This window comes from Planctomycetia bacterium, assembly GCA_034440135.1.
Lineage (GTDB): Bacteria > Planctomycetota > Planctomycetia > Pirellulales > JALHLM01 > JALHLM01.
The window spans coordinates 1-57671 of record JAWXBP010000317.1; the positions used below are offsets into that span (position 1 = coordinate 1).

Below are 57671 nucleotides of genomic sequence, written 5' to 3' on the forward strand. Positions count from 1 at the left end.
CCATCGAGCTCCATTCGCTGGCCCGGCACCGCTCAGTCAATCGCAACCAGCACTATTGGCGCGGCCAGCCCGGCCTCTGGCGACGGCTGGTTACGCGGGACACGGCAGATCAAATCGCCGCTGCCCAACCCTTGGCGTTTCGAGCCTTCGGCTACGAAGCCGACGCCGATCCGGCGCTCACGCCGGATTCGGCCGCCGAAAACTGGCGGCAATTGCGGGCGGCCTGATCCGCTATTCGCCCCGTTTCCCTTCGCGGAGCCTCGCTCGAATCGTTTCCAAGCGCTGCGCCAGTTCCAACTCGAAGCCGCGTGGGACGGGGCGGTAGTATTCGCGGTCGACGCCGAGATAGTCCTGCGCCGCGACGCCTCCTGCGGCGTCGTGGGCGTATTCGTAGCCTTCACCGTGGCCCATCCGCTTCGCGCCGGCGTAATGCTGATCGCGCAAATGCACGGGCACAGGCAGCAATCTCCCTTCCTTGATATCGCGCCGCGCTTCGCCGATCGCCACCGTCGCGGCGTTTGACTTTGGCGCACAGGCCAGATACGTGACCGCTTGCGCCAGCGGTAGTTGGCACTCCGGGAGGCCGACGAATTCCGTCGCTTGCATGGCGGCCACGGCGATCGGCAGCGCTTGGGGGTCGGCGTTGCCGATATCCTCGCTGGCGCTGATGACAATGCGCCGCGCGAGGAAACGCACGTCTTCGCCTCCTTCTAACATGCGCGCGAGCCAGTAGATTGCCGCGTCCGGGTCGCTGCCGCGAATGCTCTTGATCAGCGCGCTCGCGGCGTCGTAGTGCGAATCGCCCGTCGCGTCGTATTCCACCGTTTTGCGCTGCACGCTCTCTTCGGCCAGCGCGCGGGTGAATCGCACCGGTTGCTCGTCGCTCGACAGCACACCGATTTCGAGCGCCGATAGCGCCCGGCGTGCATCGCCGTCGCTCACTTCGGCCAGGAACTCGAATGCGCCCGGCGCGACCTCGACGCGATGTTTTCCGAGTCCGCGTTCCACATCCGCCAACGCGCGTTTCAAGAGCGCGATGATGTCCTCGTTCGAGAGCGCCTCGAATTGAAACACACGGCTTCGGCTCACGAGCGCGCTGTTGATCGAGAAGAACGGGTTCTGCGTCGTCGCGCCCACGAGCACGACGCCGCCGTCCTCGACGTCCGGCAACAACACATCCTGCTGCGAGCGATTGAAGCGGTGGATTTCGTCGATAAACAGCAACGTCTTCCGCCCCTCGGCCGCGAGCCGATCTCGGGCTTGCTCCAACACTTCGCGCAATTCCTTCACGCCGCTCGTTACGGCATTGAGCTGCACAAAATGGCACTTGCTCTCAATCGCCAACAGCCGCGCCAACGTGGTCTTTCCAGTCCCCGGCGGTCCATAGAAAATCACCGAGCCAAGCCGATCGGCCTTGAGCAATCGCCGCAGCAACTTCCCTTCGCCAAGAAACTGCTGCTGCCCGGCGAACTCGCCGAGCGTCCGCGGCCGCATCCGCGCCGCAAGCGGCTCGGCCTGGCGGCGGTTATCGGCTTCGGCGGCTTCGAAGAGGGAGGGCATATGAATTACGCGGATTGAGCCAACACCAACCCGAAGCGCAAGCGAGGGGGAGCAACCGCACCAACTTAGCGCATCACCGCGCTGAGATCCGCACCCGCGCACTCACGTCTCACGCGAGCTACTTCGCCGCGAACTTCTTCACCGAAGTATACGAGCGTTGCGCCTTCAAGCACGTTGAGCGGAACGACTCCGGGTGCGGGACCGCGGCCAGGCGGAGGCTTTCCACTTTGCCTTTCGTGAAGACCATGTCGCCGCAGCGATACCAGCTCTGGCCGGGCTGAACGACGATTTGGATCTCGTCAAAATCCCCCAGCAGGCACCAGCGCTCGTCGACGCCCGCGAGCCCTTTCTGGATGATGACGCGACGATTGGTCAGCCGGTAGCGCCGGCAGCGGAAGGGCAGCAGATTGAAGAAATAGAGCTTGAGCGCGAGCGGAATCGACATCAGCACCCAGACGCGGCCGATCGACAGGTGCAACGGGCCGATCACCGTGTTGTTTTCGAAACGCCGGCCCAGCCACCGTCCCAAAGCGGTCACGGCAATGCTCGGCCACACCGTGGCGATGCCGACCTCGGACTGTTCCGGGGGTGAAACGCCTGTAATCGCTTGTTGCATGGGAACGACGACTCCAACCAGGAATGCTGCCGCGGCCCGGCAGGATAACCGCCACGCCAGGCTGGCCCCTTAGATTAGCACGCGCGGCCGGAAAATAAAGACCGGGAGCGGCTTCGCTCGTTCGGCGATTTTCGCCATTAAGCCCATGGAAGGCCACCGAGGTCGTTGGCGATAGCTACGCCTGCGAGGGCCTTCCCTGGGCTTGTCTCGCACGGCGCAGTTGTCTTGTTAGCCCGCCCGCGCTGCCCGTTGGGCCAAATCCCGAATCTCGCGCAACGCCGTGAGATGAGCCGTCGAAAATGCGGCGGTCGCTGGCTGATGCGCCGGCGCGGCATGGTGGTCATCCCCCAGGCCGCCGCTCGTGCTCTGCCGCAGTTGGCTCAGGATCAGGTCGCGAATTTCCCGGGCTTCCGCTACCCCTTCGATCAAACCAGAATGCCCGGCGCCGCCTTGCTGGCCGTGCGGACCTGGGGAACTCCCGCCCCCGCCGGCGGTCTCGACAACCACGTCGGCGATACCGAAAAACCGCTGCAGCGGCCCCTGGTCGATCTTCAGGTTTTGCACGTTTTCGTAGGTGATGGTCGTCTCGTTGATCACCCAGATCCCGCGGCGGATTCGCAGGCTGCGCTCGCTGAGCACGTACCACGTCGTGTCGTAGCGGAGGTGAATCGCAATGTACGCGAGGACGTCCGGCACAATGATCAGCGCCGCCATCGGAATCGCGATCAACGCGCCGATCAACGGCGACGCCACGGTGACGCCCAGCCAGACCGCGATCAGAATGCCATCGATGATCAGCAGCACCAGCCAGAAGAAAAACTTCATGTACCGCAGGAAACCCTCGCTGGGTCGAAACGAAGCGACGGAATCGCCCGCGAACGACGGCAGCGTGGGCGGGTCCTGCGGCACGCGGAACCAATCCACCAGCACGCGCCACACGCCCTGATAAATCCAAGCGCTGGCGGCCTCGACGCGTCCGGTCGTCATGCGACGTTCCTTTCGCGATCGGCCAAAGTGCGCATCGCGTCGCGAATCTCGTGCAACAATCGCAGCGATTCATCCTCCGCGGTCCCACTTCCCACGAGTTCGGCCTTGGCCAGCCCTTCGTCGAGCCCTTTCGCGCCGCGCATCCGCGTGTAGAGAAAATCGCGCAACGCCTCGGCTTCGAGAATCCCGTCGATGCTCATCTCTGCCGTGGCCGAGCCACTGGCCGTCTGCACGCTCACCGTGGCGAGGCCGAGCCAGCGCTGTAGGATATTTCGAGTCAGATGAATATCCTGAATCCGCCGATAGGTCAGCAAAGTCTCGCGCCGGAAGATAATCCCCCAGCTCATCGAGACGCCCTTCTCGTCGAACTTATAGCGCAACGTCTCGTATTTGAACCAATACGGCCAGATCGCGAAGATCACGCCCGGTCCCGTCAGAAACGCGCAAATCACGTAGTACCACATCAACACCGGCGCCGGCCGCGTAATGTGATACGGCGTAAAGCCGCCCGCAGTTTCCCGCCCCACGTCATTCATACCCTGGCTCCGCGCCTTCGTGCTTAAGAACCTGAGGTAGTATTCGCTAGGTCAACGCATTTCTTGCACGTTCCGCCGCTTCGCAGGATGAAACCCAGGGCAGGCCTCCAATGACCAATTCATCAGCGACGTCTTTGAGGGCCTGCCCTGGGCTTAACCAACTCGCCAACCAGCAATCTCCGCCGTTCGTGCTTTTTGTGCCTTTCGTGGTTCCCTGCTCTCCGTCTGTCGCGTGACTTCGCGTCTTTCGCGGTTCCAATTACTCCCCATTCGTCAGCGCGTCCCGTCGCGCGCCGTAACCCTTGAACAGTTTTCGCCCCGTGGCGTGATTGAAGTTCGTCCAGGGGCTTTCGACGTTCGGGTCTTCCGTCAATTGCTGATAGAAGTTGTGGATCTTCGCGTCGAGATTGTCGAGTTGATGCAGCGCCACGGCTTCCAGCGTCATCGGTAACTTCGGACTGCCGTACTCGTATTGCCCGTGATGGCTGACGATCATGTGCTTGAGCCGCAGCGTCAGTTCCACGGGGAACGGCTCGGCCATCAGCTTTTCCGTCTCGACAATCTTGACCTCAAGCATCCCCACGGCCATCACCAGGTGCCCGAGCATCTGCCCTTCGTCGGTGTAGCTGAACGCCCGCTCGTAACTCAGCTCATCGACCTTGCCCATGTCATGCAGAAAGGCCCCCATCAACAGCAGATCGCGGTCCACCATCGGAAACCGTCCGGCGACGCACAGCACCACTTCCATCAGATTCGTGACGTGCTGCAACAGCCCGCCGTGATAGGCATGATGATGCTTGATGCCGGCCGGCGCCTTGGAAAACTTCCGCATGAACGCTTCGTCCATCAGGAAGCACTGTGCGAGCGCCGACAAGTGCGGATCGCGGACCTGCCGCAGCATCTCGCCCAACCGCACGGCGAGGCGATCGATGTCGGCATTTGCCAGCGGCATGAAGTCCGCCAGATCGACTTCATCTTCTCGAGCGCGGCAGACGTTGTTGATGATAAGCTGAATCGCCCCTTGGAACAGTTGCGTCGTCCCTTCGATGCGGACGAAATCGCCGTCCTCGAACGCCCGATAGTCGGCGTCCGAAGCGTTCCACATCCGCGCACTGATCGAGCCGGTGCGGTCGGACAGGTCGATCTGCAAATAAAGGTTTCCGTTCCGATTCGGCCGCAGTTGCTTCTGCGAGGCAAGAAAAACCTGATCGACCGCCTCTTGATGCCCCAACTGACTCACATTGCGACGCGGCACTTTCCCCTGCACTTTCCATTTGGAACGGTGGAATCGGCAAACCCAGAAGTTGTCCGCGATTCTACCAGCCCGCCAGAGCAGCGGACAGCCGCGACGTACAGCGGCGCCCTTCACCTTCCACCGCCCGCCGTCGCCCACGCGGCCGCCGCCCAGCCTTGGCGGGCATCAATCCGCGCCCTAAACTGTTACGTAACGCAACGGGCAACATGTCGATGTTTCGCCCATGCACGGGGACGTAGCTCAATTGGGAGAGCACCGGCTTTGCAAGCCGGGGGTTGAGGGTTCGATCCCCTTCGTCTCCACATTGGGAGCACCGGCGTATGAAGCCTGTGCTCTCGCGAGGACGTTTTTTTTGCGGGCTGGCGAAGCCAGCCGCGGGTCTTAAAATGCGACTGGAGAGTGGAGGGCCCGCGGGGTCTCCAAGGTGAATTCATTGAGAAAGTTGCGGATTCTCCGCTCCTCGCGTCCGGTGAAGACTTCCTACTAACTCTCCGACCGCATCTGTATGCGGCGTCGAGCGTCAACTCGGTGCCGCGTTTTTTTCTGCGCGCTGTTGGCGCTCATGGAGAGTGGCGTCAGCGGGCAGCGGGCGGGTGTATTTCTTCCGAATCACCGGCATTGTTTCTCTCCCTGCATCCAGCTTAATCAGCGAACAGGCTGGCAGTCATCAGCGATCCACTCCGGCGAACTCGTCGTTTACGGCTTGCACCAACTGCTGGCCGATGCGGAGTGCGGTTCTCTGATCGATCAACTCCGAGACTGCCCGCTGCGCCGCCACGTGACTGCGCGTGAGCTTCGTCGTAACCGTCCCCGAATCGGCATGGTGGTTGGGCGTGGCAAGTTGACGGAATGGGCTTGAATTTGGGCTTCCCTCGGTGACGGCCATGTCTCGAACTTCGGCGGCGGATCGGGTGGCGTTTTGGCGTAGGTTGATCGCCCGACAGGCGTCGTTGCGTTTGACGATCGGCGAACTTTGCCGACAGGCCGGAGTTTCGACGGCGTCGTTCTAAGCTTGGCGTCGGCGTTTGCAAGCGCCGGATGTTGCCACGCGACAGTCGTCGCATGCCGTCGCACTGTCGTCGCTCGTGCCGGTGCGCGTGATCGCGGACGGCGGCCGTGAGATCACGATGGAGCAGCTTCTAGCCTGCTCGCCATTCGTCATTCCTCCCTTTACCGCCCTTCGACCGTGATCGCCATGACCACCGGCGCGGTCGTGTCTTCGCCCTTGACAAGTTCGATGCGCTGGATCAAGTCCTGTTTCGTCGGCGTTACCGCGAAGTAGCGGATCTGCCGGCCCTGGAGGTCGAACGCGAACTCCGATTTCGGGACGTCGACGCGGCGGACGTAGTCGGCGAAATGCTCGCCGTTGCGTAGTTCGTGGTCCTCCGCCGTGCCGTCCTCGAAATGCAGTCGCACGATCATCGTGACGGATTTCTCCGTGCCGTACGGATAGCCCCAACCGGAGACGCCGCTCAAGAAGTGAATGGCCTTGGCCGGCGCGTTACAGGGCAATTCCACGCTGCGCGGCATCGTCGGCGCCAGGTAACCTTGCGGGCCGAAGAGCATGATGGCATTCGCGGCGCGCCCTTGGCGGGGATCGACCAGGATGAAGGGCACGTTTTCGAACGTCTTCGGCGCCCAATCGTCGAAGATCAGCCGCTCGGCCGGCGCGTCGGCGCTATAGAACATGCCTTTGACCGTCGACACGCGGGCGACTTTGGAAATATCGAGTGGCAGATACTTGCCGCGGAAGGCCAGGAACTCCAGCAGGTTCGTCAATTCTTCTTGGGTAATCTGCTTTTCGAAGCCCTCGGGCATCAGCGACTTGCGCGACGCGGCAAGTTCTGAGATGTCGTCGCGCAACAGGCTGATCGTTTTCCCTTCGGCGTCGATCAACTCGATCGACGTCCGCGATTCGGAAGCCAGCAGGCCCGTGAGAATCTGCCCGTCCTCAGTCGCCACGGTGTAGACGCGGAAGTTGCCTTCCACGCTCTTGCTGGGGTCGATGATGTTGCCCAGCAACTCTTCCTTGGGGTGCACCGCCATGCCGGTCAGGTCCGGACCAATGCGTTTTCCCTCGCCGCTGTGCGTATGACAGGTCGCGCAATGTTTCAAGAACAATTGTTTGCCGGCGACGTGATCGCCCTTCACGTGCGTGATCGGCAACAGTTCTGCGAGCACTTTTTGACGATCAGCGTCCGGCAGCGTGCCGCCTTTCTCCAGCAATCGACCTGCTTGCCGGCGCAGGGCGCGGCTCGGATGCGCCAACAGCACTTGTTTGCGGTCGAGCGAGAGATCAACAAGCAACTCCGGCCGATCGTCCGCAGCGTTGAGCAACGCCTGCGTCCATTCCGGGCGGCCCAGCAACACGCCGTAGGCGTTCGCCTTCACGGCAGGCGCAAAGGCGTCGAGCCGCTCGATTAGCCGCACGCCAGCCTCTTCGGCCGTGCTCAATTCCAACGCCCGGAGCCAACCAGCGGCGAGCTCCGGCGAAGTGCGCGGCGTGATTTCTTCCAGAAGTCTGTCGACCGCTTCAATGCTGTTTGACTGGAACTCGACGAACTCTCGCGCCGCCTCAATGCGACGCTCTTCGCTCTGCGCGTCATCCGTGACTTCCGCTAAGAGCGCCTCGGACAACTCTTCGGCCAGCTTGCCCAAGTGTTCGCTTCCCCACATCGACGCAAGCTTCACCAGCCCGCCGCGCGTGCCGGGCGAAACTCGCTTGGCGACGGTCTCCAAGCTCGCTTCCAGTGCGGCGTCGACGGGAACCTTGGAGTCCTTCGGCCAGCCGTTCACGAGCCCTTGGACAATCGCCTCGGCGACCGCTGGCGGTGCGTCAACCAACTTGGACAACAACGCCGGCGCGGCCGCCACGTTTCCAGATCGCGCGAAGTGTCCGGCCACAATGCGCGTCACCTCCATTTGCTGATCGCTGAGCTCGCCCGCGGCGGCAATCCGGTTCAAAAACGGTCCGCTATGCGCGGCCGCGGCGCAGGTCGCGGCCTCCGGAATCCAACGGTCGGCCAGGTTATTGCGATCGCGGAGCATCGCGTCGATTGTCTCGGCGGCCTGTTCGCTGGCCGGAAATTCCGCGAGCGCGAGCAACACATTCAGTCGCACGAGCGCATCGCCGTCTTCGCGCAACGCGACCAGCGCCGGCAACGACGCTTCGACACGCGGCACGACTTGCGCCGCATTCATCCGCACGCCAGCCGAAGCATGTTTGAGGGCCGCAATCACCGCCGCGTTCGCGTCGGCATGCTTGCCGTCCAACGCGCCGAGCCCGTGCATCGCCCACAGGGCATGAATTGCGCCAACGTTCAAGCCAATTGCATCCACGGACTGGTTCTGCGTGAGCGCGATCAACTGCGGCAACACGTCCAGTTCGCCGCGTTCGACCAGCAGACGCTGCGCGTGACGGCGCCAGAATAGATTCGAGTGCGCCAGCGCGGCGACTAAATCGTCCGGAGCGGCTTTCGCCAGATTCGGCGCGGCGTCCTGCTTCCAGCCGTCCGGCACGATGCGATAGATGCGACCATGCTTTTTGTCGCGCAGGTCCGATTCGTATGCGTTTCCCTTGCCGTTTTCAAAACCTTGCGGCGTCGGGTTGTGCTGCACGATGTAGTTGTACCAGTCGATCACCCAGACGTTGCCGTCGGGGCCGACCTCGGCCATGATCGGCGCGGTCCATTCGTCGTCGCTGGCCGCGAGGTTGAATGAATTCTCCGAACTGAAATTGGTCCCGTCGCGCTCCAAGACGAACGTCCCGACCAGATGCCCGGTCCCTTCGGTGACAAACGCGGTGCGGTTCCAATACTCCTGCGGATAGTTGCGGGCCGTGTAGAGCGAGTGCCCCGCGCCGGCCGTGTAACCGCCGTGCTGATCGACTTGTCGCACCTTCGGCGTGGCCGCTTTGAAGAGATACGTGTCGGAGATCATCTCCAACACCAGCGACGGCGACCAGCCGCGCACGGCTTCGTAGTAGCGATTGGCGATCGGCATGTATACGCTCGGGCAGCGATTGGCCGTCGAACCGAAGATCAGCCCTTCCTCGCTGATGCCGAGGCCCCAGGTGTTGTTGTTCGTCGAGCGGACGAATTCCATCTGCTTCCCGTCCGCTGTGAAACGGAAGAAGCCTTGGCGGAAATGGGCCAGTTCAACACCGTCGGCCGTGGTGGGCGTCGAGTCGTTGTAGCCCTGCATGCCCCAGATCCAGTTGTCGAGCCCGTACTGGAAGTTGCTCACGCCGCCGTGCGTGTCGTTGAGGGCCCACCCGGTGAACAACACGCGGCGCTCGTCCGCCACGTCGTCGCCGTCGGTGTCTTTCAAGTACAAGGTCTCCACGCCGTTATGCACGATCACGCCGCCGCGCGAGAAGATCATCGCCGTCGGGATGCTCAGCTTTTCGGCGAAGACCGTGAACTTGTCGGGGCGCAGATCGCCGTCGGTGTCTTCGCAAATGCGAATGCGGTCGCGCCCGCCGCCCGGCGGTTGCAACTCATTCGGATAGTCGTAGGTCTCGCAAACCCAGAGCCGTCCGCGTTCGTCCCAATTCATGGCGATCGGCTTGCCGGCCAGTGAAGGTTCGGCGACGAACAACTCCGGATGCATCCCCTCGGGCGTCATCAGATGCTTGATCGATTCTTCCGGCGGCAGCGGCTGCTGCATCTCGCTGAGCGGTTCGTCCTGCACGCCCCAGCGGGCGCTCGGCGGATAGTTCGGAATTTTTTTGCCGACGTTGACATATTCGAACGGCGCGACGTCCTGGCGCGGCTTGGTCATCTCGGGCACGGGGAACGCCCGATTGTCCAGATACGCGGCGGCCTGTTGCGGATCGCGCCCGGCGGCCCAGCGAATGCCGCGCTCCACCAGGTTCACGAAGCCAGGGTGCCGCCACGTGCGCTGATCGTGTCCCCAGGCGGTATAAAATACGCGCCCCTTGCCGGGCGTACGGATCCACGTCCAAGGCTCGACATGATCTCCCTCGCGGCGCACTTCCAGCACCGTGCGATCTTTTTCGTTGTGGCGACGATGCACGTAGGTCTCGTCCCAACTCTCAAAGCTGGCGAAGCCGCGCATGATGTCATTTTGCGGAGCGACAATCTCGGTCCGAAACGTGCCGGTCTCATGTTTCTGAAACTGCGCGCCGACCAACTCTACGTACTTATCAGAGTTGAGGAAGCAGAACGAAGCACAGTGCAACGGCACCAGCCCCTTGCCGCCGGCGACGAAATCCAACAACGCCTGCTCCTGCTCCGGCGCGATCTTTTCGATGTTCGCATACACGACCAACACGTCGTACGGCGCGAGCTTCTCCGCCGAGAGCATGCCAATGTCCTCGGTGTAGTCCAGCTCAATCCCCCGCCCCGCCAGCACCGGCGCCAACTGCGGGTACCGCTCCGCGGGCTTGTGATGCCCCTGATCGCCCAGGAACAAGCCACGAATGGGGGCGGTGTCCGCGGCGGACGCCTGTCGACCGAGAACGCAAAGCAAAGCAAATACCACGCAGCGGAAGACCAAAGCGAGTCTCATGATGGGCGATCCTGCGACGAGGAGCGAAAAGCGCGGATTTCGAGCTTTAGAGTGTACCCTGGAGGGAGGGGGGACGTCAAAATGCCATTTACCGAAGGGAATTGGCATGAAACCGCGATTTACCATTTCGACGATCGCAATTCTGACCGCCTACGCGGCTATCATCGCGGCCGCGGTTGCCGAGCCGATTTCGATTTGGCAGACACTTGGGATGTTCGCGCCGATTCCAATTCTTGGCGTTTGCTTCCGAGTGATTTTGACATCCCCTGGTCCACGGCGCTGGTTTGCAGCGGGGATGATGGTCGGTACTGTCGCATACGCTGCGGCAATTGTCGTGCTGCGCGAGCGAGTTAGCCTACCTCACGAGTGGATCAGCGACGCAATCTGGGGGCATCCAGCGGAGTACGTCGGCATTGGCGTCACACTACAAGAGGCCATTTACCGCCGCGCATTGCTGGCGTTTCAATTCGCGCTCGTATGCGGCGTCGGCACCGGCTGCCTAACGCTGCTGATCTTCAAGTTCCTTAACCGCAACGCACGCCATGCGTAGTCCGACTTCTGTGGCCGCGGTCTGTGACCTTGGCGGGGACGCTTACAACCACGGCAACACGAAAAACGTCCACACTCAAGAGCGGGTCCGCTCCTCCGGCCTCACAGAGTCCGACTACATAAGACGATGAACACCGCGATCTACTTCGCTTGTTCCATCGCCAACAACCGCCGTTTCGTTTCCAACCCGCCTGGCGCTGAATACCCGCCCAGCTTGCCCGCCGCTCCCAACACGCGGTGGCAAGGCACGATCAACGGAAACGGGTTCTTCCGCATCACCGTGCCGACGGCGCGCGCCGCGCCGGGGGCCGAGACTTTTTCCGCCAGCTCCGCGTAGCTGAGCGTCTGTCCGCGGTGAATTTTGCGGCAGTGTTCCGTCACGCGCCGGCGGAATGGCGTCATCGCTGACGTGTCGATCTCCACGTCGAGGAAGTCATCGTCGTCGCCCTTGGCGAAGGCGGTCAGGCGATCGCACAGCCGGCGCTGCCACGGCGTGAGCTTCGCCGTAATCTCGCCGGGCATCCGCAGCGAAGCGATCGCGGAGTCCGGCGAGGCATGGCCGAAGGACAACTCGACGAGGCAATCCCCGCGCGTCGTGGCGGCCATCCAGCCGAACGCGGTCAGGAAAAGGAATCGCTGGCACGTCGTCGTGGCAAGTTTCGCCGGCATCGCGCAAACCCCCGATGGCGATTGAGTGGACATGTGGACATCAGCTTAACGCACGCAACATCGGAAACAAGTTCCGCTCTCGTTAAGCCCAGGGAAGGCCAGCGCAAATCCCACCATCCCCCACGACTTGGAGGGCCTTCCCTGGGCTTGGACTGGCGAAGCGCCGGGCCAAAAGCCCCAATCGTCAAGGATTTCCTCACAAAATCCACACAATTCATTTAATCCTTGTTAAACTCCAAGATGCCCTGTGGCCATTCAAACCGGTCGCCAGGGAATTGGGACAGAGAAGACCAGGGCCGCTTCCGGCTCGCGCTGTCCCTATCGATCGCGCTTCCAGCAGACAGGGGACAGACATGGCGGCCAGGCGGCGACCGCGGTGGGGAAAATCTCGGCGCACGAATCAAGTGCGGCGTGGCAATTGGCTCGGCGAACGACTTGAGTCGCGCGTCATGATGGCCGGCGACGTGTTCATCAGCGAGTTCCTCGCGCAGAACGACGGCGGGCTGCAGGATCAGGATGGCGATGCGTCGGACTGGATTGAGATCTACAACGCCAGCGCGGCCGACGTCAATCTGCAAGGCTGGCATCTCACCGATGACTCCGACGAATTGACGAAGTGGGATTTCCCCTTGGCCGTCGTGCCGGCTGGCGGATTCCTCGTCGTGTTCGCCTCGGGTAAGGATCGCGCCGTCGCCGGCAGCGAGTTGCACACGAACTTCTCGCTCTCTACGGCAGGCGAATATCTCGCACTCGTCGAACCGAATGGCATCACGCTGGCCTCGGAGTTCGATGCGCCTCAGCAGTACGAAAAGGTCTCCTACGGCATCGGCCAGGACGTCTCCGTCGAAACGTTGCTCGCCAACAGTGCCACGGGCAAGGTACGCGTCCCGACCGCCGGCGACGCGGCGCTGGGCACAAGTTGGACTAGTCCTACATTCAACGACGGCACGTGGACGAACGCGCAATCCGGCATCGGCTATGAGACCACGGCGCCCGGCTTCGCGGTGAAGAACTACAAAGCCAGCGTCACGGTCAATGATCTCTCCACCGCGGAAGAGGTGATTGAGAATCCGAACAACTACTCCAGCGTCGTGAGCGAGAACGCGGCGACGGTCAATTACCTCGGCACCGACAGCGCCGCGCACTATGGCAACGACCGCGCCTTCCCAGGACAAGTGATCGGGCAAGACGTCGATGATTTCGTGATCGAAGCCACGGCGCAGCTCACCATTCCTGCGACCGGCGCCTGGACTTTCGGCGTCAACAGCGATGACGGCTTCGGGCTCACGCTCAGTCGCGGCGGCGTACCGGTGTTCAACTCTTCCTTTCCCAGCCCACGCGGCGCCTCGGACACGCTGGCCGTGTTCAATGCCACAGAAGCCGGCATCTACGACGTGCGGCTGACTTTCTACGAGCGCGGCGGCGGCGCCGGGTTGGAATTTTTCGCCGCGCAGGGCAGCCACGGCGCCTTCAACGCGAACTTCGATCTGGTCGGCGACACCGCGAACGGCGGCCTGGCCGTCGAGTCGGTCGTCGTCACCGGCGGCAGCGGGCCGAGCTTGTCGACGTTCATCAAGACGGATCTCGAAACGTCGATGTTCGGCGTGAACAGTTCCGCGTATCTGCGGCTGCCGTTCAACGTGGCCGATCCGGCGAGTTACGAATCGCTCACGTTGCGGATGCGCTACGACGATGGCTTTGTGGCGTATCTCAATGGTCAGGAAATCGCGCGCCGCAACGCGCCCGGCGCCGCGACGTGGAATTCCACCGCGGTGCAAGATCGCCCCAACGCCCAATCGATCGTTGTCGAAGAAATCAACGTCACGGCGTTTATCGACGACCTGGTCGCCGGTAACAATGTGCTGGCCATTCAGGGGCTGAACGAAGTCTCGAACAGTACTGGCTTCCTGATTCAACCGGAGTTAGTTGAGATCACTGTCCTCGGCGATCAGGAGCGCTACTTCGGCGAGCCGACGCCGGGCGAATTCAACGCAACCTCTTTCTTCGGCGTCGTGGCGGATACCGACTTCAGCGTCGATCGCGGCTTCTACAGCGCGCCGTTCGATGTCACGATCACCACGCCGACCGCGGGCGCGACGATCCGCTACACCACGGACGGCAGCGAGCCGACGCTCAGCAACGGTAACAATTACACAGGCCCGATTCACGTCGACGGCACCACGACCGTGCGCGCCGTGGCCTTCAAAGACGATTTCCTGCCCACGAACATCGATACGCACAGCTATATCTTCGTGGCGGATGTGCGCAGCCAGACCGGCGCTGGCTTCCCCGGCGGCTGGGGTTCCCCCGGCCCGGACTACGAAGTCGATCCAAACGTCACGAACAACCCGGCGTACAGCGCCACGTTCGAGCAGGATTTGCTCACCATCCCTTCGATGTCGCTGGTGATGGAGATGAGCGATCTCTTCGACCCGGCGACCGGCATTTATGCCAACGCACAGCAATCCGGCGACGCCTGGGAGCGGCCCGGTTCGTTGGAAATGATCTACCCGGACGGTACGGAAGGTTTCCAGATCAACCAAGGCGTCCGGATGCAAGGCAACGTCGGGCGCAATCCTGAGTTCGTCAAGCACTCGTTTCGCTTTGTCTACAAGAACGAGTACGGCCCCAGCAAGTTGCGCTACAACCTGATTCCGGATTCCGGCATCGAGGAGTTCGACAACATCGTGCTCCGCGCCGGGTTCAACAATTCGTACATGTGCTGCGGCGGCGATCAGAACCAGCGCACCACGTTGATCCAGGACGAATGGGCGCGCGAAACGCTGCGCGATATGGGCCAGCTGCAAGGCGCCGGCACGTTCGTACATCTGTACATCAACGGGCTGTACTGGGGTCTCTACAACGTCGTCGAGCGCCCGAACGCGGCATTTATGGCCGACCACTTGGGCGGCGATAAGACAGACTACGACGCACTCAACTCGCTCAAGGTGCTGGACGGCGATCGCGCGGCTTGGGACGCCATGCGCAATCTGGCGGCGGCAGGACTGAGCACGCCCGCCGCCTACCAGGCGATTCAAGACCAGTACTTAGACGTCGACAATCTGATCGACTACTTCATGCTCAACCTGTATGGCGGCAACCAGGATTGGGACGACCACAACTGGTACTCCGGCCGCCTGCGCGAGGAAGGCGCCAAGTGGCAGTTCTTTAGCTGGGACGCTGAGCGGACGCTCGAATCGATCACCGGCATGAACATGACACCCGTCAATCAGGACTACCGCCCGTCGTTCATCTACAACGCGCTGCGGGCCAACCCGGAATTCCGACTGCGCTTCGCGGATCGCATTCAGCAACACATGTTCAATGGCGGCGCGATGTCCGTGGAAGCCAACACCGCGCGGTTCCTCAAGTGGGTCGAAGTGATCGATCGTGCCATGGTCGGCGAATCGGCCCGCTGGGGCGATACCCGCCGCGAGCCGCCCTACACGCACGACGTGGAGTTCGTCAACGAAGTGAACCGGGTCGTGCAGCAATACTTCCCCGGACGCCATGCCGAGATGATTAAGCAGTTCCGCGCAGCGGGTTTGTATACCAACGTCGATCCGCCCATTTACAGCCAGCACGGTGGCGCAGTGGCGCCAGAGGACGCGGTTACGCTAACCAGCGTCGGCACGACGTCGTTCACGCCGATCATCGCGGCCGGCTCCCAATGGTACTATCTCGATAACGGCACCAATCAAGGTACGGCCTGGAAGGAAGTCGCCTTTAGGCCGGAAGACGTGAAAGACGGGAATGGTGTGCCGATCTGGAAGTCGGGCTTCGGCGAGTTCGGCTATGGTGATGGTGGCGAGCAGACCGTGGTGGGTTTCGGACCTAACGCCGGCAACAAGCACATCACGACGTACTTCCACAAGAAATTCAACATCACAGACCTGGCCGGCATGGATTCCGTGGTGCTACGCGTCATGCGCGACGACGGCGCCGTCGTGTACATCAACGGTCAACCGCTCCCGACGCGCTTTAACATGCCCGGCGGCGACATCAACTATCTGACCCCGGCCTCTGGGGCGGTCGGTGGTGGGGACGAAAGCGCCTTTCAAGAACTGATCATCGACAAATCGCTCTTGCACGACGGCGTCAACACCATCGCCGTCGAGGTCCATCAATCGGGCGGCGGCAGCTCCGATCTCAGCTTCGATCTCCAACTGCTGGTCCCAACGTTCGACCCTTCTGGCGGCTCGATCTATTACACGCTCGACGGCAGCGATCCGCGACTGCCCGGCGGCGCGCCGAGCCCGACGGCCGTACTCTACGACGGTAACGGGCTGCAATTCGACGCCTCGGCGGAAGTCCGCGCCCGCGTGTTGCTTGATGGAGAATGGAGCGCGCTCGACGCCGCGACATTCACGGTCCTCGCGCCGAAATTGCGGATCACCGAGATCATGTACCATCCGCCGGAGCCGGCCCCGGGCAGCCCGTACGGCGACAACGACTTCGAGTACCTGGAGTTGCAAAACACCGGCGCGACTCCGATGCAACTCGCCGGCATGAAGCTTTCCGGCGGCGTCGACTTCACCTTCGTCGGCGGTGCGTTGGCGCCGGGCGCGCATGTGCTGCTCGTCAACAACCAGTTGGCGTTCGAATCGCGTTACGGCGCAGGCCTGACCATCGCCGGCGAATTTAACGGCAACCTCAATAACTCCAGCGACACCTTGCTGCTGGAGTCGGCGTTCCAAGAGAAGTTGCTCGATTTCAGTTACTCCGATGACTGGCAACCTTCGACCGACGGCGGCGGTTTTTCGCTGGTGATTGTCAACCCGCTGGCGGAAACCGGCACTTGGGGCGATGCGCCATCCTGGCGCGCGAGCAACAAGGCGCTCGGTTCTCCCGGCAAGGACGACGCCAATCCGCTCGCAGGGGATACGAACAACGACGGCGATGTGAACATTGCCGACTTGAACAACGTCCGCAACAACTTTGGCGCGAGCGGCCCCGGCGTCGTCGGCGATACCAACGGCGACAACCAGGTCAACATCACCGACCTGAACGCCGTTCGCAACAACTTCGGCGCGTCGAACAACAATTCGCCGGCGCCGTTGCGGCGCAGTGTTTCCGCATCGCAACTCGCCACCACGACGAGCGTAACGACCACCGTCGCCGCCCGGCTGGAAACGAAACGCGAGTCGGATGGCACGTTGTCCGCCTGGGACCGCGCGATTCTGGAATTTGTGGGGACGACGATTTCGCCGAAGCGAAAGTTGACGAAGGATGTCGCCCGCGATTGGGATTGGCGAGAATAAACCGCGACAGACGAGAGTTCCCGGCCGCGACGCTGGTTGAAATGCCGGTGATTTGGGCTATCTTTTCGAGGTTGCCCTTACGCTCGCGGCGGGAAAAGACTGCGCATGATGACGTTCTACGAATGGCAAATGACCCTAGCCCGCCCGATCTTGCCAGTACTTCCGCACCTTGTGAACCGCGAGATCCGCCGCCTCGTGCGGGGGAGCGGCGTCGCCCAGCCCAAGCTACTGGACGTGGGCGGCAGGAAATCGCCGTACACCATCGGCGTCGCCGCCGACGTCACGGTGAGCGACATCCCCCGTGAATCGGAAGTGCAGGAACAGTTGCATCTCGGTTTCACGGATCAGATTTTGCGCAATCTCCAGCGACGTCGTTCGAACATCGTGAACGTCGTGCTGGAAGACATGTGCCGCAGCGCGCAGCCGAGCGATCACTTCGATGGCGTCGTCAGCATCGAAGTGATCGAACATGTGCCCGACGACGAAGCCTTTGTGGCGCAAATTGCCCGCGTGATCAAACCCGGCGGCTGGTTGTTCCTGACCACGCCCAACGGCGACTACGTCAAGAACGAACCGCCGAACTACAACCCGGATCACCTCCGCCACTATCCTAAAGCGGCGCTCGCGGACTTGCTGTCGAGATACTTCCGTGACGTACGCGTGGACTACGCGATCCAAACCGGCAAGCACCGGGCGCGAGGCGGCAAGGGCATCAAGTTGTCACGGCCGCTCCACAGCGCCGGCACCATCGTCAGCAACGTGGCCAGCCACTTCGAGTCGCGCGGCACGTCCAACGAACCCAGACGTATGGCTCACCTGATCGCTGTAGCGAAGAAGTGATTGATCCCACACGCCGACCGGTTCGCGTTGCGTCAATACTGCTCCACATCCGTCACGGGAAACACTTCGAACTCCCCGAATTGGCCCCAGGATGCGCCGGCGGCCGCGAGGTGTCGATCGTCACTCGCTTCGAGCAAGGCAAAAACCACCTCGACCTCGTTGCCGATCCATGCGCCGAGAAACTTAACCCCCGGATTGCGATTTGGGCCACGAAGCTCGAACGAGTCGATGACCTGATTCTTGACTCCCGGCCGAAGCTTGAATTGTACCATGTACTTCATGACGAAACCTTTGCTGCTGGCAATCCCGTGGGCGACACCGCCGGCCGCGCGTTGAGCTTGGCGGCTGGTTGAGATCGATCGTAGCCGTTTGTGCGCCGGATGCAACGTGCTCGACACACGGTTATGCTGGCGAATGCCAACGTCGTTGCGGCATGGTCTCCCGACCATGCCACCCGTGCGACCGCAGGTCTCCATCTCATTGCCGCGATTTAAAACTGGAGACCTGCGGTCAGGCCGGCGGCACGGTCGGGAGACCGTGCCGCAACATTAGACCGTGCCGCAATATTACTTACAGATCAACTAACCCACCGATGTGGCGCCGTAAACTCAAGCCACGGTTCGGCTGGCTAAAACAGCCCTCGTTGTTGATTGAATGGAACGGGTCTCGCCATCCCTAGCGACTTAACCGGCCCAAGACCATTCAGACGCAACATGCGGTTGTCGAGTGCGTGCTGCACGTCGACGTTATGGATGGCCGCCGTCGCGATTACAATTGCGTCCGGCGTCTTGATCTTTCTCAGTTGAGTTCCGGGCTGTAGGTCGGCAGTTGCCCGTGGCTGACGATGTGCGGCGCCCGCGCCTTTTTGGCCGTGTGGAAGCCTGCTCCGTGGGACCGGTTTCGAGGCGGCGCCCCTCGACTTCTTGTTCCGGCGTCAGCCGACTGCGCGGTTCGCGACCGCGCTCATCGTCGAGCCAGGCCAGTCCCTGCTCGTGGTAACGCCGCACCCAATGCTGAAGGATTCAACCCTCGGCCGGTTCGCCCGCCCGCACTAGAATCGGCGTAAGATGCAGGCCGGGGATTGCCTCCCGAGCCGTGGCGAATTACGTTCTTAGGGGCGGCGCGGCCGGTCGTCGTCGCTTGAATTGCCGAGTTTTCCGTCTGCCATCGACTGAAGGAATAACGCCCATGAAATGCCCGCTGGAATGCTGCCGTGCCCTGGGTTTGAAGACTTGGCTCGTCCTGACGGCTGTCGGGCTGGGCTCGATCGGCTGGGCGCTGGCCGACGGCTACGAGAGCGGCATCCAATGGCCGACGCCCAAGCTGGTCACGCCGGGAGACGCGCCGGGCGCGCCGCCGGCAGACGCAGTGGTGCTGTTCGACGGGAAGAACCTCGACGCTTGGGACGGCGGCGACCAATGGATCGTCGAGAACGGCTACGCCATTTCGCACGGCACCGGCATCAACACCAAGGAGAGCTTCGGCTCCTGCCAACTGCACTTGGAATTCGCCACGCCGGAAAAGATCGAAGGCTCCGGTCAGGGGCGCGGCAACAGCGGCGCCTACCTGATGGGCAAATACGAAGTGCAGATCCTCGATTCCTATGGGAATGAGACCTACGTCGACGGCCAGTGCGCCTCGATCTACAAGACCATGCCGCCGCTGGTGAACGCCTGCCGCCAGCCGGGCGCGTGGCAAACCTACGACATCGTCTTCGACGCCCCGGTCTTCGACGGCGACAAGGTCGTCAAGCCGGCCTACTTCACGGTGTTCCAGAACGGCATCCTCGTGCAGAACCACACGGAACTGTTGGGCGGAACCTATTGGGACGAACCGCCCCACTACGACGCGCACGCCGAACGCCTCCCGCTGCACCTGCAGTTCCACGGCAACCCCGTCCGCTTCCGCAACATCTGGGTCCGCGAGATTCCTCCGATGGTGGCGAAGAAATAGTTTGAATGCAGAATGACGAATGCAGAATGATGAATGGCGGAGAGCGACCGTTCATCTTGTCCACGTCCGTCATTCATCATTTGTCATTCATCGTTCATCATTTCCTGCCGGGACGGACCCCCATGCCTGCCATTCAACAACTGTCGCCGCACGTGGTGAATAAGATCGCCGCGGGCGAGGTGATTGAGCGGCCGGCGAGCGTCGTCAAGGAGTTAATGGAAAACGCCCTCGACGCCGGCGCCACGCGCGTCGACGTGGCGGTCGAACAAGGCGGCCTGGAACTGATTCGCGTCAGCGACAATGGTTGCGGCATTCCGCCCGAGGAATTCGCACTGGCCGTGGCCAGCCATGCCACCAGCAAGATTCGCGACGCCGACGATCTGTTTCGCGTCGGCACGCTCGGCTTTCGCGGCGAGGCTCTGGCCAGCATCGCCGCGGTGAGTCGGTTGATGCTGCGCAGCAAACCGCGCGGCGCCGACGCGGCCGCCGAACTGGAGGTCGTCGGCGGGCAGTCGAGCGAACTGATTCCGTGCGGTGCGCCGATCGGCACCACGCTGGAAGTCCGCACGCTGTTTTTCAATACGCCGGTACGACGGAAGTTCTTGAAGTCGACGCAGACCGAGATGGGACACGTCGCCGAGGCCTTCACGCGGCTGGCGCTCGCGCATCCGCAGATTCATTTCACGCTCCGCCACAATGAGCGGCTGGTGCAGGAACTGCCCGCGGGCGAACCCTGGCTGGAGCGCATCCGTCGACTGCATGGCAGCGAGCTGGCCGACGCCTTGATCTGGGTCGAAAGCGCCGACGGCGACGTCGAACTGGCCGGTTACGCGGCCGATCCCAGCCAGAGCCGCAACAACGCGCGGATGCAGTACCTGTTTCTGAACGGCCGCTTCATTCGCGATCGCTCGCTGCAGCACGCCTTGGGCGAGGCCTATCGCGGGCTGCTGCTCACCGGCCGTCAGCCGATCAGCTACTTGTCGTTCAAGATGCCGCCGGACGTGGTCGACGTGAATGTCCACCCGACGAAGCTCGAAGTTCGCTTCCAGGACGGCGGGCGGATTTACAGTCAACTCCTTGGCGCACTGCGCACCAAGTTTCTCAGCACCGACCTCACCGCCCGCTTGCAGCCGGTCGGCGCAGGCGTGGCTGAGCTGGAGTCGCCGGTCAGCGGTTGGGGACGCGCCGATTGGTCCAGCCAGGGGAATGGCACGAGCCGGTTGGCAGGCAACGGCCATGCCGCGGCGGAGTTGTTTGCGCCTTGGTCGCCGGCGGATTCCGCTCCGTTGGAAGTCACCATGTTAGATCGACCATTCCCAGCGAGGAACGGTCAGACATTGCCCGGGCCCACTGCGCCGAACGTGGCGCGGTTCGACGGGCCCCAGCCGGTGCCGGCGATTCAGATTCACAATCGCTACTTGATCGCCGAGAGCGACGATGGCGTGGTGGTGATCGACCAGCATGCGCTCCACGAGCGGATTCTCTACGAGCAACTCAAAAAGCGGATTCTGGCCGGGCCGCTCGAATCCCAACGGTTGCTGGTCCCGGAACCGGTCGATTTGAGCACCTCCGAAGCGGCGCTCGCGCTGGAGCATCGCGAGACCCTCGAGCAGCTCGGCCTGGAGATTCAACCCTTCGGCGGCGACACAGTGCTGGTCTTGAGCCAGCCGGTGCTTTTGGCCCGGGTGAAGGTCAAGGAACTGCTGGCCGAGGCGCTCGAAAAGCTGCAAGCCGGCGGCAAGGCGCCCGATCGCCGTGATCTGCTGGACGAACTGCTGCACATGATGTCATGCAAAGCGGCGGTGAAGGCGGGCGATCGCCTGGCGGCGACCGAGATCCAGGCCCTGTTACAGCAACGCCACCTGGCCCAGGATGCCCATCATTGCCCCCACGGACGCCCGACGGCGCTCGTCTTTACGCGGGAAGAGCTCGACCGGCAGTTTCGCCGCACGTGAAGCGGAAATGATGAATGCCGCATGATGAATGGCGAAGCGGAAAACCCGTTCAGATTGCCGGCTGAATCGGGCGAATCGTTCAGACTATACTAGAGGAGCGAGCACGTCCGGCCGCTCGCGTTCGTCATTCAACATTCATCATTCTGCATTCATCATTCCCCATGATCTGCGTCAGCATTGGCCGGGGCCGGCATCGGCATGTCATCGCCGAGCACAAGCACTTGGCTGAGCAAGGGGCCGAGCTCGTCGAGCTACGGCTCGATTACATCAACGGCAATGTGAATCTGAATCGGCTGCTGCCGGAGCGGCCGACGCCCGTGATCGTCACGCTGCGCCGCAATCAGGACGGCGGCAAATGGCCGGGCACCGAGGAAGCGCGGCAATTGCTGCTGCGGACCGCCATCGTGCAGGGTGTGGAGTACGTCGATCTGGAGGAAGACGTGGCGGCCAAGATACCGCGGTATGGCAAGACCAAGCGGATCATCAGCCTGCACGATTTTCGTAAGACGCCCGAGGACTTGCCAGCGATTCACGCGCGGCTCAAGGCGCTCGACGCCGACATCGTCAAGCTCGCGACGTTGGCCAACGAGCCGCACGACAACTTGCGGATGCTGGAACTGGTCCAAAGCGCGGACATTCCCACGATCGGCATCTGCATGGGCGAGATGGGCGTGCCCACGCGCGTGCTGTGCGGCAAATACGGCTCGCCGTTCACCTATGCGACGTTTCATCAGGAACGTTCGCTTGCGCCGGGGCAGTTGAGCTACCAACAGATGCGGAATCTCTATCGCTACGACGAAATCAACGCCGAGACCGAGGTCTACGGCGTGATGGGGGACCCGATTGCGCAGAGCATGAGCCCGCTGGTGCACAACCGCGCGTTTCGCCACGCGAACCTGAACAAGGTCTACGTGCCGTTTCGGATTCCGCGCGAGGACGTGCCGAGTTTTCTGGACGACGCCAAGCAACTTGGCGTGCGCGGGCTGAGCGTGACGATTCCGCACAAGGAGTCGGTGCTGAAGAAGCTCACCAAGGTCGACGGCGGCGCGAAGGGGGTCGGCGCGGCCAACACGATCATCTTCAACGGCGACGAGCTGATCGGCTACAACACAGACTATCGCGGCGCCATGGACAGCCTGGAAAAGGCGATGAACCTGCCGCACGGCAATCATGAATCGCTGAAGGGCAAGACGGCGATGGTGCTCGGCGCCGGCGGCGCGGCCAAGGCGATTGCGTATGGATTGAAGCGGCGCGGCGCGGACGTCATCATCACCGGCCGCACGCTGGAGCACGCTGAAACATTGGCCAAACGTTTGGAGTGCAAGTCGCTCGACTGGGGCGCGCGACATGCGCCCGCGACGGACATTTTGATCAACTGCACGCCGATGGGCATGCACCCCAACGTCGACGAAACCCCCTACGACAAGCACCGCCTGCGGCAAACCATGGTGGTCTTCGATACGGTGTACAATCCCGAGACGACGCTGCTGGTGAAGGAAGCCAAGCTCAAAGGCTGCAACGTGATCACCGGCGTGGCGATGTTCATTCGCCAGGCGGCGCTGCAATACGAACTATTCACCGGCCAACCGGCGCCGGAAGACTTGATGCGCGAGGAATTGAAGAAAGCGATTGGGCCGGTGAAGTATTGAAGTGGATCGAGGCTTGCGTGCCGAGCGCGACGCCGTTCCAATACTCGCGCGGTTAAGCCCAGGGAAGGCCCTCGGTGTCGTCGAGGATGGAAAGACTCGGATGGCCTTCCCTGGGCTTGTCTTCGACGACGACGATTGCGAGATCCGAGACTTCTACTTGCGCATTGAAGCCATGCCCGCCGCTGATTTCAATATCGTCCTCATCGGCTACCGCGGGACGGGCAAGACCTCCGTCGCGCGGAAACTCGCGGCGCAGGTCGGCTGGCCGTGGTTCGACTCGGACGTCGAAATCGAACGGGCCGCAAAAAAGACGATCGCCGAAATCTTCGCCCAAGATCGCGAACCGGCGTTTCGCGACTGGGAAACGCAGGCTATTGAAAAACTGAGTGAACGGCACGGCGCGATCCTCGCCACGGGCGGCGGCGCGATCTTGCGCGCATCCAATCGTCAGGCATTGGCGCGACACGGGCGTTTTGTCTGGCTCCACGCCACGGCGGAGACGATTCAAGATCGCCTGCGTATTGATGTGACCACCGCTGCGCGGAGGCCAAGCCTCACTGGCATGAGCGAACTGGATGAAATCCGCACACTGCTCGCGGAGCGCTCACCAATCTACGCGGCGTTGGCGGAGTTGACTGTCGACACCGAGGCGAAGTCCATCGAAGTGTTGGCTAGCGAGATCGTCGCCGCCTGGAACCTTCCCATTGCGACGGAGGCGACGTGAGCGGCTGGATGTTGCTCCTTGTCGCCGGACTCGGGCTGATCGCGGGAGCGATCGCCAATCACTGCGCGGAACGCTGGAGCGAAGCGCCGCGCGGGATCAATCCCTGGCTCAAGTCACGCGCTGGATCCACGCCGTCGAGCATTGGCGGCAAACTCCCCGTCCTCGGTTGGTGGCTGCGGCGTCAAGAACTCAGCGCAATTGCGGCCGGAGTCTGGATTCGTCCCCTTGTGGTGGAAGTGCTGACCGGGGCGCTGTTCGTGCTGTTGGCCTGGTTGCCGCAGGATCACTCCAATTTCCTGGCGCCGCTGGTTCGTTGGGGCAACGAAGTTGCCGAGCGAGGCCCTTGGCCCGTTGGAACATGGCTGTTTCCGGTGAACACGACCTGGCACTGGGCGCAGTTCCTAGCCCAGGCGCTGTTGGTCACGTTGATGTTGATCGCCTCCTTGATCGACTTCGACGAGAAGCTCATCCCGGATCAAATCACCATGCCGGGCACGCTGCTGGGATTGATCCTGGCCGTCGCCTGGCCGCGCACGCTGCCGGTCGGCATTGCTACGACCGTGAACGGCCGAGCGGAAACGGCGATGCTGAACCTCGCGACGCCCAACGATTGGCCGCGGTGGCTCGAAGGCGCGCCGCATGCGCTTTCCTTGGCGCTGGCGCTCAGTTGCTTCGCCGCATGGTGCGCCGCGTTGTTGCCTTGGTACTTTCGCCGCGGCCGCGCCTGGCGCAAGTCACTCGCGCTGACCTGGTCCGGCATGCGCCGCGGCGGCAGCCCCTGGGCGTGGCTGGGCTTCATGGCGTTTCACATGGCGCTGATCGGCTCCATTTGGAGCAGCGGCGGCGAACACTGGCAGGCGCTGGTTTCGTCGCTCGCCGGAGTAGTCGCTGGCGGCGGGTTGATTTGGACCACGCGGATCGTCTCCGGCCGCGTGCTGGAGCGCGAAGCGCTGGGCTTCGGCGACGTGACGCTGATGGCCATGATCGGCGCTTACATCGGCTGGCAGGCCTGCGTGCTGGTGTTCTTTATTGCACCGCTGTTCGCGCTCGTCGTGGCACTGATTCAGTGGCTGCTGCGCCGCGAAACGGAAATTTACTACGGCCCATTCCTCGCGCTGGCCACGCTCTGGGTGGTACTCCGCTGGCCCCAGTGGTGGGACTGGGCCGGGCCGCTGTTCGGCATTCCTTGGCTGGTCCCCTGCGCCTTGATGACCTGCCTGGCCCTGCTGTTCGTATTACTCTACGCGGTCCGTATCATCAAAGAGACGGTACTCGGCTGGCTGGGAGGCGGGGCGGAATGACAAATGTCGAAATCCGAATGACGAATCAAATCCGAATGTCGAACGACTGAATGATTTGCTAACAGCGCGAAATCGACATCGTTCATTCGTCATTCGGATTTAGAATTTTTTCATTCCGCCCGCCTGCATACAATACCCACGTCGAACTCGCACAGCGCCTTTCGTACTTCCCCTATGTCCAATATTCTCCTCGGCGTGACCGGTTCCGTGGCGGCGATCAAGACGCCGGACCTGCTTTCGGCGCTGCGCGCTCGCGGGCATGAAGTGCGGGTCGTGGCGACGCGAGCGGCGTTGTATTTTTTCGATCCCGCCGGCTGGCCGGACGGCACGCTTGCGACTGACGACGACGAGTGGCCGCGCCGAAGCGCCGGCGAGCGCTACCAGCGCGAGGATCCGGTGCTGCACATCGAACTGCGGCGCTGGGCCGACGCGCTGGTGATCGCGCCGATGGACGCCAACACGCTGGGAAAGCTCGCCTCCGGATTAGCTGACAATTGTTTGACCTGCGTCGCCCGCGCCTGGGACGTGGGGCGGCCGGTGATCGTGGCCCCGGCGATGAACACGCACATGTGGGAACATCCCGCGACGCGCCGGCAGTTGGCACAATTGGCCGCGGACTACGGCGTGCCCGTGACGGAGGGGAGCGACTTGGATGCCATCCTCGAAGCTGCGCAGTCGCACGCTGGCACGTTGACGATCGTCGCACCGCAAGTCAAAGAACTGGCCTGCGGCGACATCGGCCTGGGCGCGATGGCCGACGTGGAAGCAATCGTCTTCGCCACGCAGGCGGCGCTCTCACTCGTTTGAACCGGCGAGGCGCGGAGACGCTGAGAGGGAGGGCGCACTCCGCGGGTGCACAATTGGCTGTGCGACTTAATGCCGGTGTGATTGTTGATGCGTCATCGTGCGTCAGAAAAACCACACCAACTTGGTCGAAAATCGTTCACGCTCTATTGTGAACGGTAGTCCTCTCGCATGCTTTCAGCGTCTCAGCGCCTCCGCGGTAAAAGTTAGCAGAACTTTGTTGCTTGCAATTGGGACGCGGACGCGTAAAGATCAAGGCGCTTAGGGGCCAGTCGCGCGCAGCCATTGACGAGACACTATGAACATTTCCCGTTCGGTCAGCTATGCCGTCGGTATTCTACTCAAAGTTGCCCAAGACGGCGGCGACGGTCCGCTGACCGCGGCGCAGATCGCGAAGGGAGCGAAATTTCCACCGCGATTTCTGTATCGCGTGTTGCGCCGGCTGGTCGACGCTCAGTTGCTGCGCGGCGTTTCGGGTCCGGGCGGCGGGTACTTGTTGGCGCGACCCACGACGAAGATCAACCTGCTGGAGATCATCATCGCCGTGGAAGGCGCGCACGAATCGATGCAACTGCACGCCGTGCATCCGCGCGATCGCGGCGCTATAATCGCTATTAACGCTGCGCTCACGAAAGAACACGCCACCATGGATCGCGGGCTGAAAAAACTGACCTTGGCGAAAATCGCTCGCGGCAAACCGGGGAAATGAATCAAGCCATTCGCCCGACCGCTTGCGCGGCGGACGAATGGCTTGAAATGGCTCCGATGCGGCGCGTTTTGTTGCGCCGGATGGACGACTTAGGCCATCGACTTCAGGGCCTTGAGCGCGAGCACCTTGACCTTGTTGTAGGCCGGCTTCGCGGGGCGATCTTGCAGTTCGCCGGTGAACGGATTCTTGACGTTCTTCTGCGCCGGGCGGGCGGGAACCTTCTTCTTCACGATCTTGATCATGCCCGGGATCTGGAACACGCCCGATCCACGGTTGCCCATCGCCTTCTTGATTTCCGTGCCGAGGGCTTCGAAGACGGCGGCCACGTCCTTCTTCGACAGCTCGGTGGCTTCCGAGATCGAGGCGAAAATTTCACTCTTCGACGGGGCCTTCGCGGCCGGTTTCTTTGCAGCGGCTTTCGCCATTTACGAACCCTCCTTGCGAGGTCAAAAGTGGGGAACACGAGTCCGTTCGATGGTTCGAACGGGATGATTAAAATCGACGCGTCGAAAAAAACAACCCGGTAAAACCCTGCTTTTCGTGGATTTCGGCCGATTTTTCGCGGAGTTTCCCGCGTTTTCGCGACGCGAACGTGTTGATATAGCTTGTTTTTGGCCGCCAAGCAAAGCCATCCGCGAAGAAAACCCGCATTTTTCCGCGAATACTCACGAGGGAGGCGATGCGCACGGGCATTCACCGCAAAGCCCTTACCGCTGACTCGCGCCGCATGGGAGCGGCGCCGCGCGGCTAGTTGTCGCTCCCGGAGGGCAGCTATAAGATATTGTTGTTGAATCGGTTAGGGCGATTTCGCGCGCCCCCGATTTCGAATGGAACGTGGCTCCCGCAACTGTGAGAGGATGCTGCTATGCCTCGCCGAATGTGGTACGCCGTGGCGCTTATGGCGGGATGCGGCCTCTGGATCCGCGGTAGCGTCGCTCAACAGGCGCCCGCGCCGGCGCCGCAGCAATGGCAGGCCCTGCACGGCGCGCAGATGCGGATGCAGTTGCAGCAAAAGTTGCTGCAGCAGCGCGTCCAGCGGCAGGTCATCGGCGTTGACGGCGAGATCGAGACCGGCGAAGGCTATGCGTTCCGCGAAGATCGCGAGACCCTCACTGTCCTCCGCAAAGCGGGCGAACTGCGCGAGCAAAAGCGCTTCGCCGAAGCGGTCGAAGCCTTGGGGCGCTTGCTCGAAGCTGGCGAAGACCATTTCATCAAGCCTGAGGCCGGCAGCAGTATTTATCGCAGCGCGAAGACCAAAGCCCGCCAGGCCCTGGCGGACATGCCGGCCGAGGGGCGCGATAGTTACGAACTGCAATTCGGCGCGGTCGCGCGGCAATCACTCGACGAAGCGGTCGCGCGTGGCGATATCGAAGCCCTGGCGGAAGTCGCTCGGCGCTTCTATCACACGCAGGCCGGTTACGAGGCGACGTTCCTGTTGGGCATGCATCATGCCGACCACGGACGGCCTTTGGCGGCGGCGCATGTGTGGCGTCCGCTCGTGAATTTGGAAGACGCTCGTAAGTCTGAATTCGAGCCGCTGTTGAGTTTGTTGTACGCCCGGGCGCTCCTGGAATCCGGGCGCACCATGGAAGCGCAAGCGCAGTTGGTCGCCGCGCGGCAACGCCATGGCAACGTGGAAATCAACCTGGCTGGCGAGGCCCTGCCTTGGTTCGAGCAGGACGATCAAGCGCTCGCATGGCTGCAACGCTTGTCGAGCGGCGCGCCCGTGAACAATCTGCCCAACGACTGGACGCAATTCCGCGGCGGACCTGCGAGGAACGAAGCAAGCCGGGGCGGCACGCCGCTCTTGGCCTATCGTTGGCGCGTGCCGACGGCGAATGACGATCCCGCCGTGGAACGCGCCGTCGAGCAAATGCATCGCACGTATCGCGACGAAAACCTGACGACGCTGCCGGGCTTGCACCCGTTGGCCGTGGGGAACACCGTCTTAATGCGTTCCGCGCGGAACCTGTTGGCCATTGATTTCGCTACCGGCAAACGTCTCTGGGAAGTGCCGACGGACAATCCGTTTGAGTCCCTGCCGAGCGGGACGTCGCGCGCGAGCGGCCAGGATTCCTCGCAAGCACTGTTTGAATTGCTGGAACGCCGGCTGTGGGACGACGCGATCTACGGCACCTTGAGTAGCGACGGCAAATTGGTGTTCGCGGTCGAACCGGTCGAAAACGATGGCAGCGCTTACACCGGCCGGATCGTATTCGGCGCAAATCCCCGGATGCAAGTGCAGTCGATGTTCGGCAACGGCCCGGTGCAGGCGAATCGTTTGACCGCTTTCGAAATCACCACCGGCAAGCTGAAATGGGAGATCGGCGGTCCCAAGGGGAATTATCCTTTGGAGCAAGCCGGCGCGTTCTTCCTGGGACCGCCCTTGCCGCTGTTTGGCCGCTTGTACGTGCTGGCCGAGATCGAAGGCGAGATGCGCCTGCTGGCCTTGGAAGCCGCGACCGGTGCACTCGCTTGGTCGCAACAGATCGCCGTCGGGGCGCAAGAATTCTTGAACGACCAGGTGCCGCATCTCTCCGGCGCAATGCCTTCCTATGCCGACGGCGTGTTGATTTGCCCGACGTCGGCGGGCACCGTCGTAGCGGTTGATTTGAGCACGCGTTCGTTGCTCTGGGGAGTGCATTATCCACGGCAGTTGGAACAGTGGATGTACGGCCAGACGCGCAACGCGCTGATTCAGATGAATCTGTTTCCCGGCGCGCGGGATGCGCAGGCGCAGCTGCGCTGGACCGACGCGACGGCAACGATTGCCGATGGCCGCGTGCTGTTGACCTGCCCGGATTCGGACAAGCTGGTGTGCCACGACCTGCTGACCGGCGCCAAACTGTGGGAAGCGCCGCAAGAGGACGGGCTTTACATCGCCTGCGTCGAGGACGGCCGCGTGTTGTTGGTCGGCGCGACGAAACTGCGATCGCTCGACCTGCAAGACGGCCGCGAACGCTGGGCCCCGCACGGCGTGAAGTTGCCGGAAGGCACTAGTCCCACCGGGCACGGGTTTCTCAGCGATCACATCTACTACTTGCCGACTTCGGCGGGCGAAGTGCTGGGAATTCGCGTGGCCGACGGAGAAACCGCCTCCGTGGCGCGGCCGATGTCATCGGTGCGCGGCGCGCGGGCGGAACGCAGTTCGCTCGGCAACTTGATCTGCCATCGGGGCTCGGTGCTCTCGCATAGCGTGGAACAGTTGGAGTGCTTCGATCAACTCGACAGCTTGTCCGAACGCACAGCGGCGATCCTGGCGGCCACGCCCGACGATCCGAAAGCGCTCATGCGGATGGGCGAGATTCAATTGCAGCGGCAGGACTACGCGGCGGCAGTCGCCTCGCTGCGCCGCGCCTGGGAATTGGACGCCGACGAAGCGACTCGCAAGTTGTTAATCGACGCCTATCTCACCGTGCTGGAACAAGACTTCGCCGCCTTGCGAGATCAGCTTCCGGCCGTGGAAGCCGTGGTGAAGGAACCGGCCGAGCGCGGCGCGTATCTCCGTTTGAAGGCCGACGGTTTAGAGTCGGTCGGCGACCGCGTCGCGGCGTTTGTTGCCTATCAAGAATTGGCGGACCTCAGCGACGCCTGGTCGGACAAAGAACTGGAACCGGTCAAGCCGCATTGGGAAGTCCGCCGCGAGCGTCTGGTGCGCGCACATTTGGAGCGATTGCATCAGTCGGCCGCCGAGGCTGGCGACGAGCCGGCCGTCAAACAGATGTTGAGCCTGGTCGACGAAGCCTGGCGTAAGAGCGAGGCGGTCGGCGATCGCGAAAGCGTGGAACGCTTTGTCGCCTTCTACGGCGGGTTCGCCACGGCCGAGGAAGCCCGCTTCCGGCTCGCGGAAGCCCGCGCCGCGGCAGGGGAATGGCTCGCGGCGGAACTGTTGCTGATGGATCTGGAACAAAGCCCGCGAGGGGAAATCGCCCGGCGCGCTTGGGCGCGGCATGCGCAATTGCTGGCCGATGCCGGACGTCCCGACGACGCGGCCACTTACTACGCCCGCCTGACCGGCGAATGGGCCGACGAGCTCTGCGGACCCGAAAGCACGGGCCGCCAATGTTTCGAGGCGCTGCCGGCCGAGCATGTGATTCGCACGCTATTGGACCAGCGTCCGAGCTTTCCCATGGGCGCCGTGAAGGTCGCGGAACAAGACCAGGAGTTCGATCCCAGCAACGCCCGCACGCCGGTGGATATCGAAGGTCAGCGCGGACCGTTCTTCCGTACTACGTCGCTGTTCGTCACGCATTCCACGCAACGCAGCACGGTCTCGGCCGATGACGGCCTGGGGAATAAAGTGTGGAGTCTGCCGCTGCAGGATCCCTCGCAATCCGAGTTGCCGATCATCGCCCCGAACGCTGGGCTGAGCCAAGGGCGCGTGCATGGGCACTTGGCCGTCGTCTCGTATGGCTATCATTTGTTTGCAATCGATCCGCTGGGGAGTCAAAAATCGAACGACCCGCGCGTCCTTTGGCGGGCGGACTTGAACGACGGCATGCCTGGCATGGGGCGCTCGCAAGGGATCATCCAGCAGCAGGCCACGCAACGCTTCGCTCCGCCCCGGTTCTACGCGGCGGATCAGTTCAATCGACGCATCGGCAACACGGCCTGCCTGGGCGAGATCGGCCTCGTATATCAGCGCGGCCGCGTGTTGTGCTGCGTGTCGCCGGTCACGGGTCAGTTGCAATGGACCCGCGACGACGTGCCGCCGGGTTCCGATTTGTTCGGCGACGGTGACGTGCTGTGCGTGATTCCGCCGGGACAAGACGCGCTCCTGTTGGACGCCGTCGACGGCCATGAGCTCGGCCGGCGCAAAGTCCCGCCGCAAGACCAGCGCGTGCAAACGTTGGGGCGCTGCCTATTGAGTTGGACCGATCTCGGCGCCAAGGGAGCGCTCCGCTTCCACGACCTGCTGGAAGATCGCGAGATCTGGTCGGAGGAGTTTCCCGTCCGCGCCAAGGCCTGGCTCGTGGACGGCGAGTCGATCGGCGTGTTCGCGCCGGAAGGGCGCTTCGTGTTGCTCAACATTGCCGACGGCAAGAAGCTGGTTGACGAAGCCCTCGACGAGGAGCGGAAAGTCAGCGACGTGTACGTGTTTCCGTCCCGCGACCAATACAACCTGCTGGTCACGCACACGGTGGACCGGCGGCGGCGCAGTCGGGTTTCGCCAGTTTCCGGCAGTTACAACAACCCGGCGGTGATCATTAACGGCAAACTGTACGGGTTCTCGCGCGCCACGGGCAAGAAACTCTGGGACAAGCCGTATCTGATCGAAGACCAAGGCATGCTGCTTAAGCAGCCTGTCGAGTTGCCGATCCTCGTCTTTTTGAGCCAGAACAACGAGGCCAATCGCCCGGGACGAAAACAAGGCAAATTGCTGTGTCTCGACAAACGGACGGGCCGCGTCGCGTATGAGGAGACGTTCAATGTCACCGGCAACGACTCCCTGGGCGGGATGCGTGTGACCGGCGACGTGGAGAAGCGAACGGTCATCGTCGCCACCACGGGCAAGACGGTCGAACTGGAATTCACCGACGCCCCGGCCGCGCCGGAACCCCCCGATGCGGCGGGCGACCTGCAGGCCAAGAAGTCGGGAACCGGGGCTGGATTCCTGTTTTCCGCTCTGAAGGCCCTCGGTCAGGCGTCTCAAGAACTAAGGGCTCCCTTGGACAGGGCGCAGATCGAACTGGTGGACGAGGCCGTAGAAGCGGCCTTCGACGAAGTTGACCCGGACGGCGACGTACCGCCGTTCGACGACGTGGAAGCAATTGAGGACGACCCCTTCGAGGAGGGGCCTGCGGAGGGAGCGGAGCCTAATTTAGAGGAAGCGGCCCCAAATTCGCCGCCGGAAGAGGCCCCTTAACTCCCGGCGGGGTATGATGGAGGATGCCGGGTGCGACTTTGCCGACCAGGCAAGATATTGCGCCCGCCAGACGGCACGTTTGATATATCCCCCCTGATCGAGGAGTCCCGGATGACCGCAAGTTTCGGTGCGGGCGACAATGCCGCCATTCGCCGGTTGGGCGAAGCCCGCGCGAAGATCATGGAGCAGCTCTCGCAAGTCATCGTCGGTCAGGAAGCGGTCATCGAGGAATTGCTGATCTCGCTGTTCAGCCGGAGCCACTGCCTGCTGGAAGGCGTGCCGGGCCTGGCCAAGACGCTGCTGATCAGCACGCTGGCGCGCACGCTGAACCTCTCGTTCAGCCGCATCCAGTTCACGCCCGACTTAATGCCGGCCGACATCACCGGCACCGAGATCATCGAAGAAAACAAATCGACCGGCACGCGCGATTTCCGGTTTCTGGAAGGGCCGCTGTTCGCCAACGTGATCCTGGCGGACGAAATCAACCGCACGCCTCCCAAAACGCAGGCCGCGCTCTTGGAAGCGATGCAGGAACGCCAGGTCACCGTCGGCCGCGTAAGGCATCCAATGGCCGACCCGTTCTTCGTGCTGGCGACGCAAAACCCGATTGAGCAGGAAGGCACGTATCCGCTGCCGGAAGCGCAGCAGGATCGCTTCATGTTCAAGGTCTACGTGAGGTATCCGAAGTTCGATGAGGAATTCGAAATCGCGCGGCGCACCACGGCCGTGATGACCGATTCGATCGAGCCGGTGATGAGCGCAGAAGAAATCATCGCTCTGCAGCGGCTGGTGCGCGAAGTGCCCGTCTCGGATCACGTGATTCGTTACACGCTGTCACTGGTAAGACAAACTCGCGTTGGCGAAGCGGGCGTGCCGGACTTTGTCCGCGAGCAAGTGAGCTGGGGCGCGGGACCGCGCGCGGTGCAATTCCTGATTCTCGGCGCGAAGGCCCGGGCGCTCTTGCATGGTCGCACGCACGCCTCGACGGAAGATATTCAGGCGCTGGCCAAACCGGTCTTGCGTCATCGGCTGGTCGTGAATTTCGCGGCCGAGAGCGAGGGATTGACCACGGATCACGTGATCGATCGCTTGGTGAAGGAAACTCCCTCCAAGGAAGATGAGCTGACGCGCGATGCACGCTTCCAGCAAATTCTTGCATCCTGAGGCCATCCGCCGCATCGGCCGGCTGGAGCTACGGGCACGCCACGTGGTCGAGGGATTTCTCTCGGGCATCCATCGCAGTCCGTACTTTGGGCGCTCCATCGAGTTCCTGCAGCACCGCCAATACGTGCGCGGCGACGACGTGCGCCACATCGACTGGAAAGTCTGGGGCAAGCAGGATCGGCTGTACATCAAGCAGTATGAAGAGGAAACGAACCTCCGTTGCACGCTGCTGGTCGACGTCTCCAAGTCGATGCGTTACGGCCAGGGGGCCATGACGAAGTACGACTACGCGGCCACAATCGCCACCAGCCTGGCGTACTTGCTGCTGCGTCAGCAGGACGCCGTAGGGTGCGTGGCCTTCGACGCGATTGTGCGCAGCACAATGCCATTACGCAGCAAACGCAATCACCTGATGAGCATCGTTAAGGCGCTCGAGGCCAACGATCCGTCGGAAAAAACCGACATGGGCAAGGTGCTGCGCCACGCCGCGGAGACGTTTCCCGCGCGCGGCATGATGGTGCTGATTTCCGACTTGCTCTGCGATCGCGAGAAGTTGTTTCAGGGCCTGCGGATGTTGGAACAGCGCGGGCACGACGTGCTCGTGTTCCACGTGATGGACGACGACGAGCTCGATTTTCCGTTCAGCGGCCCGACGCGCTTCGACGGACTGGAAACCGACGACCGGATTCATTGCAACCCGCGCGCCTTACGCGACGGATACATGCAGGCGCTCGAGGCGTTTCTGGAGGAAGTCCGGCTGGGCGCGGCCCGCTATCGTTGCGACTACGCGTTGTTCCGCACGAGCGATCCTTTGGACGCGGCGCTGGCCCGCTTTTTGACCCACCGCACGGCGATTCATCACCACCAGTGATTCCCACGTTTCTCAACTCCGGGCTGTTGCTGGGGGGCGCGATCTTCGCGCTCGTCGCGCTCCCGGTATTGATTCACCTCATCAACCTGGTGCGCCGCCGGCGGATCGAATGGGCGGCGATGGAGTTCCTGCTCGCCAGCCAAAAGAAAAACAGCCGCTGGATTCTATTGAAGCAATGGCTGTTGCTGCTGTTGCGCGTGCTGGCCGTGGCGGCCGTGATTCTGATGCTGGCGCAGCCGCTCGTGCAGAACCGCGTGGGGCGCTGGTTCGGTGCTTTGGTGACGCACCACATTGTGTTGGTCGACGACACGTATTCCCAGTCGGATCGTTGGGCGAATACGTCCGGCATCGGCGAGGCGAAGCGCGCGATCGAACGCCTGACGCGGCAGATGACAGCCTCGTCGCAGCGGCAGACGTTCACGTTACTTCGCGCGTCGGAAACGCAGCATGCCAATGGGCGGCCGCTGCCGGATCTGTACCGCGTGCCGGTCGACGACCGCTTTTCCGAACGCATCACGGCCGCGCTGGAACAGCTGGAGCCGAGCGAAATGGACGTCGCGCCCGCGCAATCGCTGGAGGCACTCTCCAAGCTGCTGGCAGACCAGACCGACGAAAATCGGGTGATCTACTTGCTCTCCGATTTCCGCACGAAGGATTGGGACGATCCGCGCCCCGCGCGGGAATGGCTTGATCGTTTCGCCGACGACGGGGCGAAGCTGCATCTGGTGCGCACCATCGACGAAGCGCGGCCGAACCTGGCGGTCAGCGGTCTCACGGCGCTGCCGGGCATTCGCGCCGCGGGCGTGCCGCTGGCGATGGAAGTCACGGTGACGAATTTCTCGCCGAACCCAGCGCGGCAGGTTTCGGTGCTGTTGCAGGAAGACGGCAAGGCGCGGCCGGCGCTCGTGATTGACGAGATCGCGGCGGAAGGTTCCGAACGCCGCCGGTTCCCGGTGTTCTTCGGCACGGCCGGCGAACACGTCGTGACCGCGGCGCTCGAAGCAGACGGCGTCGACGCCGACAATCATCGCCACGCGGTGATTGATTTCCCGCTGACGCTGGAAGTGCTGCTGGTCGACGGCGATCCGGCCGCCAAGGACGCGCGGTTTCTCGCTACGGCCTTCGCTCCCGGCGGCGGCGTGAAGACTGGCATCGACGCGCGGATCGAAACGACCACGTATTTGAATCGCGAACCGCTCGCGCGCTTCCGGGCGATCTACCTGACCAACCTGGAACGGCTCGACGACGCCGCGATCAACGCGCTCGAGCAGTACGTGCGCGACGGCGGCGCGTTGATCTATTTCACCGGTGCGCGAACCGTCCCGAGTTTCGTGAACGACTCGCTCTACAAGAATGGCGAGGGTTGGTTTCCGGCCCCCGTGGGCGACGCGACGGCGCTCCCCGTGAACCGGTTGGACAAGGCGGCCGACCTGGAATTCGTCGATCACCCGATGTTCCGCGTGTTCGCCGGCGAGCGAAACACATTCATCAGTGCAGTGAACGTGGAAAAATACACGGCGGTCGCACCGGGATGGGAACCGGCCAAGGACGGTCCCACGCAAGTCATCGCTCGCTTGCGCAACGGCGCGCCGCTGGTGATCGAACGGCGCTTCGGCGCTGGGCGCGTAACCGCGGTGCTCACCACCGCGAGCACCGATTGGAACAACTGGGCGAGGAACCCCAGCTATGTCGTGGCGATGCTGGAAATGCAAGCGCATCTGACCGCCGAGGCGAAACCCCAAGACGCGCGGCTCGTTGGCCAAGGGATCGACTTGAACCTCGATGGCGCGACGTACGGAACGCGGCACCGCATGATCGCGCCGGCGCGTGCGGGACAGATCATCGAAACCTTCGATGCGCGCACGCGCGGCGATCGACTGGAACTGACGATCCCGGAGACCCGCCGCAGCGGCATCTATGAAATCGAGTTGGCCGAAACGAGCGGCGCGACGAATATGCGCCGCTTCGCCGTGAACGTCGCACCGGGCGAGGGCGACCTCCGCGCACTGGATCGGCAAGACCTGGCGACGCGTTTGCCGGAACTCGAATACGATTTCAGCCAGGCCGGAGACATCGAACAGCGCACCGAAAGCCTGGCCGGCATCCCGCTGGCGAGCAGCTTCTTGTACGGGCTGATCGTGCTGTTGCTGGCCGAGCAGGCCTTGGCCTACGCGGTGAGCTATCACGCTCCGCAACGGGGGGCCGCACGATGAACCTCCCCATGTTATTGCTAGCGCAAACCACGCCCCGCGCGGAGTTCGAGTTCGCGCGGATTTCTACGCCCAGCGATTGGCTCTGGCCGGTGCTGGGGTTCTGCGCCGTGGCTGGCGTCGTGGCTTGGATTTATCGCCGCGACAGCGTGGAACTGCGCCCGGCTGTGGCGCGCTTGCTGGTGGCGCTCCGCCTGGCGGCGTTCCTGGGCTTGGCCATCGTCTACCTCGAACCGCAATGGCGCAACGAAGTGGAGCAGACGCACCACAGCCGCGCCGTGGTGCTGGTCGACACCAGCCAAAGCATGGCGCTCACCGACGACGGCGGCACGTCGACCGATGGCGGCGCGAGTTCGCGATTGGAACAAGTGACCGGACTGCTCGCCGGTTCGATGTTGGATAAACTGCGCGAGAAGCACGACGTGGTCGTCGCGCATTTCGATGATGAAGTGCATCAACTCGTGGTGTTGCCGCGCGCCGGATCGACGTCGTCCGCGGCCGTGACGGCCCGAACCAGTGGCATCGTCGATTCGCGCCTGCCAACAGTCTTCTACGCAACGGTCGCCGCCGCAGTGCTGGCGATCGTCGCAATTGCGTGCCGCCTGGCGTTGCCGCATTGGTCGTTGACCGTCACGTCGCTCGTCGCGATGATCGGCCTGAGCGCCGGCGTCGCGTATCTGGCGTCGCGCTCGCAGCCCATCGATTGGCTCACGCTCGCGGGGCTGGGACAAGAAATCGAAACGCCAGCGACGGAACGTTCGCCCACGGACCAAGACAAAGCAAACAAAGCGAATACCACCGATTGGCGACAAGCGCTCGCGGCAGGCGGATCGGAAACGCGATTGGGCCAATCGCTGCGGCAAGTCATCTACGACGAAGCCGGGCAACCACTATCCGGCGTCGTGCTGATCACCGATGGGCGACAAAACGCGGGACTCGATCCCCGCGCGGCGATTGCCGCGGCGCTCGAGGCGAAGACGCCGGTGCATGTGATCGGCGTCGGTTCCGATCGCCAGCCGGTCAACGTGCGGATCAGCGACTTCACCGCGCCGACGCGCGCCTTTCCCGGCGACAGTTACACCGCCACCGGCTTCGTGCAAGCGCACGGCCTGGCCGGACAGACGGTGACGATTGAACTGCAATCGCGACAAACGACCTCGGACCTCGCCGCGCCGGCGCCGTCGCGCAACGAGGGGACCGAAACGGTGACGTTGCCCGCCGACGGCGAAGTGCTGCCGGTGCGGTTTCAATTGAAACCGGAAGACGTCGGCCGCCGCACGTTGCGCGTGGAAGTCAAAGCGCCGCCCGGCGACTTGAATACGGCTGACAACGCGCAAGAGGCCGAGATCGAAGTCGTCGATCGACAGACCCGCGTGTTGCTGTTTGCCGGCGGGCCGACGCGGGAATACACCTTCCTGCGTAATCAATTGAATCGCGACAAGTCGATGCAAGTCGACGTACTGCTACAGACCGCGCAGCCGGGCATTTCGCAAGACGCGCGCCGCGTGCTGGCGGATTTTCCTTCGACGCGCACTGAGATGTTCGAGTATGACGTCGTCGTGGCGTTCGATCCGAACTGGCGAGCCCTCAAGCCGGAACAAGTCGATCTGCTGGAAACCTGGGTCGCCGAACAAGCCGGCGGATTGATCGCCGTGGCGGGCCCCGTTTACACCGAAGGCTGGTCGCAAGATCCGGCGCTCGGCAAGATCCGCGCGCTCTATCCGGTGGAAATGCAACGTCGCTACGCGGCGCTCAGCGACGCGAAGTACGGCTCGAAAGATCCTTGGCCGATTGAGTTTTCACACGAGGGCGAAGCGGCGGAGTTCCTTTGGCTGGCCGACACCGCTTCCGCGGCGCGCCAGGCTTGGAGTCAGTTCCGCGGCGTCCACGGTTACTTCGCCGTCCGCGGCGCGAAGCCCGGGGCCACGGTCTATGGCCGCTACTCCGACCCCCGCGCGGCCTCGACCGACGGCAAGCCGGTCTATCTGGCGGATCAGTTCTACGGTTCGGGGCGCGTGTTCTACCTCGGCAGCGGCGAGATGTGGCGGCTGCGGAGCGTGGACGACGCGTACCTGGAGCGCTTTTACACGAAACTGATTCGCCACGTCTCCCAGGGGCGCCTAGCCCGCGGTTCCAATCGCGGCGTACTGCTCGTGGAGCGCGACCGCTACCTGGTCGGCAACACCGTCGTGGTCCGCGCTCAATTGAACGATGCGCAGTTGCAGCCGCTCGCTTCGCCGGCGGTGTCGCTCGACGTCGCCGCGCCGGATGGCACGCTCCAGAACGTGCGGTTGGTCGCGGATCCCGCCCGTGTGGGAAGTTTTCAAGGACAATTCGCCGTGCGTCACGAGGGGGCGTATCGGCTGGAACTGTTGGTCCCACAGAGTCAGCAGGAACGGCTCACGCGGCGGATTCAAGTGCGTATGCCGGACTTGGAACGCGAAAGCCCGGAACGAAACGACGCGTTGCTGAGTGAAATCGCCGGCGGCACCGGCGGCGTCTATTACGTGGGACTCGCCGCGCCGTTCAGCCGCCCGGTCGGAGAGGACCTGGCCAGCGTGTTGAAAGACAAGAGCCGCGTAGTGACCCTGCCGCTCGCGCCGCGCAAGCTGTGGGACAACCACTGGCTGCTCGGCTGGGTCGTGGGAGCGCTTTCGTTGGAATGGTTGGTACGAAGATTGTCTCGACTCGCCTAAGAGCCACACGAACACACAACAGATAGAGCCGGAAGCGTCAGCGCCCGGAGCGGTTCATCCCGAAACTCATTGCCCCGAACATGCCCGCACCTGCTTCACCTTTGATCGGTCCCACGCTCGGCGAGATTCTGCGCCGATTGCGGCGGAGAATCCGCGTCCAGGTGTTGCTGTATGGGTTGGCAAGTCTCGTGCTGTTGGCCGGTCTGGTGTTCTGGCTGTCGCTGGCCATCGACTGGACGTTCGAGCCGCCGCGCGAAGTGCGAATCGGCGTGATCGTCGTGGCACTCGCCGCAGGCGTCGCGGTCATCTATGCCCTTATATTGCGACGGTTATTCGTGCCGTTATCGGATGCGAACCTGGCGTTGTTGCTGGAGCGCAAGTTTCCGCAGTTCAAAGACGGCCTGATCACGGCCGTGCAATTGGCTGCGCGCCGCTCCACCGGCATGTGGCATCAGCAGATGCTGGCGGAAACGATCGGCCGGGCGCGCGAGACGTTGCGCGCCGCCGATTTGGACGCCGTATTGAACGCCGCGCCGACCGTGCGTCGTGGCGTCTGGGCGACCGTGCTCACCGGCAGTGTGATGGTCTTCGCCGTGGCGATGCCCGATCAATTCCGCGTCTGGCTGGAGCGCTCGCTGCGACTGAGCGAGGCGCGTTGGCCCCGGTATACGTCGCTGCACGTGGTGGGCTTGGGCCCTGACAACTCCATCAAAGTGGCGCGCGGCGGCGACGTGGCGCTCGTCGTGCAGGCCGACGTTGCGAAGCAAGTGCCGCGCACGGTGGAGATCCGCTACGAGACCGAAGACGGCGCGCGGGGCCGCGAACCGATGGATCGCGTCGGCCGCGCAATTCCCGGCCAGGATCCGTTCCAGGAGTTCGGTTACACGTTCGCCGGCGTGCTCACGTCGCGGACGTTCGACGTGCTGGGGGGCGACGACCGCATCGACGACTTGCGGATTCAAGTCGTCGATATGCCGACGCTCGAAGGCATGACGCTGGAGTGCGACTTTCCCGATTACACAGGGCGCAGCACGCGCACGCTCGCCGCGGCGGGCGCGATCCAATTGCCGCAAGGGACCCGCGTCACGCTCGACGCCACGGCCAGTAAGCCGCTCGAATGGGCCGAGGTGACCATCGCCTCGGGGCGCGACTCCTTGAACGCCGAGCGCGTCACGCCGGACCAGCAATCGCCGCGGAAGTTTCAAATCGCGCTCGAAGCGCTCACGTCGGACACGACGTTGTTGATTCGCCTGCGCGATACCGACGGCATCGAGAACCGCGAGCCGCTACGCGTGGCGATGACGGTCGTGCCGGACGGCCCGCCGCAGATCAACGCGCAACTCGCCGGAATCGGCACCGCTGTCACGCCCCAGGCGCAGTTGCCGATGCGCGGCGCGATCAACGACGACTACGGCGTGGCCGATGCGCGGTTCGAGTACGCCGTCGGCGACGAAGCGCCGCGCGAGCAAATAGTCTTCAAGCACGAGGCGGACGCGGCGCAGCCCGCCGCGCAGCGCCCGTTGGACGCGGCGCTCGATTTGCGCGAACTGGGACTTGCGCCAGGACAAAAACTCGCGGTTGGGCTCCGTGCTCGGGATAACTTCGCTTTAGCGGATGCGCCGCATGACGCGACGGGCGAACGCTATGTGCTGGATATCGTGACCGCCGAAGACTTGCTTCAGTTGCTGCAGACGCGAGAATTAGGGATGCGGCGTCGCTTTGAGACCTTGCTCGACGAGGCGACCTCGCTGCGCGACAGCTTGCCGGCATTGGCGGACGCCAAGGATCAGGCCCAGACGGCCGACGACGCCCAGGTCGGGCTGGCGCTGGCCATCCAACGGATGGTGCAGTTGAGCCGCAAGGACGCACAGGAGACGTTGGGCGTGGCGGGGGCCTTCGCCGACATGCGGGAAGAGCTGGACAATAACCGGATCGACAACAGCGAACTGAAAGACCGGCTGCAAACGCGGATCGCCGACCCGTTGCGACGCTGCGGCGAGGAGATGTTCGGGGAACTGGACCGGAGATTGGAATTGATCCGCACCGCCGCGGCGGACGACAATGCACGGCGCGAGGCGGTCGAAGGAGCGGTGCAGCAGGCCGACGCGATCCTGCTGGAAATGCAGCGGGCGCTCGACCAGATGCTGGAACTGGAAAGTTTGAACGAGGCGGTGGCCCTGCTCCGCGAAATCATCGCGTCGCAGGACCAGGTAACCGAGTCGACCAAGCAACGCCGGACCGAAAAAGCCCGGCAGTTGCTCGAAGGGGAATAACTCTCGGGAGGACCGACTGATGACCGCTCGCTATGTCGCCGTCGCCCTATTGCTCAGCGCAATCTTCATCGCGCCAGCGGGTGTCGTGTGGGCGCAAGCGCCGGCCGCGGAACCAGCCGCTCCGGCGGCCCCCGCCGCGCAGCCCGGCGCGGCCTTGCCGGATCGCCAGCAACAGGTGGCGCAGCAATTCAAGCAGCTCGAAGCGGTGCTGTTGCGGATGGCGGAATTGACCGACGATCCGCAGCGCGCGGCGCTGTTGCGCAAGGCGGTCGCGCAGAGCAAGAATCAATTGATTGGCGAACAGCTCGCCGAGATCGCACAGTTGTTGGAGCAAGATCGCCTGGCCAACGCGCTCACGGATCAGGGCGAAGTGCGCGTCGACATGGTGAAGTTGCTGGAGTTGCTCTTAAGCGAAGACCGCGGGCAGAACCTCGACGAGGAAAAGCGCCGGTTGCAGCAGTGGATTCGCGAGATCGGCAATCTGATCAAGGACCAGCAAGGCTTGCAGGGGGAAACCGAGGGCGGTTCGGAAACGAAGGACCTCGCGGAGCGGCAAGGCAAGCTCGGCGAGAAGACCGGCCGCATGTCGGATGAAATCAAGGCAGCCGAAGACCGCGAACGCGGTGAAGCCAACCCGAGCGCAGAGTCATCCGGCGATTCCAACAAACAGCCTGCGAATGGCGAAGCGCCCAAGCCGGAAGACAAGCCGGCGACGGACGAAGGCAAACCCGGCGACGATGCGAAACCGACAGAGCCAGCCGATGATGAAAAGCCGTCGGATGACAAACCCGCCGATGGCAAGCCGACCGATGGAAAGCCAGCGGACGGAAAGCCGAGTGATGGCAAGCCCAGCGAGGGAAAACCATCCCAGGGAGAGCCATCCGAATCGGAACCGTCCGAAGGGCAACCCTCCGAGGGGCAACCGAGCGAAGCGCCGCCGAGCCAAGGACAACGCTCGCAGGGCGAGCCCTCCGAGACGCCGCTGGGCGATCCGCAACCGGCGGAGGAGCAACCGCAGAATCCCACGCAGCAACGGTTGAAGTCCGCACAGCAACGGATGGAAGCGGCACAGAAAAAACTAAAGGACGCGCAACGCAAAGAGGCGACCGAAGATCAGGAAGCGGCGATCCGCGAATTGCGCGAGGCCAAGGCGGAGCTGGAAAAGATTCTCCAACAACTGCGCGAAGAAGAGATGCAGCGCACGTTGGCGATGTTGGAACAACGTTTCCGCAAGATGCTCGCGGCGCAGATCGACGTCTACGAGGCCACGCAACGGCTCGATAGCGTGCCGCTCGAACAGCGGACGCGGAACGACGAAATCGAAGCCGGTCGCCAGAGCCGACGTGAGGCGAGCATCGCCGACGACGCCAGGCGCGCGCTGGAATTACTGAAACAGGACGGCACCGCGGTGGCGTTTCCGGAAGCGGTCGAGCAATTGATCGAAGATATGGACCAAACCACGACCTGGCTGGGCGAAGCCAAGGTCGGTGAACTGACGCAGGCCATGGAGCAGGACATCATCGCCGCGCTCGAAGAAATGTTGGCCGCGCTCGAAAAAGCCCAGCAAGACTTGGAGCAAAAGCAACAGCAATCTGGAGAGCAGCAGCAACAGGGAGAGCCGGAGGAGCCGCCGCTGGTGGATTCTCTGGCCGAAATCAAGTTGATTCGCTCGCTGCAGATGTGGGTCAACAAGCGCACGATGTTCTACAGCAAACGCCTGGACGGCAAGCTGCCTGCGGAAGAGCAGCAGGACGTTGAAGCAGGCCTGCGGAAACTGGCGGAACGCGAGCAGCGCATTTACGAAACCACGCGCGACATCGCCCAGGAGAAAAACCAATGAGACCGCTGGCTCTCCTCATGGTCGCGGCGGCGCTCGGCGGTACTTCCATCGCCTTGGCCGCCAATGAAACCACGACAAAGTCCTTGCGCGCGTCCACTTCGGACGAAGCGAAGGGCCAATTGTTCGCCTGGCTCGATGCGCAAAACGCGTCGCCGGAGTTGCGGCTCCAAGTGGAAACGCAATGGGCGGAGTCCGAAGCCTCGACCGGCGATTTGCTGGAGCGCGTAGCGCGCGCCATTGCGATCGTCGACGAGCGCGCTCGCCCGCTGTTGGAATCCAGCCAGGCCGCGGCGCTGCGAGCGCCGTTACCGGACATCGCCTGGCTGCAAGCGGCGGACGTGGCGCCGTTCATGAGCAACAACTTGCGTCTATGGTACGGCCGGTCGCTCGCGCAGCGCGAATATTACGACGAATCCTCGGCGCTGCTCACCGACCTGGAACCGCGCAACGTCGTCGACCCGGCCGCGCTGTTGTTCTATCAAGCGGTCGTGCATCAAAGGCTGCTCGCCAAGGACCCGGGCTTGAAAGCGATCGACGCCTTGCTGGACGATGTCGATGCCGCGCCGCGGCGATACTTGAAGCTCGCCGCGTTGCTGCGCACCGATCTCGCTGCGCTCGAAGACGAATCGCTCGAACATATTTCGCGGCGGATGGAGAACATCGAACGCCACCTTGGTTTGGGCCGGACAGACCAGAAAGTTCGCGACATCGAAGACGGCGTGATCGAGTCGCTCGACAAGATGATTAAGAAGCTCGAAGACCAAGCGAAACAAGCGGCGCAGTCCTCAGGAAAAGGCGGCCAGCAATCGGGCCGCGCGCAAGGAATTAAGCCCGGCGGTAGTCCGGCGCAACAGAGCACGCCAGCGGGCGGCCGGGGCGCCGGCGAGGTCAATCCTCGCGATCTGGGAAGCGAAGACGGCTGGGGCAACCTGCCGCCGAAGGAACGCGAAGAAGCCTTGCAACAAATCGGTCAGGATTTCCCGGCTCACTACCGCGACGTAATTGAGCAATACTTTCGCAAGCTCGCGGACGAGGGACGGGAGAACTAAGCGAAGAGCCTCGGCCGCGAACTACTATTCCTTCTAGCTACGACCACGACTCCACATAATTCCCATGCATAACCTGCTCGCCGTACTGCTGCTCGCCGCCGCGCCCAGCGTGGAATTGCGCACCTTGGATGGGCGGACGCTGGTGGGCGAATTGGAGAACTGCACGGCGACGAGCGTGACGATCAAGACCGCGGACGGCGTCACCGAGTTGGCCGCGGAGGAGGTCTGGGAGTTCGCGCCGACAGGCAATCGTGAGTTGCCGCGGAGCGCGCCGGAAGGCTTGGTGGTGCGCCTCACCGATGGTTCGCAGCTGGTGGCCGACAAGTTTTCCGTAAGCGAAGGCAAGGCGACGGCGCGGCTCGCCGGCGATCGAAGTGTCGACGCGCCGACCTCGGGCGTGGCGCATGTGCGTTTCGCGGTGCCGGAAGAACTGGACGCACAATGGCAGGAAGTATTGGAGACCAAGGCGACGGGCGATCTAGTCGTGATCAAAAAAGACGGCGCGCTCGATTTTCTGGAAGGCGTGCTGGGCGATACGGATGACGACGGCGGATTCGCGTTCACGCTCAATGGCGACACGCTCGCGGTGAAGCGCTCGCGAATGGCCGGCATCGTGTACTTTCACAAAGCGACCGATCCGCTTCCCAAGGCCGTCGCCATCGTTAGCGACGTGTTTGGCAATCAGTTTTCCGCGTCGGAAATCAAATTGGAAGCTGGCGTCCTCTGCGGTGCGACGCCGTCCGGCGCCGCTTGGTCTGTGCAATTGGAACAACTCCAGCGCGTCGATTTCTCGCAAGGGCGCGTGGCCTATCTCAGTGATTTGACGCCGGTCCGCGATACTTGGACGCCGTTCGTCAGCGGCGGGAAGCTGCCGAAGTCGGTCGCCGCGTTCTATGCCGCGAAGCGCGACCGGAGCCTCGAGGCGCAGGATTTGCTCGTCGGTGGTCAGCGCTACGTGAAGGGATTGTCCCTGCACAGCCGAAGCGAAGTGGCGTATCGATTAGACGGACAGTACCGCCGATTCCAGGCGTTGGCCGGCATCGACGACCGCGCCGCGGGCTTGGGAGCGGTGCGTTTGGTCATTCGCGGCGACGATCGCGTATTATGGGAAGGGGAGATTGCCGGCGCCCAACCGCCGGAAATGCTCAATTTCGCGACGGACGATGTGCGCGTGTTGAGCATTCTCGTCGACTTCGGGGCAGGCCACGAAACGGCCGACCATTTGAACCTGTGCGACGCCAAGCTAATCCGCTGACCAGGGTGATTCGATGAAACAGAGCTACGCCGCTGGAATCATCGCCGCAGCCTTGCTGGCCGCCGCGCCGGTGGCGCACGCCGACGTCGATCCCACGGTACTGGACGCCGAGCGGGAACGCATCGAGGCGATGAGCCGGGCGATGTCCCCGTCGATCGCCATTTTCGCCGGCGGCCAAGGGGGCGGGTCCGGCGTGATTATCTCCACGGACGGCTACGCGCTCAGTAACTTCCACGTAACGAGCGCCGCCGGCAACGCGATGAAATGCGGCCTCTCCGACGGCGGGTACTACGACGCGGTGCTCGTGGGCCTCGATCCCACCGGCGACGTGGCGCTGATTAAAGTCTTGGGACGCGAACGCTTCCCCGCCGCGGAACTCGGCGATAGCGATCTGGTGCGGCAAGGGGACGCGGTCTTCGCCATTGGCAATCCGTTCCTGCTGGCGACCAACTTGCAGCCGTCGATTTCGTATGGCATCGTCTCCGGCGTGCATCGCTATCAGTATCCGGCCGGCACGATCCTGGAATACGCCGATTGCATCCAGACCGACGCCGCGATCAACCCCGGCAATTCCGGCGGGCCGCTGTTCAACAGCAGCGGGCAGTTGATTGGCATCAATGGCCGCGGTTCGTTCGAAAAGCGCGGCCGTGTCAACGTCGGCGTAGGCTACGCGATTTCGATCAACCAGATCAAGCATTTTCTCGGTTGCTTGAAGGGAGGACGGATCGTCGATCACGCCACGCTCGGCGCGACCGTGGCGGCCGATGACGATGGCCGGATTCTGGTGAGCGATATTCTCGAAGAGAGCGACGCCTATCAACAAGGCCTGCGCTACAACGACGAAATCGTCCGCTTCGCCGATCGTCGCATCGCCTCGGTGAACGCGTTCAAAAATGTGCTCGGAACGCTGCCGAAAGATTGGCGAGTCCCGTTGGTGTATCGCCGTCGTGACGTCGAAACGACGCTGATGGTCCGCCTGGCCGGTGTGCATCGCAGCGGTGAGTTGGAAAAAATGGTCGAAGGGGGCGAAGTCGAGCCGCCAGGACCGAAACCTGACGATCCAGACCAAGAACGAAAGCCCGACGCTCCGCCAGCGCCGAAGGAGATTCCCGCGGCCGAACAGGAACCGTCGACCGAACTGCCCGAAGCGGTGAAGCCGTTTTACGAAGCCAAGTCGGGCTATGCCAATTACCACTTCAATCGCGTCGAGCGCGATCGCGTTTGGAAAGCGTTTCAGTCGAATGGTGATTTCTCCGCGCTGACCGGCACCTGGTCGTTGAGCGGCGATCTGCCGACCGGCGGTGAAGTGCAGTTCGATCTCGGCGACGCCGCCTGTGCCTGCACGGTGCCGGCAGGGCAATTCGGTTTCGCGCTCAACGAAAACTTGAGCGAGGCGCTCGATCCTCCCAGAAGCGGCGGCATGCTGGCGGCGCTCTCGCTGTGGCGGCGATTGCTCGTGAAAGGGCCGGCGCAGTTCGGCGACGTCACTTACCTGGGCGCGATGCCGCTGGAGCGCTGGGGCGAACAACTCGACGTCTTCGCCGCGATGCATGCCGGCGTGGAATGCCGGTTCTATTTCGAACCGACGACGGGCCAACTTGCCGCGCTCGAGTTTTACCCCACCGACGACGCGGCGCCGTGCCGCTTGCATTTCCGTGAGCATTTGGTCGTCGACGGAAGGCATTGGCCGAGCTTTGTCGAGGTCTCGTTCGGCAGCACGCATTTCGGGGACTTCCGTTTGAAGGAGTTCAGAGTCAAGCCGCCGATGGGGAACGGAACATGATGCCACGAGGCGCTAAAATCGAGTTGCGGCGCGCATGGCTTTGCGCGGTGGCGCTCTGCGCGTTAGGCGTGCAACATGCATCGGCGGCGCCGCTAGCCGACGTCGTGGAAAGCGCGCAACCAAAAATCGCCAAGCTCTACGGCGCTGGTGGCCTGCGCGGATTGGAAGCCTATCAAAGCGGCGTCGTCATCTCTCCTTCCGGGCATATTCTCACCGTGTGGAGCTACGTCCTCGACGCCGAATCGATCACCGTCGTGTTGAACGACGGTCGCCGCTTTGAAGCGGAGTTGGCCGGCGCGGATCCCAAATTGGAAATCGCAGTGCTGAAGCCGCGCGAGGAGTTAGACGAGATTCCGTACTTCGATCTGGAACAAGCTCCTTCGGCGGGCGGCGGCACGCGCATCGTTGCGTTTAGCAATTGTTTCGGCGTCGCCGCTGGCGATGAAGCGGCCAGCGTGCAAGCCGGCACCGTGATGGCGGTGACACCGCTCAACGCGCATCGAGGCGTCTTCAAGGCGACCTATCGCGGACCGGTCTATGTGTTGGACGCCGTGACGAGCAACCCCGGTGCAGCCGGAGGCGCGATTACCGACGACGATGGACACTTGGTCGGCTTGATCGGGCGCGAGCTGCGCAACTCGGCTAACGGAACCTGGCTCAACTACGCGCTCCCGATCGAAGAATTGCGCGCGTCGGTGACGCGTATTCAAGCGGGCGAACTCGCGCCGGCGCAACCGATCGCGCCTAACAACGTCGGCGCGGCCAATCCGTTTAAGCTCGCCACGTTGGGCATCGTGCTGGTGCCGGACGTGTTGGATCGCACGCCGGCCTATGTGGATGCCGTCGTCGCCGGATCGCCGGCCGCCAAAGCGGGGCTCAAGCCGGACGATTTATTCGTTACGATCAGCGGCCGCTTGGTGCAATCGCGCGGCTTGATGGAAGAAGAGCTCGCGCGCTGCGAAGCGGACAAGCCCATCAAAGTCACTGTGCTGCGCGGTGACGACGAATTGCTGGAACTGGAGTTGACGCCGACGCCCTAGGCCGCCACCGCATGAAATGCTTGAACTCGAAAACGCCCGCGATCCTCGTCATGTGCTGTGCCCTGAGCGCACTTGCGCACGCGGCCATCGCTCAGGATGATCTCTCCGCCAAGGAAGAGGCCGCCCTGCGCGCTGCTGTCGCCCAGGTCGCGTCGAGCGTGGTGAAGATCGAAGCTCTGGGTGGCCTGGAAAAAGTCGGCGACGTCCTGTTGGGCGACGGTCCCACGACCGGGCTGATTGTTACCCCGGACGGCTACATCGTCTCGAGCATCTTCAATTTCGCACAAAAGCCTGCATCGATCTTGGTCACGTTGCCGGACGGCACGCGCACGCCGGCCACTTGGGTTGCTGCCGATAAGAGCCGGATGCTGGTGCTGCTCAAAGTGAACGCTGCCACGCCGTTGTCGGTAGCGGAAGCCAGTCCCTTGGCCGATCTCCGTCCGGGGCAATGGGCGATCGCCGTGGGACGCACGTTCGATACCTCGCTGCCGCAGTATTCCGTAGGCATTGTGAGCGCGCTCGATCGCATCTGGGGCAAAGCCGTCCAGACCGACGCGATGGTCTCGCCGAACAACTACGGCGGGCCGCTCGTGGATATCCAAGGGCGCGTGATCGGCGTGCTGGCGCCGTTTTCGCCGGATGCCGCCGGAGAGTCAGCGGGCGTCGAGTGGTATGACTCCGGGATTGGCTTCGCCGTGCCTTATGAGCACATCCAGCAGGCGTTGCCGCGACTGCGCGAAGGAAAGGATCTCACGTCCGGCGTGCTGGGCATCAGCTTGAAGTCTAAGGACATCTACGGCGAGCCGCCGCTGATCGCCATCTGCCGTTCCGATTCGCCGGCCTACCAGGCCGGGTTGCGCGTCGGCGATCGCATCGTGGCGATTGACGGCCGCGCGGTCGACTCTCAGGCCGAGGTGAAGCACGCCATCAGCCCGCGATACGCTGGCGATAGCTTGCAAGTGAAAGTCGCACGGGGCGACGCGGAGTTCGAGCGCGCGATCACGCTGATCGAAAAGCTGAAACCCTACCGCCACGCGTTTCTCGGCATCTTGCCGCGCCGTGACGTCGGCGAGGATGGCGTCCGCGTCCGTTTCGTCTATCCCGACAGCCCCGCGGCGAAAGCGGGCATGCAGATCGATGATCGCCTCGTTTCCATCGACGCCGCGCAAGTTGCGGACGCAGCAACAGTGCGCGAACGCTTGAACGGCCTCGCGCCGGAGCAATCGGTACGCGTCGAATTTCGCCGTGGCGACAAATCCCACTATCCCGAGATCAAACTCGCGGCGCTTCCCGAAACGGTTCCGGATGCACTGCCTGCTGCGGCCGAGGCGACAGCAGCGGCAGCGGGGGAACGGCCGGCCGTGGGACAATTCACGCTGGAGCTGCCGGAGTACCCGAATCGGTCGCGAGTGTACGTGCCTGCCGATTACGATCCTCGGCGCGCTTACGGACTCCTGGTCTATCTGCATGCGGCGGGTGGCGAGGAAGAACAGCAGACGCTCGACCGTTGGAAAGCGATGTGCGATCGCGACAGCTTGATCTTGCTTGCACCCCAGGCGACAGAACCCAAGCGTTGGCAGCCGGAGGAATTGCCGTACATTCGCCGCGCCGTGGAGCACATCACCGGACGTTACACGATCGACCCATCGCGGACCGTGGCCGTGGGGCGTGAAATGGGCGCTTCGCTGGCCTACCAACTCGGCTTCCAGCAACGCGATTTGTTCCGCGGCGTGGCGGCCATCGACGGCCCATTCGCGGCGCGGCCGACCGACAACGATCCGGCCGAGCGCCTGGCGTTTTATGTCGCCTTCGCCAAATCCTCCCCGCACGCCGGCATCTCGGTGAAGGCCATCGAAATGTTGCGCGAATTGCACTATCCTGTCACCACGCGCGACCTCGGCGACGCCCCGCGCGAGCTGAACGAGACGGAACTCGGCGAACTCAGCCGGTGGATCGATACCCTGGATAAGCTGTAGAGCGAACGCGGAGCGCGGAAGTTTAATGCGCGACACATCTACGCAGTTGACGTTTCCGGCTCTATGAATACGTTGAGCGAAACGGATCCGCGGCGTAATTTGCTCGGCGTGATCGCGCTCGTTGCTTTGCTGGCCGGCGCGGTGCTCTACTTTGTCGACGGCGCGCATTCGCGCTATCTGGAATGGACCAGCGCCTGCCTGCGCGTGGGCGCCGTGCTCGGCGCGGTCTGGCTGGCGATGCCGGAGTTTCGCCGACCGGGCAATCGCTGGCTCGTGGCGGCCATTCTGGCGGCCTTTGTCGTGCTGGCCTGGCGACCTAGACTTTTCCTGATCGCCGCGGTGCTGTTCGTCGTGGCCTGGTTCTTGCGGCCGAGGGGGTCGGCTGCGATTGAACCGCGGAGGCGCTGAGATGCGGAGGTGGGAGAGGGATGAGAGCGAGGAGTGTTGTGCGCGGAATGACCTGTTGACTGCGAGTTTGGTGTGATGAATCTGAACTGCGTTCGCTTCGTCGTTGCAATCTTGATGCTCGTGGCTGCGCCGGACCATGCCTTCGCTCAGCTTGCGGTGGCGCCGGAGGCCGCGCACGGTTCGATTGAAGTCGAGCATGGTGTTGTCGTGTCGGCGCAGCGGGATGCGAGCGAGGTGGGCGTTGATGTTTTGCAGCGCGGCGGGAATGCGGTCGATGCGGCGGTTGCCACGGCGTTTGCGCTCGCGGTCACGCATCCCGAGGCCGGCAACATTGGCGGCGGCGGGTTTATGTTGGTGTTTCCAGGCGACGGGCGCGCGCCGGTCTGCGTCGACTACCGCGAAACCGCGCCGGCCGCCGCGACGGCCACGACGTTCACGCCGGGCGAGAGTCGCTTCACCTGCAAGTACGTCGGCGTGCCCGGCACGGTACGCGGCCTGGAGTTGGCACACCGCGAATTCGGCAAACTCTCTTGGAGCGAGTTGGTGTCGCCGGCCGTGAAGTTGGCGGAAGAAGGGTTTGCACTCGACAAGTACCTGGCGAATTCGCTCAATGAGTTATTGAAGGAGTCGCCGGACTTCGCCGAGTTGCAGCGCGTCTACGGCAAGGACGGCGGGAAGGCGGAGTGGCACGAAGGCGATCAACTCGTGCTGCCGGAGCTGGGTAAGTCGTTGCGTGCGATCGCCGAGCATGGCCCGAGCGCCTTCTACGATGGTGAAATTGCCGAACAACTCGTCGCGGAAATGACAGCCGGCGGCGGGTTGATCGCCCGCGACGATCTCCGCGGCTATCAAGCCAAGCTGCGCGAGCCGATTCGCGGCGTCTATCGCGGCTACGACATCTACGCCGCGCCGCCCCCCAGTTCCGGCGGCATTTGTCTCATTGAAATGTTGAACATCCTCGAACCGCTGGAACTCCGCAAACACGGCCGCCATTCCGCCGAGGCAATGCACTTCACGATCGAAGCGATGCAACGCGCCTTCTGTGATCGCGCACGGCATTTGGGCGATCCGGATTTCAACACGATTCCCGCCGACTTGACCGACAAGGCCTACGCGAAAAAACTGAGCGAGGCGATTCCCGCCTGGCAGGCCACGCGCAGCGATACCCTCGCGCCGGAGATTCCGCTCGCGGGCGAAGGGCCCAACACCACGCATTTCTCGGTGATCGACGCGAGTGGCATGGCCGTGGCCAACACCTATACGCTCGAAGAAAGCTACGGCGCGAGGATCGTCGTCCGCGGCGCAGGCTTTTTACTGAATAACGAGATGGGAGATTTCAACCCTCAGCCAGGTGTGACGACTCGGACCGGCCAGATCGGCACGCCTGCGAACATCATCGCACCGGGCAAGCGGATGCTCAGCTCGATGTGCCCACTGATCGTCGCGCAAGAGGGCCGCGCGGTCCTCGTCACTGGCAGCCCCGGCGGGCGCACGATCATCAACACCGTGCTCTCGATCGTGCTCGGCGTGTTGGAATACGAGCTCGACGTCCGCGCCGCAGTCGACGCCCCGCGCTGGCATCACCAATGGCTGCCGGACGAAACGATCTTCGAGCGCAGCGCCGACTCCGCCTATCGGGCGGCCATTCAACGGCTCAAACTGATGGGCCACAAAACGAAGCTTTCCGACGTGCAGGGTTCAGCGCACAGCATTTACGTTGACCCGAAATCGAAAAAACGGATCGGCGCCGTCGACTTGCGCCGCACTGGTCACGCGGCCGGCTATTGAACGTCGGCAGCCGAAAGTCTGTGGGAGGCGTCTCCGACGCCGATAGAGTTGACTTCGCCAGATCAGTAACGTTTACGATAGCAACGCCCACTCCATCGGCGTCGGAGACGCCTCCCACAGTCGATGGAGAGGCACTCGTTTCTCAGCGCGCCAGGCTACTTCGCCTGACGTGCCGCCATGATCGCCCGCACCAGCTCTTCCGGCATCTTCGGCGGTTTCTGCTCTTCTTCCTGGCAGGCCGATTTCCCCAGGCAGATCGCCTGCTGGTAGGTTTTCATGTACGCCACGCAGGGCGGGCAGCAGGCCAGGTGCTTTTCGAAGTATTCCCGTTGCTCGGGCGGCAATTCGCCGTCGCAGTATTCCATCAGGAATTCGACCAACTCACGGCAGCTCAGCATTACAGGCCTCCTCGCAAATGGGGATCGAGGAGCGCACGGAGGGCCTGCCTGGCTCGATGAAGTCGGGTTTTGACGGCGTTCGAGGTCATGCCGAGGAGTTTCGCGGTTTCGTCGGTGTCTCGTTCTTCGATGTCCCGGAGCAGCAATACGATACGGTAGCTTTCGGGCAGAGCGTCGATCGAGCGGCGGACCAGATCCTTGGTTTCCGCCTTTTCCAGCGCCGCCAAGCCGCCGTCGCGCCATTCCGAGGCTGGCGTCGCATGATGCCCATCTTCCAGAAACTTGGGCAGCAGCTCGTCGCCCGAATGCTCCGCCGGACGGGATTTCCGGGTTCTGAGTTTCATCAAGGCCGCGTTCACGGCGATCCGGTGAAGCCAGGTGCCAAGCCGAGACTGTCCCTCGAAGCGGTCGAGGGCCTTGAAGGCGGACAGGAAGGCCTCCTGGACCGCGTCCTGGGCGTCCTCTTCGCTGCCGAGGAACCGTCGGGTGACCGACAGCATCCGCCCGCCATGGTCCCGCACGAGCTGCTCGAACGCCGCGGCGTCGCCTGCCCGCAGTCGCTCTAGAATGGCCCGCTCGTCGGACGGTAAGTCCTGGGTGGCAAGATCGGCTTCCGGCGGCACTTGGCTCATGTTGGATAGTATTCTCGCCGGGCGGCCGCCGATTTTCAATGCGGCCGCAGCGCGTCACTCGGCGCGGGTGCCTGGGGCAGGGGCACTGGCTTCGCGGTCGCCATGGTCCAACCTGCTGGGGCTTCGTTGGACCTGTCAACGGATCGCCACGATGCCCCAGTCGAGTTGACGTGGTAGCCCTCGTCGTTCGCCTCAGCCCCAGACACCCATCGTGGAGTTGCAGTCCCGCCACCTACTAGCCAGGCCGTAGGGCAACTAAGCTAGCTACGCCATGAAACTTCAAGAGATTGCCATCCTGCTGCCGTGCCATAGCCTGGAGGATTTTCCCTCCGAGGGCGATTCCGACACCGCCGACGGGCTGTTCGCCGCTTGGACCGCGCTGTGGCATCCGGCGTTGTTGGCGGATTCCGGGCGTAAGCCGACCTGGTACCGGGCCGATAACCCGCCGAGCGAGTTCGCGGGGCGGTTGTACGTCGTCCCGCCGGCGAGCGAGGCCAAACTCGTGGCCGGTTGGGTCGATCGTGCGCTGGAAGGAGGCGCCGCGGTCATCGTCGACCAATTGAAACGCGGGGCGATCGTCGAGGAGGCTCTCGCGCAACTGGATGCCGGCGCGCCCACGGTCGACGACGAAACCGCGGCCGATTTCTTCGCGCTGGGGTTTGCGTTCCTGATGGTCGAATTGCTCACGCGTCAGATGCGTTACATGAGCAACCTCGATCAGATCCACATGGAGAATCAGTCAGTGGCCGCCGCCCGCGCGGCGATGGCGGGCGATATGGAAACTTCCGGCGGCCATCTCAAGCGTTGCTTCGAAGTGCTCCAAGAAGCGCGGGAGCGGTTCTACCCGGTCGACTCGTATTTGATCGATCTGACGTTGCTCGCGGAAACGACATTGCAGGCCGGGTTGAAGCGCGAACTGGAACGCGGCGACACGACGAGCGTGCTCGCCAGCGGCGAAGTGTTGCAACGCCTGTTCGACGAAGCGCCGGAAAACGGCCGGCTCTTGCGCGAGTCGATCGCGCGCGGGCGGGCGTCAGTCGTCGGCGGCGAATGGCGCGAAACGGAACTGCCGCTGCTGCCGGCCAACGATCTGATCGAAAACCTCACGCGCGGTTTGGAAACGCACGAACAGTTGCTGGGCAAACGCCCGATGGTGTTCGGCCGCCGACGTGCAGGGCTGTCGCCGATGCTGCCCCAGGTGTTGACGCGGTTCGGGTTCAAAGCCGCGCTGCACATGACGCTCGACGACGGGCTGTTCCCTAAATCGGATCAGAGCCGGATTCGCTGGGAGGGGATCGACCGCAGCGTGATCGATTGTCTGGCCCGCATTCCGCTCGACGCCAGTCGCCCGGAGAGTTTTCTCGGGCTCTGCCGCGCGCTCGGGGATTCAATGGACCGCGACCAGGTGGCGACGATGATCTTCGCGCATTGGCCAGACCGCGCCTGCACCTGGTACGACGACCTGCGACGCGTAGCGCGGCACTGTGATTGCCTGGGCAAGTTCACCACGCTTGACGATTATTTCACGCAAACCACGGGCTCGGGTCGACTCGTTCGATTCGAACCGGAAAAGTACCGCGTGCCCTATCTGCACCAAGCAGTGGCGAAGCAAGACCCGCGGCCGGTGTCGTTTTCGATCGAACGGCATGAGCAAGCCGGCGCGAAGTTCAAAACGGAGACGCTAACGGCGCTGGCCAGCATGTTGGGCTGCACTGCAACGCCGACGAATGAATCCGCGGAGGTAAGCGCGCGCGGCGCACAGCAGGCCGCCGCGTTGGCAGCTTGTCTGACGCGCGGTTCGAGCGATGCGCGCGAAGGCTTATTGGTCTTCAACGTGCACAGCGCCGCGCGCGACCTTCCGGTCGAGTGGCCGGCGTCGTGGGGACGACTGAGCGCGCCGTCGTCGCCGCAACAGTCGCTGGGGGATCGCATCGTCGCGATGGTAAACGTGCCGGCGCTCGGCTACGCCTGGTTGCCGCTCGCGCCGGGCGCGCCACCACCGCCGTTGGCCAAGGGCGAAGCCACGATGGTCGACGGCCACGTGCTACGCAACGAGCTGATCGAGGCCACGATCTCGCCCGATACCGGCGCGCTAAAATCGCTGCGCGACTACCGCGTGCGCGGGACATTGCTGTCGCAACAAATCGCGCGGCGCTGGCCCGGGCCGGCGTCCAAGCCCGGGGACACGTGGCGCGATCCGGATGAAACGGCGGTGTATTCCCGTGATGGCGGCCGACGCCATCGACGTCGTCAGCAACGGCCCGGTGATGGGGGAGGTCCGCACGCGCGGGCGGCTGATGCATCCGGAAGGCAGTGTCGCCGCGCGCTTTGAGCAAGTGTTTCGACTAAAGCGTGGCAGCCGCGTGTTGGAAATCGACGTCCGTTTCACGCCGGCAGATCTGCCGAGCGGCAATCCCTGGGAGAGCTACTACGCGGCGCGGTTCGCTTGGGCGGACGCCGCGGCCGAGGTGCGTCGCGGCACGGCCGGGGGCCAGTACGCCACCGAGGCCAAGCAGATCGAAGCGGCCGAATTCATCGAGATTCAGGCCGCCAAGCGACGGTTGACGATTTTCTCCGGCGGAGCGCCGTACCATCGCCGCGCCGCGATGCGGATGCTGGACACGATCCTGATCCCGTCCGGCGAAACGCGCCGCGATTTCAAGTTGGCGCTCGGCATCGACGTGGCCTATCCCTATCCGGAAGCCTGGGCACGCGGTGTCGGGGCTGCGCTCGCTCCCACGCCGGTGTGCTGCCCGGCCGGCGGTCCAACGGGCTGGCTGTTTCACGTCGATGCGAAGAATTTATTGGCGGTACATTGGACGCCCCTGGTGCGCGAGGGACGCGTCGTCGGCGCGACCGCGCGGCTGCTGGAAACCGCCGGACGTCCCGGCCAGGCGAACATTCGCGCGCTGCGAACGCTGACCGGCGCGCGGCAGGTCGACTACCAGGGCCAGACGCTGACCGAGTTGTCCACCAGCAGCGACGCCGCTACGATCGAATTCAGCGGTTACGAATGGATGGATATCGAGCTACGGTGGGCCTAGCGCATGATCGTCACCATTGATGGACCGGCCGGGGCCGGAAAAAGCTCCGCCTCGCGCGAACTGGCGAAGCGGCTCGGCTTCCGCTTTCTCGACACCGGCGCGATGTACCGCGCCGTGGCCCTGGCCGCGATGCGCCGCGGGCATGATTGGGATCAAGCCGAGGTGCTCGCGGAGTTGGCGCAATCGGTCCGCATCGAACTAACCGATTCGCAAGTGTTGCTCGACGGCGAGGACGTCTCACGGAAGATTCGCACCATGGAAGTCACGTCGCTCACGCATTTCGCGGCCAACAACTCCGGCGTCCGACGGCGCATGGTGGAATTGCAGCGGCAAGCGGCCGGAACCGACAACGTCGTCACCGAAGGCCGCGACCAAGGCACCGTCGTTTTCCCGCAGGCGGAATGCAAAATCTTCCTGACCGCCAGCCCTGAGGAACGCGCGCGGCGACGACTGCTCGACCTCGAGCGCAACGGCGAAC

General features: G+C 63.1%; 40 protein-coding genes and 1 tRNA gene (1 of these 41 running past the window's edge). 29 read left to right on the forward strand and 12 right to left on the reverse strand.

The annotated features are described in order from the left end of the window. On the forward strand, positions 1-227 hold a 227-nt coding region (locus SGJ19_18965), incomplete at its 5' end, for a hypothetical protein (GenBank protein ID MDZ4782331.1). A 4-nt stretch (positions 228-231) separates the two neighbouring features. Here SGJ19_18965 and SGJ19_18970 read toward each other — a convergent pair. The 5 genes from SGJ19_18970 to SGJ19_18990 all read right to left on the reverse strand — a co-directional run bounded on the left by SGJ19_18970 (position 232) and on the right by SGJ19_18990 (position 4954). Beyond that, positions 232-1560 carry a replication-associated recombination protein A gene (locus SGJ19_18970; GenBank protein ID MDZ4782332.1) on the reverse strand — a complete coding sequence of 443 codons (1329 nt, stop codon included), beginning with the start codon at positions 1558-1560 and terminating at the stop codon, positions 232-234. Between the two features lie 118 nt (positions 1561-1678). After that, positions 1679-2176: a PH domain-containing protein gene (locus SGJ19_18975; protein MDZ4782333.1), complete on the reverse strand. Its 498-nt coding sequence runs from the start codon at positions 2174-2176 to the stop codon at positions 1679-1681. A gap of 228 nt (positions 2177-2404) precedes the next feature. Then, on the reverse strand, positions 2405-3163 hold the full coding sequence (locus SGJ19_18980; GenBank protein MDZ4782334.1) for a PH domain-containing protein: 759 nt from the start codon (positions 3161-3163) through the stop codon (positions 2405-2407). Continuing rightward, positions 3160-3699, reverse strand: coding sequence for a PH domain-containing protein (locus SGJ19_18985; protein MDZ4782335.1), 540 nt, complete (start codon positions 3697-3699; stop codon positions 3160-3162). Before SGJ19_18985 ends, SGJ19_18980 begins: the two co-directional genes overlap by 4 nt. A 259-nt stretch (positions 3700-3958) precedes the next feature. Continuing rightward, complete coding sequence (locus SGJ19_18990; GenBank protein MDZ4782336.1) at positions 3959-4954, reverse strand: OB-fold nucleic acid binding domain-containing protein; 996 nt, start codon at positions 4952-4954, stop codon at positions 3959-3961. Positions 4955-5183: 229 nt separating this feature from the next. Between SGJ19_18990 and SGJ19_18995 the strand changes: the two genes are divergently transcribed. Next, positions 5184-5256 (forward strand) — tRNA-Ala (locus tag SGJ19_18995). A 365-nt stretch (positions 5257-5621) separates the two neighbouring features. Here the strand turns inward: SGJ19_18995 and SGJ19_19000 are convergent. After that, positions 5622-5840 (reverse strand): hypothetical protein, encoded by a 219-nt coding sequence (locus SGJ19_19000; GenBank protein MDZ4782337.1) that lies wholly within the window; start codon positions 5838-5840, stop codon positions 5622-5624. A gap of 284 nt (positions 5841-6124) precedes the next feature. After that, entirely contained in the window at positions 6125-10486 is a 4362-nt protein-coding gene (locus SGJ19_19005) for a PVC-type heme-binding CxxCH protein (protein MDZ4782338.1), read from the reverse strand. A gap of 106 nt (positions 10487-10592) precedes the next feature. Between SGJ19_19005 and SGJ19_19010 the strand changes: the two genes are divergently transcribed. Further along, a complete protein-coding gene (locus tag SGJ19_19010) occupies positions 10593-11036 on the forward strand; it encodes a hypothetical protein (GenBank protein ID MDZ4782339.1) in 444 nt (147 codons plus the stop codon). Positions 11037-11176: 140 nt separating this feature from the next. On the opposite strand, the gene SGJ19_19015 is transcribed toward SGJ19_19010, so the two are convergent. Further along, complete coding sequence (locus tag SGJ19_19015) at positions 11177-11737, reverse strand: MGMT family protein (GenBank protein ID MDZ4782340.1); 561 nt, start codon at positions 11735-11737, stop codon at positions 11177-11179. 416 nt (positions 11738-12153) lie between these two features. Here SGJ19_19015 and SGJ19_19020 point away from each other — a divergent pair, with 416 nt between their 5' ends. Continuing rightward, complete coding sequence (locus SGJ19_19020; protein ID MDZ4782341.1) at positions 12154-16965, forward strand: lamin tail domain-containing protein; 4812 nt, start codon at positions 12154-12156, stop codon at positions 16963-16965. Positions 16966-17070: 105 nt separating this feature from the next. Next, the gene (locus SGJ19_19025) at positions 17071-17805 is read left to right on the forward strand and encodes a methyltransferase domain-containing protein (protein MDZ4782342.1); all 735 of its coding nucleotides are present in this window, start codon (positions 17071-17073) and stop codon (positions 17803-17805) included. A 32-nt stretch (positions 17806-17837) separates the two neighbouring features. On the opposite strand, the gene SGJ19_19030 is transcribed toward SGJ19_19025, so the two are convergent. Next, positions 17838-18086: a DUF3303 family protein gene (locus SGJ19_19030; GenBank protein ID MDZ4782343.1), complete on the reverse strand. Its 249-nt coding sequence runs from the start codon at positions 18084-18086 to the stop codon at positions 17838-17840. A 907-nt stretch (positions 18087-18993) separates the two neighbouring features. On the opposite strand from SGJ19_19030, the gene SGJ19_19035 reads away from it, so the two are divergent. The 7 genes from SGJ19_19035 (at position 18994) to SGJ19_19065 (ending at position 26900) form a co-directional block, all read left to right on the forward strand. Further along, positions 18994-19758 (forward strand): DUF1080 domain-containing protein, encoded by a 765-nt coding sequence (locus tag SGJ19_19035; GenBank protein ID MDZ4782344.1) that lies wholly within the window; start codon positions 18994-18996, stop codon positions 19756-19758. A gap of 122 nt (positions 19759-19880) precedes the next feature. Beyond that, positions 19881-21713 carry a DNA mismatch repair endonuclease MutL gene (gene mutL / locus SGJ19_19040; GenBank protein ID MDZ4782345.1) on the forward strand — a complete coding sequence of 611 codons (1833 nt, stop codon included), beginning with the start codon at positions 19881-19883 and terminating at the stop codon, positions 21711-21713. A gap of 161 nt (positions 21714-21874) precedes the next feature. Beyond that, positions 21875-23362 (forward strand): shikimate dehydrogenase, encoded by a 1488-nt coding sequence (gene aroE / locus SGJ19_19045; GenBank protein MDZ4782346.1) that lies wholly within the window; start codon positions 21875-21877, stop codon positions 23360-23362. A 100-nt stretch (positions 23363-23462) separates the two neighbouring features. Next, the gene (locus tag SGJ19_19050; GenBank protein MDZ4782347.1) at positions 23463-24086 is read left to right on the forward strand and encodes a shikimate kinase; all 624 of its coding nucleotides are present in this window, start codon (positions 23463-23465) and stop codon (positions 24084-24086) included. After that, entirely contained in the window at positions 24083-25387 is a 1305-nt protein-coding gene (locus tag SGJ19_19055) for an A24 family peptidase (GenBank protein ID MDZ4782348.1), read from the forward strand. The genes SGJ19_19050 and SGJ19_19055 overlap by 4 nt, the downstream gene beginning before the upstream one ends. A 174-nt stretch (positions 25388-25561) precedes the next feature. Further along, positions 25562-26194 carry a flavoprotein gene (locus SGJ19_19060; GenBank protein MDZ4782349.1) on the forward strand — a complete coding sequence of 211 codons (633 nt, stop codon included), beginning with the start codon at positions 25562-25564 and terminating at the stop codon, positions 26192-26194. 295 nt (positions 26195-26489) lie between these two features. Further along, positions 26490-26900 carry an Rrf2 family transcriptional regulator gene (locus SGJ19_19065; GenBank protein ID MDZ4782350.1) on the forward strand — a complete coding sequence of 137 codons (411 nt, stop codon included), beginning with the start codon at positions 26490-26492 and terminating at the stop codon, positions 26898-26900. Between the two features lie 89 nt (positions 26901-26989). Here the strand turns inward: SGJ19_19065 and SGJ19_19070 are convergent, their stop codons facing one another. Further along, entirely contained in the window at positions 26990-27325 is a 336-nt protein-coding gene (locus SGJ19_19070) for an HU family DNA-binding protein (protein MDZ4782351.1), read from the reverse strand. 440 nt (positions 27326-27765) lie between these two features. On the opposite strand from SGJ19_19070, the gene SGJ19_19075 reads away from it, so the two are divergent. The 14 genes from SGJ19_19075 (at position 27766) to ggt (ending at position 53119) form a co-directional block, all read left to right on the forward strand. After that, a complete protein-coding gene (locus tag SGJ19_19075) occupies positions 27766-32766 on the forward strand; it encodes a PQQ-binding-like beta-propeller repeat protein (GenBank protein ID MDZ4782352.1) in 5001 nt (1666 codons plus the stop codon). Positions 32767-32877: 111 nt separating this feature from the next. Then, entirely contained in the window at positions 32878-33930 is a 1053-nt protein-coding gene (locus SGJ19_19080; protein MDZ4782353.1) for a MoxR family ATPase, read from the forward strand. Continuing rightward, the gene (locus tag SGJ19_19085) at positions 33899-34801 is read left to right on the forward strand and encodes a DUF58 domain-containing protein (protein MDZ4782354.1); all 903 of its coding nucleotides are present in this window, start codon (positions 33899-33901) and stop codon (positions 34799-34801) included. The genes SGJ19_19080 and SGJ19_19085 overlap by 32 nt, the downstream gene beginning before the upstream one ends. Continuing rightward, entirely contained in the window at positions 34798-37014 is a 2217-nt protein-coding gene (locus SGJ19_19090; protein ID MDZ4782355.1) for a BatA domain-containing protein, read from the forward strand. The genes SGJ19_19085 and SGJ19_19090 overlap by 4 nt, the downstream gene beginning before the upstream one ends. Continuing rightward, on the forward strand, positions 37011-39707 hold the full coding sequence (locus tag SGJ19_19095; protein MDZ4782356.1) for a VWA domain-containing protein: 2697 nt from the start codon (positions 37011-37013) through the stop codon (positions 39705-39707). The genes SGJ19_19090 and SGJ19_19095 overlap by 4 nt, the downstream gene beginning before the upstream one ends. An 80-nt stretch (positions 39708-39787) precedes the next feature. Continuing rightward, positions 39788-41980, forward strand: coding sequence for a hypothetical protein (locus tag SGJ19_19100; protein ID MDZ4782357.1), 2193 nt, complete (start codon positions 39788-39790; stop codon positions 41978-41980). Between the two features lie 19 nt (positions 41981-41999). After that, on the forward strand, positions 42000-43820 hold the full coding sequence (locus tag SGJ19_19105) for a hypothetical protein (protein ID MDZ4782358.1): 1821 nt from the start codon (positions 42000-42002) through the stop codon (positions 43818-43820). Then, the gene (locus tag SGJ19_19110) at positions 43817-44869 is read left to right on the forward strand and encodes a hypothetical protein (GenBank protein ID MDZ4782359.1); all 1053 of its coding nucleotides are present in this window, start codon (positions 43817-43819) and stop codon (positions 44867-44869) included. Before SGJ19_19105 ends, SGJ19_19110 begins: the two co-directional genes overlap by 4 nt. A 64-nt stretch (positions 44870-44933) precedes the next feature. Continuing rightward, entirely contained in the window at positions 44934-46124 is a 1191-nt protein-coding gene (locus SGJ19_19115; GenBank protein MDZ4782360.1) for an NPCBM/NEW2 domain-containing protein, read from the forward strand. Positions 46125-46137: 13 nt separating this feature from the next. Continuing rightward, a complete protein-coding gene (locus SGJ19_19120) occupies positions 46138-47907 on the forward strand; it encodes a trypsin-like peptidase domain-containing protein (GenBank protein ID MDZ4782361.1) in 1770 nt (589 codons plus the stop codon). After that, positions 47904-48947, forward strand: a complete 1044-nt coding sequence (locus tag SGJ19_19125) for a S1C family serine protease (protein ID MDZ4782362.1) — start codon at positions 47904-47906, stop codon at positions 48945-48947. The genes SGJ19_19120 and SGJ19_19125 overlap by 4 nt, the downstream gene beginning before the upstream one ends. Before the next feature lie 11 nt (positions 48948-48958). Further along, entirely contained in the window at positions 48959-50923 is a 1965-nt protein-coding gene (locus SGJ19_19130; protein ID MDZ4782363.1) for a PDZ domain-containing protein, read from the forward strand. A 63-nt stretch (positions 50924-50986) separates the two neighbouring features. Beyond that, positions 50987-51331, forward strand: a complete 345-nt coding sequence (locus tag SGJ19_19135; protein MDZ4782364.1) for a hypothetical protein — start codon at positions 50987-50989, stop codon at positions 51329-51331. A 75-nt stretch (positions 51332-51406) separates the two neighbouring features. Next, complete coding sequence (ggt, locus tag SGJ19_19140; GenBank protein ID MDZ4782365.1) at positions 51407-53119, forward strand: gamma-glutamyltransferase; 1713 nt, start codon at positions 51407-51409, stop codon at positions 53117-53119. Between the two features lie 155 nt (positions 53120-53274). Here the strand turns inward: ggt and SGJ19_19145 are convergent, their stop codons facing one another. Both SGJ19_19145 and SGJ19_19150 read right to left on the reverse strand, forming a co-directional pair. Continuing rightward, positions 53275-53517: a zf-HC2 domain-containing protein gene (locus SGJ19_19145; protein ID MDZ4782366.1), complete on the reverse strand. Its 243-nt coding sequence runs from the start codon at positions 53515-53517 to the stop codon at positions 53275-53277. Beyond that, complete coding sequence (locus SGJ19_19150) at positions 53517-54140, reverse strand: sigma-70 family RNA polymerase sigma factor (protein MDZ4782367.1); 624 nt, start codon at positions 54138-54140, stop codon at positions 53517-53519. Before SGJ19_19150 ends, SGJ19_19145 begins: the two co-directional genes overlap by 1 nt. A gap of 280 nt (positions 54141-54420) precedes the next feature. Between SGJ19_19150 and SGJ19_19155 the strand changes: the two genes are divergently transcribed. The 3 genes in view from SGJ19_19155 to cmk are tightly spaced (at most 3 nt apart) and all read left to right on the forward strand, a layout consistent with a single transcriptional unit that may run on beyond the window. Continuing rightward, a complete protein-coding gene (locus SGJ19_19155) occupies positions 54421-56481 on the forward strand; it encodes a hypothetical protein (GenBank protein MDZ4782368.1) in 2061 nt (686 codons plus the stop codon). Further along, complete coding sequence (locus tag SGJ19_19160; GenBank protein ID MDZ4782369.1) at positions 56375-57193, forward strand: hypothetical protein; 819 nt, start codon at positions 56375-56377, stop codon at positions 57191-57193. The genes SGJ19_19155 and SGJ19_19160 overlap by 107 nt, the downstream gene beginning before the upstream one ends. A 3-nt stretch (positions 57194-57196) precedes the next feature. Further along, positions 57197-57671: the 5' portion of a (d)CMP kinase gene (gene cmk / locus SGJ19_19165; GenBank protein ID MDZ4782370.1), read on the forward strand. 182 nt of this gene lie beyond the right edge of the window; 475 of the gene's 657 nt are visible here — the first part of the coding sequence; it begins with the start codon at positions 57197-57199; its stop codon lies off the right edge, out of view.

Excerpts from the sequence above, each read along its gene's own strand:
- SGJ19_18970 (MDZ4782332.1), bottom strand. The coding sequence starts at position 1,560 with ATGCCCTCCCTCTTCGAAGCCGCCGAAGCCGATAACCGCCGCCAGGCC.
- SGJ19_18975 (MDZ4782333.1), bottom strand. The coding sequence starts at position 2,176 with ATGCAACAAGCGATTACAGGCGTTTCACCCCCGGAACAGTCCGAGGTC.
- SGJ19_18980 (MDZ4782334.1), bottom strand. The coding sequence starts at position 3,163 with ATGACGACCGGACGCGTCGAGGCCGCCAGCGCTTGGATTTATCAGGGC.
- SGJ19_18985 (MDZ4782335.1), bottom strand. The coding sequence starts at position 3,699 with ATGAATGACGTGGGGCGGGAAACTGCGGGCGGCTTTACGCCGTATCAC.
- SGJ19_19000 (MDZ4782337.1), bottom strand. The coding sequence starts at position 5,840 with ATGGCCGTCACCGAGGGAAGCCCAAATTCAAGCCCATTCCGTCAACTT.
- SGJ19_19005 (MDZ4782338.1), bottom strand. The coding sequence starts at position 10,486 with ATGAGACTCGCTTTGGTCTTCCGCTGCGTGGTATTTGCTTTGCTTTGC.
- SGJ19_19010 (MDZ4782339.1), top strand. The coding sequence starts at position 10,593 with ATGAAACCGCGATTTACCATTTCGACGATCGCAATTCTGACCGCCTAC.
- SGJ19_19015 (MDZ4782340.1), bottom strand. The coding sequence starts at position 11,737 with ATGTCCACTCAATCGCCATCGGGGGTTTGCGCGATGCCGGCGAAACTT.
- SGJ19_19020 (MDZ4782341.1), top strand. The coding sequence starts at position 12,154 with ATGATGGCCGGCGACGTGTTCATCAGCGAGTTCCTCGCGCAGAACGAC.
- SGJ19_19025 (MDZ4782342.1), top strand. The coding sequence starts at position 17,071 with ATGATGACGTTCTACGAATGGCAAATGACCCTAGCCCGCCCGATCTTG.
- SGJ19_19030 (MDZ4782343.1), bottom strand. The coding sequence starts at position 18,086 with ATGAAGTACATGGTACAATTCAAGCTTCGGCCGGGAGTCAAGAATCAG.
- SGJ19_19035 (MDZ4782344.1), top strand. The coding sequence starts at position 18,994 with ATGAAATGCCCGCTGGAATGCTGCCGTGCCCTGGGTTTGAAGACTTGG.
- mutL (MDZ4782345.1), top strand. The coding sequence starts at position 19,881 with ATGCCTGCCATTCAACAACTGTCGCCGCACGTGGTGAATAAGATCGCC.
- aroE (MDZ4782346.1), top strand. The coding sequence starts at position 21,875 with ATGATCTGCGTCAGCATTGGCCGGGGCCGGCATCGGCATGTCATCGCC.
- SGJ19_19050 (MDZ4782347.1), top strand. The coding sequence starts at position 23,463 with ATGGCCTTCCCTGGGCTTGTCTTCGACGACGACGATTGCGAGATCCGA.
- SGJ19_19060 (MDZ4782349.1), top strand. The coding sequence starts at position 25,562 with ATGTCCAATATTCTCCTCGGCGTGACCGGTTCCGTGGCGGCGATCAAG.
- SGJ19_19065 (MDZ4782350.1), top strand. The coding sequence starts at position 26,490 with ATGAACATTTCCCGTTCGGTCAGCTATGCCGTCGGTATTCTACTCAAA.
- SGJ19_19070 (MDZ4782351.1), bottom strand. The coding sequence starts at position 27,325 with ATGGCGAAAGCCGCTGCAAAGAAACCGGCCGCGAAGGCCCCGTCGAAG.
- SGJ19_19075 (MDZ4782352.1), top strand. The coding sequence starts at position 27,766 with ATGCCTCGCCGAATGTGGTACGCCGTGGCGCTTATGGCGGGATGCGGC.
- SGJ19_19080 (MDZ4782353.1), top strand. The coding sequence starts at position 32,878 with ATGACCGCAAGTTTCGGTGCGGGCGACAATGCCGCCATTCGCCGGTTG.
- SGJ19_19085 (MDZ4782354.1), top strand. The coding sequence starts at position 33,899 with ATGCACGCTTCCAGCAAATTCTTGCATCCTGAGGCCATCCGCCGCATC.
- SGJ19_19095 (MDZ4782356.1), top strand. The coding sequence starts at position 37,011 with ATGAACCTCCCCATGTTATTGCTAGCGCAAACCACGCCCCGCGCGGAG.
- SGJ19_19100 (MDZ4782357.1), top strand. The coding sequence starts at position 39,788 with ATGCCCGCACCTGCTTCACCTTTGATCGGTCCCACGCTCGGCGAGATT.
- SGJ19_19105 (MDZ4782358.1), top strand. The coding sequence starts at position 42,000 with ATGACCGCTCGCTATGTCGCCGTCGCCCTATTGCTCAGCGCAATCTTC.
- SGJ19_19110 (MDZ4782359.1), top strand. The coding sequence starts at position 43,817 with ATGAGACCGCTGGCTCTCCTCATGGTCGCGGCGGCGCTCGGCGGTACT.
- SGJ19_19115 (MDZ4782360.1), top strand. The coding sequence starts at position 44,934 with ATGCATAACCTGCTCGCCGTACTGCTGCTCGCCGCCGCGCCCAGCGTG.
- SGJ19_19120 (MDZ4782361.1), top strand. The coding sequence starts at position 46,138 with ATGAAACAGAGCTACGCCGCTGGAATCATCGCCGCAGCCTTGCTGGCC.
- SGJ19_19125 (MDZ4782362.1), top strand. The coding sequence starts at position 47,904 with ATGATGCCACGAGGCGCTAAAATCGAGTTGCGGCGCGCATGGCTTTGC.
- SGJ19_19130 (MDZ4782363.1), top strand. The coding sequence starts at position 48,959 with ATGAAATGCTTGAACTCGAAAACGCCCGCGATCCTCGTCATGTGCTGT.
- SGJ19_19135 (MDZ4782364.1), top strand. The coding sequence starts at position 50,987 with ATGAATACGTTGAGCGAAACGGATCCGCGGCGTAATTTGCTCGGCGTG.
- ggt (MDZ4782365.1), top strand. The coding sequence starts at position 51,407 with ATGAATCTGAACTGCGTTCGCTTCGTCGTTGCAATCTTGATGCTCGTG.
- SGJ19_19145 (MDZ4782366.1), bottom strand. The coding sequence starts at position 53,517 with ATGCTGAGCTGCCGTGAGTTGGTCGAATTCCTGATGGAATACTGCGAC.
- SGJ19_19155 (MDZ4782368.1), top strand. The coding sequence starts at position 54,421 with ATGAAACTTCAAGAGATTGCCATCCTGCTGCCGTGCCATAGCCTGGAG.
- SGJ19_19160 (MDZ4782369.1), top strand. The coding sequence starts at position 56,375 with ATGGCGGCCGACGCCATCGACGTCGTCAGCAACGGCCCGGTGATGGGG.